This is a genomic window from Streptomyces sp. NPDC086549, from assembly GCF_044746205.1.
In the GTDB taxonomy this organism is placed as follows: domain Bacteria; phylum Actinomycetota; class Actinomycetes; order Streptomycetales; family Streptomycetaceae; genus Streptomyces.
The window spans coordinates 843,737-901,407 of sequence record NZ_JBIVBS010000001.1; the positions used below are offsets into that span (position 1 = coordinate 843,737).

The 57,671-nt window shown below is 70.6% G+C and carries 46 protein-coding genes, 2 tRNA genes and 1 pseudogene (1 of these 49 cut by a window edge); 10 read left to right on the plus strand and 39 right to left on the minus strand.

Translation table 11 applies throughout. From position 1 onward, the window contains the following. On the plus strand, positions 1-2,909 hold a 2,909-nt coding region (locus tag ACIPSA_RS03880), incomplete at its 5' end, for an ATP-binding protein (protein WP_402628422.1). Between the two features lie 12 nt (positions 2,910-2,921). After that, entirely contained in the window at positions 2,922-3,509 is a 588-nt protein-coding gene (locus tag ACIPSA_RS03885) for a two-component system response regulator (protein WP_402628423.1), read from the plus strand. A 25-nt stretch (positions 3,510-3,534) separates the two neighbouring features. On the opposite strand, the gene ACIPSA_RS03890 is transcribed toward ACIPSA_RS03885, so the two are convergent. Together ACIPSA_RS03890 and lepA are read right to left on the minus strand one after the other, a co-directional pair. After that, positions 3,535-5,409, minus strand: coding sequence for an AMP-dependent synthetase/ligase (locus tag ACIPSA_RS03890; protein ID WP_402628425.1), 1,875 nt, complete (start codon positions 5,407-5,409; stop codon positions 3,535-3,537). 271 nt (positions 5,410-5,680) lie between these two features. Further along, complete coding sequence (gene lepA / locus ACIPSA_RS03895) at positions 5,681-7,549, minus strand: translation elongation factor 4 (protein WP_402628426.1); 1,869 nt, start codon at positions 7,547-7,549, stop codon at positions 5,681-5,683. Positions 7,550-7,782: 233 nt separating this feature from the next. On the opposite strand from lepA, the gene rpsT reads away from it, so the two are divergent. Then, positions 7,783-8,049, plus strand: coding sequence for a 30S ribosomal protein S20 (gene rpsT, locus ACIPSA_RS03900; RefSeq protein ID WP_095748610.1), 267 nt, complete (start codon positions 7,783-7,785; stop codon positions 8,047-8,049). Positions 8,050-8,240: 191 nt separating this feature from the next. Here the strand turns inward: rpsT and holA are convergent, their stop codons facing one another. The 3 genes and pseudogenes from holA to ACIPSA_RS03915 form a co-directional block, all read right to left on the minus strand. Further along, on the minus strand, positions 8,241-9,227 hold the full coding sequence (gene holA, locus ACIPSA_RS03905) for a DNA polymerase III subunit delta (RefSeq protein ID WP_402628428.1): 987 nt from the start codon (positions 9,225-9,227) through the stop codon (positions 8,241-8,243). Between the two features lie 126 nt (positions 9,228-9,353). Further along, positions 9,354-9,599, minus strand: a complete 246-nt coding sequence (locus ACIPSA_RS03910; RefSeq protein WP_402628430.1) for a hypothetical protein — start codon at positions 9,597-9,599, stop codon at positions 9,354-9,356. 53 nt (positions 9,600-9,652) lie between these two features. Then, positions 9,653-10,406 (minus strand): annotated as a pseudogene (locus tag ACIPSA_RS03915) (arylamine N-acetyltransferase). Between ACIPSA_RS03915 and ACIPSA_RS03920 the strand changes: the two are divergent. Further along, positions 10,362-10,490 carry a hypothetical protein gene (locus tag ACIPSA_RS03920; RefSeq protein ID WP_402629553.1) on the plus strand — a complete coding sequence of 43 codons (129 nt, stop codon included), beginning with the start codon at positions 10,362-10,364 and terminating at the stop codon, positions 10,488-10,490. The pseudogene ACIPSA_RS03915 and the gene ACIPSA_RS03920 sit on opposite strands and share 45 nt — an antisense overlap. Positions 10,491-10,500: 10 nt before the next feature. Here ACIPSA_RS03920 and ACIPSA_RS03925 read toward each other — a convergent pair whose 3' ends face one another. From ACIPSA_RS03925 to leuS, 5 genes are all read right to left on the minus strand, one after another. After that, positions 10,501-13,164 (minus strand): ComEC/Rec2 family competence protein, encoded by a 2,664-nt coding sequence (locus ACIPSA_RS03925; protein WP_402629468.1) that lies wholly within the window; start codon positions 13,162-13,164, stop codon positions 10,501-10,503. Positions 13,165-13,169: 5 nt separating this feature from the next. Further along, a complete protein-coding gene (locus ACIPSA_RS03930; protein ID WP_402628431.1) occupies positions 13,170-14,321 on the minus strand; it encodes a helix-hairpin-helix domain-containing protein in 1,152 nt (383 codons plus the stop codon). Between the two features lie 136 nt (positions 14,322-14,457). Continuing rightward, positions 14,458-15,303 (minus strand): DegV family protein, encoded by an 846-nt coding sequence (locus ACIPSA_RS03935; RefSeq protein ID WP_402628433.1) that lies wholly within the window; start codon positions 15,301-15,303, stop codon positions 14,458-14,460. 72 nt (positions 15,304-15,375) lie between these two features. Next, on the minus strand, positions 15,376-16,113 hold the full coding sequence (locus ACIPSA_RS03940) for a hypothetical protein (protein ID WP_402628435.1): 738 nt from the start codon (positions 16,111-16,113) through the stop codon (positions 15,376-15,378). A gap of 142 nt (positions 16,114-16,255) precedes the next feature. Then, the gene (gene leuS / locus ACIPSA_RS03945) at positions 16,256-19,141 is read right to left on the minus strand and encodes a leucine--tRNA ligase (protein WP_402628437.1); all 2,886 of its coding nucleotides are present in this window, start codon (positions 19,139-19,141) and stop codon (positions 16,256-16,258) included. 414 nt (positions 19,142-19,555) lie between these two features. Here leuS and ACIPSA_RS03950 point away from each other — a divergent pair, with 414 nt between their 5' ends. After that, complete coding sequence (locus tag ACIPSA_RS03950; protein ID WP_402628439.1) at positions 19,556-20,848, plus strand: cytochrome b/b6 domain-containing protein; 1,293 nt, start codon at positions 19,556-19,558, stop codon at positions 20,846-20,848. After that, a complete protein-coding gene (locus tag ACIPSA_RS03955) occupies positions 20,845-22,455 on the plus strand; it encodes an NADH-ubiquinone oxidoreductase-F iron-sulfur binding region domain-containing protein (protein ID WP_402628441.1) in 1,611 nt (536 codons plus the stop codon). Before ACIPSA_RS03950 ends, ACIPSA_RS03955 begins: the two co-directional genes overlap by 4 nt. Positions 22,456-22,595: 140 nt before the next feature. Here the strand turns inward: ACIPSA_RS03955 and ACIPSA_RS03960 are convergent. Continuing rightward, positions 22,596-22,668 (minus strand) — tRNA-Ala (locus ACIPSA_RS03960). A gap of 138 nt (positions 22,669-22,806) precedes the next feature. On the opposite strand from ACIPSA_RS03960, the gene ACIPSA_RS03965 reads away from it, so the two are divergent. After that, positions 22,807-24,006, plus strand: a complete 1,200-nt coding sequence (locus ACIPSA_RS03965) for a glycosyltransferase 87 family protein (RefSeq protein ID WP_402628443.1) — start codon at positions 22,807-22,809, stop codon at positions 24,004-24,006. Here the strand turns inward: ACIPSA_RS03965 and ACIPSA_RS03970 are convergent. The 3 genes from ACIPSA_RS03970 to ACIPSA_RS03980 form a co-directional block, all read right to left on the minus strand. Continuing rightward, a complete protein-coding gene (locus tag ACIPSA_RS03970) occupies positions 23,996-24,229 on the minus strand; it encodes a hypothetical protein (RefSeq protein WP_006136074.1) in 234 nt (77 codons plus the stop codon). The genes ACIPSA_RS03965 and ACIPSA_RS03970 overlap by 11 nt on opposite strands. 3 nt (positions 24,230-24,232) lie before the next feature. Continuing rightward, positions 24,233-24,406, minus strand: a complete 174-nt coding sequence (locus tag ACIPSA_RS03975; RefSeq protein WP_402628445.1) for a hypothetical protein — start codon at positions 24,404-24,406, stop codon at positions 24,233-24,235. Positions 24,407-24,475: 69 nt separating this feature from the next. After that, complete coding sequence (locus ACIPSA_RS03980; RefSeq protein ID WP_402628446.1) at positions 24,476-25,945, minus strand: MFS transporter; 1,470 nt, start codon at positions 25,943-25,945, stop codon at positions 24,476-24,478. Between the two features lie 94 nt (positions 25,946-26,039). On the opposite strand from ACIPSA_RS03980, the gene ACIPSA_RS03985 reads away from it, so the two are divergent. Beyond that, positions 26,040-26,978 carry a helix-turn-helix transcriptional regulator gene (locus tag ACIPSA_RS03985; protein ID WP_402628447.1) on the plus strand — a complete coding sequence of 313 codons (939 nt, stop codon included), beginning with the start codon at positions 26,040-26,042 and terminating at the stop codon, positions 26,976-26,978. 54 nt (positions 26,979-27,032) lie between these two features. On the opposite strand, the gene ACIPSA_RS03990 is transcribed toward ACIPSA_RS03985, so the two are convergent. The 7 genes from ACIPSA_RS03990 to ACIPSA_RS04020 form a co-directional block, all read right to left on the minus strand. Next, positions 27,033-27,105 (minus strand) — tRNA-Ala (locus tag ACIPSA_RS03990). Between the two features lie 94 nt (positions 27,106-27,199). Then, entirely contained in the window at positions 27,200-27,868 is a 669-nt protein-coding gene (locus ACIPSA_RS03995; RefSeq protein WP_402628449.1) for a histidine phosphatase family protein, read from the minus strand. Further along, the gene (rsfS, locus tag ACIPSA_RS04000; RefSeq protein WP_402628450.1) at positions 27,868-28,311 is read right to left on the minus strand and encodes a ribosome silencing factor; all 444 of its coding nucleotides are present in this window, start codon (positions 28,309-28,311) and stop codon (positions 27,868-27,870) included. The genes ACIPSA_RS03995 and rsfS overlap by 1 nt, the downstream gene beginning before the upstream one ends. Positions 28,312-28,412: 101 nt before the next feature. Continuing rightward, complete coding sequence (locus ACIPSA_RS04005) at positions 28,413-30,104, minus strand: LCP family protein (RefSeq protein WP_402628452.1); 1,692 nt, start codon at positions 30,102-30,104, stop codon at positions 28,413-28,415. A 16-nt stretch (positions 30,105-30,120) separates the two neighbouring features. After that, positions 30,121-30,807, minus strand: a complete 687-nt coding sequence (nadD, locus tag ACIPSA_RS04010) for a nicotinate-nucleotide adenylyltransferase (RefSeq protein ID WP_402628454.1) — start codon at positions 30,805-30,807, stop codon at positions 30,121-30,123. Positions 30,808-30,887: 80 nt separating this feature from the next. Continuing rightward, the gene (locus ACIPSA_RS04015) at positions 30,888-31,046 is read right to left on the minus strand and encodes a hypothetical protein (protein WP_402628456.1); all 159 of its coding nucleotides are present in this window, start codon (positions 31,044-31,046) and stop codon (positions 30,888-30,890) included. A 120-nt stretch (positions 31,047-31,166) separates the two neighbouring features. Beyond that, entirely contained in the window at positions 31,167-31,328 is a 162-nt protein-coding gene (locus ACIPSA_RS04020; protein WP_402628457.1) for a hypothetical protein, read from the minus strand. Positions 31,329-31,426: 98 nt separating this feature from the next. On the opposite strand from ACIPSA_RS04020, the gene ACIPSA_RS04025 reads away from it, so the two are divergent. After that, on the plus strand, positions 31,427-32,566 hold the full coding sequence (locus tag ACIPSA_RS04025; RefSeq protein ID WP_402628459.1) for a M48 family metallopeptidase: 1,140 nt from the start codon (positions 31,427-31,429) through the stop codon (positions 32,564-32,566). 21 nt (positions 32,567-32,587) lie between these two features. Here the strand turns inward: ACIPSA_RS04025 and ACIPSA_RS04030 are convergent, their stop codons facing one another. The 5 genes from ACIPSA_RS04030 to proB all read right to left on the minus strand — a co-directional run bounded on the left by ACIPSA_RS04030 (position 32,588) and on the right by proB (position 37,443). Then, positions 32,588-33,658 carry a hypothetical protein gene (locus tag ACIPSA_RS04030; protein WP_402628461.1) on the minus strand — a complete coding sequence of 357 codons (1,071 nt, stop codon included), beginning with the start codon at positions 33,656-33,658 and terminating at the stop codon, positions 32,588-32,590. Positions 33,659-33,747: 89 nt separating this feature from the next. Beyond that, on the minus strand, positions 33,748-34,347 hold the full coding sequence (locus tag ACIPSA_RS04035; RefSeq protein ID WP_402628463.1) for a hypothetical protein: 600 nt from the start codon (positions 34,345-34,347) through the stop codon (positions 33,748-33,750). A gap of 69 nt (positions 34,348-34,416) precedes the next feature. Beyond that, the gene (locus tag ACIPSA_RS04040) at positions 34,417-35,703 is read right to left on the minus strand and encodes a glutamate-5-semialdehyde dehydrogenase (RefSeq protein ID WP_402628465.1); all 1,287 of its coding nucleotides are present in this window, start codon (positions 35,701-35,703) and stop codon (positions 34,417-34,419) included. Positions 35,704-35,764: 61 nt separating this feature from the next. Then, complete coding sequence (locus ACIPSA_RS04045; protein WP_402628467.1) at positions 35,765-36,193, minus strand: hypothetical protein; 429 nt, start codon at positions 36,191-36,193, stop codon at positions 35,765-35,767. Positions 36,194-36,315: 122 nt separating this feature from the next. Then, positions 36,316-37,443, minus strand: a complete 1,128-nt coding sequence (proB, locus tag ACIPSA_RS04050; protein ID WP_402628468.1) for a glutamate 5-kinase — start codon at positions 37,441-37,443, stop codon at positions 36,316-36,318. 214 nt (positions 37,444-37,657) lie between these two features. Between proB and ACIPSA_RS04055 the strand changes: the two genes are divergently transcribed. Then, positions 37,658-39,076, plus strand: coding sequence for a polysaccharide pyruvyl transferase family protein (locus ACIPSA_RS04055; protein ID WP_402628470.1), 1,419 nt, complete (start codon positions 37,658-37,660; stop codon positions 39,074-39,076). 122 nt (positions 39,077-39,198) lie between these two features. Here the strand turns inward: ACIPSA_RS04055 and ACIPSA_RS04060 are convergent, their stop codons facing one another. The 13 genes from ACIPSA_RS04060 to ACIPSA_RS04120 all read right to left on the minus strand — a co-directional run. Further along, entirely contained in the window at positions 39,199-40,359 is a 1,161-nt protein-coding gene (locus ACIPSA_RS04060) for a glycosyltransferase family 2 protein (protein WP_402629471.1), read from the minus strand. A gap of 330 nt (positions 40,360-40,689) precedes the next feature. After that, on the minus strand, positions 40,690-42,801 hold the full coding sequence (locus ACIPSA_RS04065; RefSeq protein ID WP_402628472.1) for a hypothetical protein: 2,112 nt from the start codon (positions 42,799-42,801) through the stop codon (positions 40,690-40,692). A gap of 157 nt (positions 42,802-42,958) precedes the next feature. Beyond that, positions 42,959-44,458 (minus strand): SDR family NAD(P)-dependent oxidoreductase, encoded by a 1,500-nt coding sequence (locus ACIPSA_RS04070; RefSeq protein ID WP_402628473.1) that lies wholly within the window; start codon positions 44,456-44,458, stop codon positions 42,959-42,961. A gap of 187 nt (positions 44,459-44,645) precedes the next feature. Next, positions 44,646-45,854, minus strand: a complete 1,209-nt coding sequence (locus ACIPSA_RS04075) for a hypothetical protein (RefSeq protein WP_402628474.1) — start codon at positions 45,852-45,854, stop codon at positions 44,646-44,648. A 115-nt stretch (positions 45,855-45,969) separates the two neighbouring features. Further along, entirely contained in the window at positions 45,970-47,529 is a 1,560-nt protein-coding gene (locus tag ACIPSA_RS04080) for an alkaline phosphatase D family protein (RefSeq protein ID WP_402628475.1), read from the minus strand. A gap of 183 nt (positions 47,530-47,712) precedes the next feature. Then, positions 47,713-48,426 (minus strand): FG-GAP repeat protein, encoded by a 714-nt coding sequence (locus tag ACIPSA_RS04085; RefSeq protein WP_402628477.1) that lies wholly within the window; start codon positions 48,424-48,426, stop codon positions 47,713-47,715. A 52-nt stretch (positions 48,427-48,478) separates the two neighbouring features. After that, on the minus strand, positions 48,479-49,978 hold the full coding sequence (locus ACIPSA_RS04090) for an FG-GAP-like repeat-containing protein (RefSeq protein WP_402628479.1): 1,500 nt from the start codon (positions 49,976-49,978) through the stop codon (positions 48,479-48,481). A 29-nt stretch (positions 49,979-50,007) separates the two neighbouring features. Then, positions 50,008-51,486 (minus strand): FG-GAP-like repeat-containing protein, encoded by a 1,479-nt coding sequence (locus tag ACIPSA_RS04095; RefSeq protein ID WP_402628481.1) that lies wholly within the window; start codon positions 51,484-51,486, stop codon positions 50,008-50,010. Between the two features lie 26 nt (positions 51,487-51,512). Beyond that, positions 51,513-52,961, minus strand: a complete 1,449-nt coding sequence (locus ACIPSA_RS04100; RefSeq protein ID WP_402628483.1) for an FG-GAP-like repeat-containing protein — start codon at positions 52,959-52,961, stop codon at positions 51,513-51,515. 200 nt (positions 52,962-53,161) lie between these two features. Continuing rightward, positions 53,162-54,610: a GTPase ObgE gene (obgE, locus tag ACIPSA_RS04105; RefSeq protein WP_402628485.1), complete on the minus strand. Its 1,449-nt coding sequence runs from the start codon at positions 54,608-54,610 to the stop codon at positions 53,162-53,164. A 131-nt stretch (positions 54,611-54,741) separates the two neighbouring features. Further along, on the minus strand, positions 54,742-54,996 hold the full coding sequence (gene rpmA / locus ACIPSA_RS04110; RefSeq protein ID WP_010041940.1) for a 50S ribosomal protein L27: 255 nt from the start codon (positions 54,994-54,996) through the stop codon (positions 54,742-54,744). A 14-nt stretch (positions 54,997-55,010) separates the two neighbouring features. Then, entirely contained in the window at positions 55,011-55,331 is a 321-nt protein-coding gene (gene rplU / locus ACIPSA_RS04115) for a 50S ribosomal protein L21 (RefSeq protein WP_004931419.1), read from the minus strand. Between the two features lie 195 nt (positions 55,332-55,526). After that, positions 55,527-57,671: the 3' portion of a ribonuclease E/G gene (locus ACIPSA_RS04120; protein ID WP_402628486.1), read on the minus strand. Its footprint extends 1,914 nt past the window's final position; only the last 2,145 of its 4,059 coding nucleotides appear in the window; its start codon lies beyond the right edge, outside the window; it ends in the stop codon at positions 55,527-55,529.

Here is a 57,671-nt window from a genome sequence, read left to right on the forward strand (position 1 = left end):
TCGGCGGTCAGGCGCAGGTGCGGGGCGTCAGCGGCGTCTGGAAGGACCTCACCGACAACGTCAACTTCATGGCGCTGAACCTGACGTCGCAGGTCCGCAACATCGCCCAGGTGACGACGGCCGTCGCCAACGGCGACCTGTCCAAGAAGATCACGGTCGACGCGCGCGGCGAGATCCTGGAGCTGAAGGACACCGTCAACACGATGGTGGAGCAGCTGCGCGCCTTCGCGGACGAGGTGACCCGGGTGGCCCGCGAGGTCGGCACCGACGGCCGGCTCGGCGGCCGGGCCCAGGTGCTGGGGGTCTCCGGTGTCTGGCGGGACCTGACCGACAATGTCAACTACATGGCCGACAACCTGACGTCGCAGGTCCGCAACATCGCCCAGGTGGCGACGGCCGTGGCGCAGGGCGACCTGTCGAAGAAGATCGACGTGGACGCGCGCGGCGAGATCCTGGAGCTGAAGTCCACCATCAACACGATGGTGGACACGCTGTCCTCCTTCGCCGACGAGGTGACGAGGGTGGCCCGCGAGGTCGGCACCGAGGGCCAACTGGGCGGCCAGGCCCGGGTGGAGGGCGTGTACGGCACCTGGAAGCGCCTGACGACCAATGTGAACGAACTCGCGCTCAACCTCACCACCCAGGTCCGCGCGATCGCCGAGGTCGCCTCCGCCGTGGCGCAGGGCGACATGTCCCGCTCGATCACCGTCGAGGCACGCGGCGAGGTCGCCGAGCTGAAGGACAACATCAACCTAATGGTGGCCAACCTGCGCGAGACGACCCGCGCGAAGGACTGGCTGGAGTCCAACCTGGCCCGTCTGGCCGCGCTGATGCAGGGCCACCGCGACCTGATGGAGGTCGCCGACCTGATCCTGCGCGAGCTGACACCGCTGGTGAACGCCCAGTACGGCGCGTTCTTCCTGGCCGACCCGGACGAGGACGGCCCCTCGCTCCGTACGGCCGAGCCCGCGAAGGGGCTGGCGTTCATCGCCGGATACGGCGCGGCCCAGGGCGCGACCGTCGAGACGGGCGGCCTCCCGGTGCACGGCCTGGTCCGGCAGGCGGCCCGGGAGAAGAAGCGGATCCTGGTGGAGGAGGCCCCGCCGGACTACATCAAGATCAACAGCGGGCTCGGGGAGGCCGCCCCCACGACGATCGTCATCATCCCGATCCTGTTCGAGGACAAGCTCCTCGGCGTGATCGAGCTGGCCTCCTTCTCCCGCTTCTCCGACGTCCACCTGGCGTTCTTCGACCAGTTCGTGAACACCATCGGCGTCGCCATCAACACGATCATCGCCAACTCCCGCACCGAGTCCCTGCTCGGCGAGTCCCAGCGCCTGGCGATGCAGCTCCAGGAGCGCTCGGACGAACTACAGAAGCAGCAGGCCGAGTTGCAGCGCTCGAACGCGGAGCTGGAGGAGAAGGCGGCGCTGCTCGCGACGTCGTCGCAGTACAAGTCGGAGTTCCTGGCGAACATGTCCCACGAGCTCCGTACGCCGCTGAACTCCCTGCTGATCCTGGCGAGGCTGCTCTCCGACAACCCGGACGGCCATCTCTCCGACCAGGAGGTGCAGTTCGCGACGACGATCCACCGCTCGGGCTCGGATCTGCTCCAGCTGATCAACGACATCCTGGACCTGTCGAAGATCGAGGCGGGCCGGATGGACGTACGCCCGAAGCGGCTGCCGCTCATCAAGCTGCTGGACTACGTCCACGCGACCTTCCGCCCGCTCACCCTGGACCGGGGGCTCGCCTTCGAGGTGTCGGTCGGCGAGGGCGTGCCGCGCGAGATGCACTCGGACGAGCAGCGCCTGCAGCAGATCCTGCGCAACCTGCTGTCCAACGCGATCAAGTTCACCGCGACGGGCCGGGTGGAGCTGAGGGTGAACCGGGTGAAGGACCCGGAGCACCACTACGTCCGCGACAGCGACGAGGTGATCGCGTTCGCGGTCTCGGACACGGGCATCGGGATCGCCGCCGAGAAACTCCCGGTGATCTTCGAGGCGTTCCAGCAGGCGGACGGCACGACCAATCGCAAGTACGGCGGCACCGGCCTGGGCCTGTCCATCAGCCGGGAGATCGCGCGCCTGCTGGGCGGCCGTATCGTCGCGGAGAGCGAGCCGGGCAAGGGCTCCACCTTCACGCTGTACGTCCCCGTCCTCAGCCCCGGCCACGCGGCGACCGGTCCGATCCCCGAGAACCGTACGCCCCTGACGATCCCCGCACAGCCGACCGCCGAGCCCTTCCCGTCGGCCCACGACACGGACGACTCCTGGCCCGCGCCCACCAAGCTGGAGGCGTGGAAGTCGGGCCGGGCGGGGCAGGTGCTGCCCGGCCGGCGGGTGCTGATCGTGGACGACGACATCCGCAACGTCTTCGCGCTCACCCACGTCCTGGGCCGCGTCGGCATGCCCGTGCTCTACGCGGAGAACGGCCGGGAGGGCGTCGAGACCCTCGAACGCAACCCGGACGTCGAGCTGGTCCTGATGGACATCATGATGCCGGAGATGGACGGCTACGAGACCATCTCCACCATCCGTCGCACCCCGCGCTGGTCCGGGCTGCCGATCGTCGCGCTGACGGCCAAGGCGATGCCCGGTGACCGGGAGAAGTCGATCGCCCGGGGCGCCAATGACTACGTGCCCAAGCCGGTGGACGTCGACCGGCTGCTGACCGTCGTGTGCGCGCTCCTGGACCCCGACAACACGGAGGGCGGGGAGCCGCCGGAGGGGCGCGCCGGTGTCGAGGGAGTGAGCGCGCTGAGGCCCGAAGGGCTGAGCACGGTCGCTCCCTCGACACCGGCCGAGGCGCCCCGGAGGCGGAGCGCCGGTGAACACGACGGGGAGCCGGAGGGGCGCGCCGGTGCCGGGGGACAGGCAGAGGAACAGGCAGAGGAACAGACCGAGTGAGGCACCGTCACCATGAGCGCTGAGGCAGCAACGAGCGGCGAGCGCGCCGGGATCCTCCTCGTGGATGACATGGAGGACAACCTGATCGCGCTGGAGGCCGTCCTGGGGTCTCTCAACCAACCGCTCGTGCGGGCGCGTTCGGGCGAGGAGGCGATGAAGGCGCTGCTGCGGCAGCGGTTCGCCGTCGTGCTCCTGGACATCCGGATGCCGGGCATGGACGGCTTCGAGACGGCCGCGAACATCAAGCGGCTCGACCAGACCAAGGACATCCCGATCATCTTCCTGACCGGCGCGGACGACGACGCGGGCTACGCCTTCCGCGGGTACGCCACGGGCGCCGCCGACTACCTGACCAAGCCCTTCGACCCGTGGGTCCTGCGCGCCAAGGTCTCCGTCTTCCTCGACCTGCACCGCAAGAACCGCCAGCTGGAACGCCTGCTCTCCCAGGAACAGGCCAACTGCGCCCAGGTGGCCACCCATCTGACCGCCCTGGAAAAACTCCTGGCCGACGACCCCCTGAACCTCCCGGAGGCCCGCGGCCAGGTCCAGGAACTCCAACAGCTGGTGGAGTCCATACGACGACAGGGGCGGGCCCGCTAGGACGCCGCCCCTGCCCAAGGACTGATCAGGCCTCGCGCGTCCCCCCGTACATCTCGTCGATGAGGTGCTTGTACTCGCGTTCCACCACCGGGCGCTTGAGCTTCAGGCTCGGGGTGATCTCGCCGTGTTCGACGTCCAGGTCGCGCGGGAGGAGGCGGAACTTCTTGATGGTCTGCCAGCGCTGCAGGCCCTCGTTGAGCTGCTTGACGTAGCCGTCGACCAGTTCGACCGTGGCGGGCGCGGCGACGACCTCGGCGTACGACTTGCCCGCCAGGCCGTTCTCCTTGGCCCAGTCGAGGATGGCGACCTCGTCGAGGGCGATGAGCGCGGTGCAGAAGTTCCGGTCGGCGCCGTGCACCAGGATGTTGGAGACGTACGGGCACACCGCCTTGAACTGACCCTCGACCTCGGCGGGCGCGATGTACTTGCCGCCGGACGTCTTGATCAGGTCCTTCTTGCGGTCGGTGATGCGCAGATAGCCGTCGGGGGACAGCTCGCCGATGTCACCGGTGTGGAACCAGCCGTCCGGCTCCAGGACCTCGGCGGTCTTCTCCGGCAGTCCGTGGTAGCCCTGCATGATGCCGGGGCCGCGCAGCAGGATCTCGCCGTCGTCCGCGATGCGCACCTCGCAGCCGGGCAGCGGCTTGCCGACCGTGCCGGTGCGGTAGGCCTCGCCGGGGTTCACGAAGGAGGCCGCGGAGGACTCGGTGAGGCCGTAGCCCTCCAGGATGTGGATGCCGGCGCCGGCGAAGAAGTAGCCGATCTCGGGGGCGAGGGCGGAGGCGCCGGAGACACAGGCGCGCAGCCGGCCGCCGAAGGCCTCGCGCAGCTTGGAGTAGACGAGGGCGTCGGCGACCTTGTGCTTGGCGCCGAGGGCGAAGGGCACGGCGTGCGCGCCCGTGCGCCGGAAGTTGTCCTGGCTGACCTTGGCGTACTCGCGGGCGACCCCGGCGGCCCACTGGAAGATCTTGTACTTGGCCGGTCCGCCGGCCCGGGCCTTGCCCACGACGCCGTTGTAGACCTTCTCGAAGATGCGCGGCACGGCCGCCATGTACGTCGGCTGGACCACCGGAAGGTTCTCGATGATCTTGTCGACACGGCCGTCGACCGCCGTGACGTGCCCGACCTCGATCTGCCCGGAGGTGAGCACCTTGCCGAAGACGTGTGCCAGCGGCAGCCACAGGTACTGCACGTCCTCACTGCCGACCAGCCCGGTCGCGGCGATCGCCTTCGCCATGTACGACCAGTTGTCCTGCGGGAGGCGGACGCCCTTGGGGCGGCCCGTGGTGCCGGAGGTGTAGATCAGGGTGGCGAGCTGGTCCTTCGTGATCGCCGCCACCCGCTCCTTGATCAGCTCGGGGTGCTTCTCCAGGTACGCGGCACCGCGCTGCTCCAGTTCGGCGAGGGTGAGCACCCAGTCGCTGGTCTCGACGCCGGCCGGGTCGATGACGACGACGTGGGTGAGCTCGGGCAGCTCGCGACGCTTCTCCACCGCCTTGGCGAGCTGGTCCGCGTCCTCCGCGATCAGCACCCGGCTCTCGGAGTCGGAGAGGATGAACGCCGACTCGTCGGCGTTGGTCTGCGGGTAGACGGTCGTCGTGGCCGCGCCGGCGCACAGGACGCCGAGGTCGGCGAGGATCCACTCGACGCGGGTCGAGGAGGCGAGCGCGACGCGCTGCTCGGACTGCACGCCCAGCTCGATGAGCCCGGCCGCGATCGCGTAGACCCGCTCGGCGGCCTGCCCCCAGCTCAGCGACTTCCAGTCGTCAGGGCCCTGGCCGGAGGCGGCCGGTACCGGGTAGCGGTAGGCCTCTGCGTCCGGTGTGGCCGCCACGCGGTCCAGGAAAAGTGTCGCCACGGACGGCGGACGGTTCTCGATCAGGGTCTGTGTGTCGCTCACGACATCCTCCGGGGCCCGCGACAGCGCGGCTGGCTCAGTGCGGCTGGGTTAACTCACGGTTGTGGTTCGCGCTTGTTGTTTAACTCGCGAGTAACTATCGAGCAGAGATCAGAGTAGAGCCCGACCGGCCGGTTCGTAAGGGGCGGCGGCCTGTCACTTCCTCCAGAGAGTGACCGCACGCACGCGGAGGGGCCCGTCGCACTTTCGTACGACGGGCCCCGTTGCACCCGGTTTGCCGGACCGACCCGCGTTTACTGCGGGTAACCGGCGGTTACTTCTTGCCCTTGGCCGACCCCGCACTGTCATCGCTGGAGAGAACCGCGATGAAGGCCTCCTGCGGAACCTCCACGGAACCCACCATCTTCATCCGCTTCTTGCCTTCCTTCTGCTTCTCCAGCAGCTTCCGCTTACGGGAGATGTCACCGCCGTAGCACTTGGCGAGGACGTCCTTGCGGATGGCGCGGATGGTCTCACGGGCGATGACCCGGGAGCCGATGGCGGCCTGGATGGGCACCTCGAAGGCCTGCCGCGGGATGAGCTCGCGCAGCTTGGCGACGAGCCGCACCCCGTACGCGTACGCGGCGTCCTTGTGGGTGATCGCCGAGAACGCGTCCACCTTGTCGCCGTGCAGCAGGATGTCGACCTTGACCAGGCTGGAGGTCTGCTCACCGGTGGGCTCGTAGTCCAGCGACGCGTAACCGCGCGTCTTGGACTTCAGCTGGTCGAAGAAGTCGAAGACGATCTCGGCGAGCGGGAGGGTGTAGCGGATCTCGACCCGGTCCTCGGAGAGGTAGTCCATGCCGAGGAGGGTGCCGCGCCGGGTCTGGCACAGCTCCATGATCGAGCCGATGAACTCGGTCGGCGCCAGGATGGTGGCGCGCACGACCGGCTCGTACACCTCACTGATCTTGCCCTCGGGGAACTCGCTCGGGTTGGTGACGACGTACTCGGTGCGGTCCTCCATGACCACCCGGTAGACCACGTTGGGCGCGGTGGCGATGAGGTCGAGGCCGAACTCGCGCTCCAGCCGCTCACGGATCACGTCGAGGTGCAGCAGGCCGAGGAAACCGACGCGGAATCCGAAGCCGAGGGCGGCGGAGGTCTCCGGCTCGTAGACCAGGGCGGCGTCGTTGAGCTGGAGCTTGTCCAGGGCCTCGCGCAGCTCCGGGTAGTCGGAGCCGTCCAGCGGATACAGGCCGGAGAAGACCATCGGCTTGGGGTCCTTGTACCCGCCGAGGGCCTCCGTCGCGCCCTTCACCTGGCTGGTGACGGTGTCACCGACCTTGGACTGGCGGACGTCCTTCACACCCGTGATCAGATAGCCCACCTCGCCGACGCCGAGGCCGTCGGCCGACAGCATCTCGGGCGAGTTGGTACCGATCTCCAGGAGCTCGTGCGTGGCGCCCGTCGACATCATCCTGATCCGCTCGCGCTTGTTGAGCTGACCGTCGATGACACGGACGTACGTCACCACACCGCGGTACGAGTCGTACACGGAGTCGAAGATCATCGCGCGGGCGGGCGCGTCCTTGACGCCGACCGGCGCCGGGATGTCCCGGACCACCTTGTCGAGCAGCGCGTCGACGCCGAGACCGGTCTTGGCGGAGACCCGGAGCACGTCGTCGGGTTCACAGCCGACGAGGTTCGCGAGTTCCTCGGCGAACTTCTCCGGCTGAGCGGCCGGCAGGTCGATCTTGTTGAGCACCGGGATGATTGTGAGGTCGTTCTCCATCGCCAGGTAGAGGTTGGCGAGGGTCTGGGCCTCGATGCCCTGGGCGGCGTCGACGAGGAGGACAGTCCCCTCACAGGCGGCGAGCGACCGCGAGACCTCGTACGTGAAGTCGACGTGCCCGGGGGTGTCGATCATGTTGAGGATGTGCGTGTTGCCCGGATCCTGGGTCGGGGCCCAGGGCAGACGCACGGCCTGGGACTTGATCGTGATGCCGCGCTCTCGCTCGATGTCCATCCGGTCGAGGTACTGAGCACGCATCTGCCGCTGCTCGACCACACCGGTCAGCTGGAGCATCCGGTCGGCGAGCGTGGACTTGCCGTGGTCGATGTGCGCGATGATGCAGAAATTGCGGATCAGAGCCGGGTCGGTACGGCTCGGCTCGGGCACATTGTTAGGGGTCGCGGGCACGCAGGGTCCTGATTCTTGAGGTATCCGTCCGCAGGGTAACGGTCTCGGGTCGGATCGATACGTAGTCTCCATGGTCCCATGGGCGCGGACCGGCGGCCGGTTTGGGCCGCTCGGGGAGCCGCTGGTACTCTGGGTGGCTGTGTCTCATGCCCTCTCAGCGCGAGGCACGTCTTCTAGAAATCATCGGTACGGGACCCGTGCGGCCCCGTGCCAGAACCTGAAAAGGCTCATTCGTGGCGAACATCAAGTCCCAGATCAAGCGGATCAAGACCAACGAGAAGGCTCGGCTGCGCAACAAGGCCGTCAAGTCCTCCCTGAAGACCGCGATCCGCAAGGCCCGCGAGGCCGCTGCCGCGGGTGACGTCGAGAAGGCCACCGAGTACCAGCGCGCTGCCGCGCGTCAGCTCGACAAGGCCGTCTCGAAGGGCGTCATCCACAAGAACCAGGCCGCCAACAAGAAGTCGGCGCTGGCTTCCAAGGTCGTTTCCCTCAAGGGCTGAGTCAACTCCGACTTGACCGCCGGAAGGACCAAGAGCGGGCCCTCTCTCATCCGCTCCCGGCCGGCAGCCCGAGCTCATACGCGGCCTGCGTTCGCCACGCGGGTATGAGCTCACCAGCTTGAACCGAAGGCCCCGCCGCCTCGCCCTTCCCCGGGGCGGGCGGCGGGGCCTTCGACATGTACGCGACCCCGTCAGCGTCCCCGGGAGCGGGCCGCCCGTGCGATCGTCACGACCGCCTTCTCCAGCGCGTACTCGGGATCGTCCCCGCCGCCCTTCACGCCCGCGTCGGCCTCGGCCACCGCGCGCAGCGCGACCGCGACCCCGTCCGGTGTCCACCCCCGCATCTGCTGCCGCACCCGGTCGATCTTCCACGGCGGCATCCCCAGCTCCCGCGCCAGATCGGCGGGCCGGCCGCCACGCGCGGACGACAGCTTCCCGATCGCCCGCACCCCCTGGGCCAGCGCGCTGGTGATCAGCACCGGCGCCACGCCGGTCGCCAGCGACCAGCGCAACGCCTCCAGCGCCTCCGCCGTACGCCCCTCGACCGCCCGGTCGGCGACCGTGAAACTGGAGGCCTCGGCCCGCCCGGTGTAGTACCGCCCGACGACGGCCTCGTCGATCGTCCCCTCGACGTCGGCGACGAGCTGCGTCACCGCGGACGCCAGCTCACGCAGGTCGCTCCCGATCGAGTCGACCAGTGCCTGGCACGCCTCGGGCGTGGCCGACCGGCCGAGCACGCGGAACTCGCTCCGCACGAACGCGAGGCGGTCCGCCGGCTTGGTCATCTTGGGGCAGGCCACCTCCCGCGCGCCCGCCTTGCGCGCCGCGTCGAGCAGCCCCTTGCCCTTGGCCCCGCCCGCGTGCAGCAGCACGAGGGTGATCTCCTCCGCGGGCGCCCCGAGATACGCCTTCACGTCCTTGATCGTGTCGGCCGACAGGTCCTGCGCATTGCGTACGACCACGACCTTGCGCTCCGCGAAGAGCGACGGACTTGTCAGCTCGGCGAGTGTGCCGGGCTGCAACTGGTCCGGGGTCAGGTCACGTACGTCCGTGTCGGCGTCGGCAGCCCTGGCGGCGGCCACCACCTCCTGAACGGCACGGTCGAGCAGGAGGTCCTCCTGGCCCACGGCGAGTGTCACCGGAGCGAGAGGGTCGTCATTCGCAGTCTTCCTGGCCATCGGGACAAGCATCCCACGCGCCACTGACAACGGACCGCGGCGCCGGTGAGCCGCTGCGCCACGGCCTCGCGGGGCCACCGGCGTACGAGCGCTGGGCCCGACGACGGCACGGGCGTCCCCGCGGGTCTACGGCTCTTCCCGCCAGCCGTCCCACTCCCCCGCGAACGCGTCCAGTGCCTCGGGGTCCAGTCGCTCCATCTCGTCGCGCAGGACCACGAGCCACTGCGCGTCCTCGGCGTCGTCCTCACCGGCCAGCGCGTCCCGCACCAGCTGCGGCTCCTCGTCGACCCCGAACCGCTCCCCGAGCGCCCCGGCCGCCTCTTCCGCGGCCTCGCGGTCGGGCAGCACCAGCACATGTCTCACATCACTCACGGGGTCATTCTCCGGCACCGCTACGGGAGTGCGGCCCACAGGCCGGCCCGGCTTCACCGTGAAGCCGTCCTCGGGTTCCGCACGACCGGCACGGAGTCGAGTCCGATCCCGAACCGATCCCGGTACACCGCGAGCACCTCCTCGTCCGCACCCAGCTCACGCACCTCCTTCGTCCCGTCGGCCCCCGTCACCGTCAGCACACGCCCGCCGAGCGTGATCCTCCCTCCGTCCTCCGTGACCCGCGAACAGACCAGCGACCGGGTGAAGTGCGACGCCGGCGAGGTGCTGTGCCACCACGCCCCGGCAGCGAAGTCGCCGAGCACCCGGGGCCTGGTCTCCAGGCGGTACTGGGGCTTTCCGTTCCGCATCACGTCCAGATCCACGGCACCGGCCGGCCCGCCCGCGCCGTCCACACCGGCCGCGTCCGGCCCGGCCTCGACGATCCGGAACGTCCCTCCGGGATCCGTCTGCTCCCCCCGCTCGGCGAAGGCCAGCGGATGGTGGCTGTGCGCCCCGAACCCGACATCGGCGAAGCCACTCGCCCCCGCCCGCCGTCCGCACCCGCAGCGCGAGATGGTCGTACGGAATCCCGAGCCGCCCCTCGTCCCCGTACACCCGTGCCGCGAGCAGGGCGACTTCGAAGTCCAGCGCTGCGAGCAACGTCCCGAAGGCGCCGTTCAGTTCGTAACAGAACCCGCCCCGTCGTGCCCCCACCACCTTGTCCAGCAGCCGTTTCTCCTCCAGAACGATCTCCTCACCGAGGTGGATCGACAGGTTCTCGAAGGGCACGGCCCGCAGATGGCGCACATGCAGCTCGCGCAGCACCTCGATGGTGGGCGATGCCGGGCGCTCGGCACCCAGGCGGCGAAGATACGCGTCGACCTGTGCTGAATTCATGCCCTCAGTCTCGCGCCACCCGCACCTCCCCGTCCGCCCCGCCCGTCCCGGCGACCGCGAGCGCCCCGTCCCGGTCCGTGCGCAGCACCACCGCTCCTCCGGCCCGCAGCGCGGCCACGGTGCCGGGCGCGGGGTGGCCGTACGGGTTGTCCGCGCCGGCCGAGATGAGCGCCACCCGTGGGGCCACCAGGCGTATCAGGTCCGGGTCCTGGTAGGCCGAGCCGTGGTGGGCGACCTTGAGCACGTCGACGCCGCCCAGTTCGGCCGCCGTCGGCGATCTCAACAGTGCCTGCTGGGCCGGGGGTTCCAGGTCCCCGAGCAGCAACAGCCGCAGCCCGGCCGAACGCACGAGCATCGCCACGCTCGCGTCGTTGGGACCGTCCGCATCGGGGGCCGCCGGGCTCGGTGGCGGCCACAGCACCCGCCAGGCCAGCGGACCGGCGCGCCGCTCCTCCCCGGCGACGGCGTGGGTGAGCGGGATGTGCCGTCCGGCCGCCTCCCTCCGTACGAACTCGGCCTGGTCCGCGGGCTCCTCGAAGCCGGTCGTCTCGATCTGGCCCACCGAGCGCCCCCGCAGCACGCCGGGCAGTCCCGTGACGTGATCGGCGTGGAAGTGGGTCAGCACGACGAGCGGGATCCGGGTGATGCCGAGCTCCCGCAGACAGTGGTCGACCAGCTCCGGATCGGGCCCGGCGTCCACCACCACACCGCTGCCCTCGCCCGCCGCGAGCACCGTCGCGTCCCCCTGTCCCACGTCGCACATCGCGAACCGCCAGCCCGGCGGCGGCCAGCCCGTGATCACCCGGGTCAGCGGCGCCGGCCGCACCACCGCGAGGAGGAGCAGCACCCCGCAGACTCCGCACCACCACGGGTGCCGCAACAGCCGCCGTCCGAGGAGCACGAGGACCACCGTGACCGCGGCGAGCAGCAGCGCGCCCGCCCAACTGCCCGGCCAGTCCACTCCCCCGCCCGGCAGCGCCGCCCCGGCCCGGGCGACCCCGGTGATCCATCCGGCGGGCCAACTCGCGCACCAGGCCAGCGCCTTGGCCGCCGGTATCGCCACCGGTGCCGAGGCGAGCGCACCGAAGCCCAGTACGGTGGCAGGCGCGACCGCCGCCTCGGCGAGCAGGTTGCAGGGCACCGCGACCAGGCTCACCCGGGCCGACAGCACGGCGATGACCGGCGCGCACACCGCCTGCGCCGCGGCGGCGGCCGCCAGCGCCTCGGCCACCCGCCCGGGCACCCGGCGCCGCCGCAGCCCCGCGCTCCATCCCGGCGCGAGCACCAGCAGCGCGCCGGTGGCCAGCACAGAGAGCAGGAACCCGTAACTACGGGCCAGCCACGGGTCGTACAGCACCAGCAGCAGAACGGCCGCCGCCAGCGCCGGGATCAGTGATCTGCGGCGCCCGGTCGCCAGGGCGAGCAGCGCCACGGCTCCGCAGGCCGCCGCCCGCAGCACGCTCGGGTCCGGTCGGCACACGACGACGAACCCGATCGTGAGCGCCACCGCGAGCAGCGCTGTGGTCCGCAGTGAGATGCCGAGGCGCGGCGCGAGTCCGCGGCGCTCGACGAGCTGGGCCAGTCCGGGCGGTCCGATGAGCAGGGCGAGGAGGACGGTGAGGTTGCTGCCGGAGACGGCGAGCGTGTGCGCCAGATCCGTCTCCTTGAAGGCTTGGTCCAGCTCGGGTGTGATCCGCGAGGTGTCTCCGACGACCAGCCCGGGAAGCAGTGCCCGCGCATCCGCCGGCAACCCGTCGGTCGCCTCGCGCAGCCCGGCCCGCAACCGCCCCGCCAGCCGCTGGGGCCCGCTCGGCTCCCCCACGATCTCCGGCACCTGCCGCGCCGTGACCCGCAGTACGGCCGCGGTCCGGTCCCCGCCGGCCGTGGCGGGCGCCAGCCGTGCTCTCACCCGCAGCCGGGTGGTGGGCAGCAGTCCGAGCCAGGCCGAGCGGCCCGACGGCCGGGCGGACGGGAGCCGGGGAACTCGGTCCCGCTCGTCCTCGGGTGGACGCACCGGTGCACCCACCGATCCGCCGCCGGCCGCCCGTACCGGTGCCGGGACGTCTCCGTCGACGATCATCAGCACCGGTGTCCGCGTCTCCACGGCCGTCCCGTCGGCCTCCTCGACGCGCCGCACCTCCGCGTGGATCAGGACGGCGACCGGCGCCACATGATCACCGCTGACCCTGGGCCTGCTGAGCCGGGGATCGGAGCCGAGTTCGACCTCGGCGGTCACGTCGGCGTACTGACGGGCCAGCACGGGCACGGGACCGCGCCGCAGGTCCGCTCCGTGCAGCCCGGCGGAAACGGCGGCCGCGGCAATGCACAGGAGCACGGCGGCCAACGAGATATTTCCGGCGTTCGTGCGGTGTCCGCCCGGTCCTCTCCGTCCTGTCTCCCTTCCCGTCTCCCTTCCCGCCGTCCTGCCCGCCGCGAGGAGGAGACCCGCCGTGATCAGGCACGCGGCCGCGGCGCCGGCGATCAGGCCTGGCGGTGCGTCAAGTGTCAGCGCCGCCGTGGCCCAGGCCGCGAGTGCGGGCGGGACCAGGCGCAGGTCGGTCGGTCCTTCCTGCCGGGGATGGGCGGCACCCAGTCGCCTTCCGGAGGCGGCGTGCACTTCCGCCGCCCTGCCGGTGGTGAGGTGGCCGGGTGGGTGGTCGGCGGACATGTGGCTCATGGCCGGACCAGATGTCGCAGGTCGGCGAAGCGGCGGTCGCCGATGCCGTTGACCTGGCGTAGTTCGTCGACGGAGCGGAAGCCACTGTGCCGGGTGCGGTAGTCGACGATGTGCTGGGCGAGCACGGGGCCGACTCCGGGCAGGGTGTCGAGCTGGTCCGCGGTGGCCGTGTTGAGGGAGACCGGGGCCGAGGGTCCCGCCATGCCCGCGCTGGTGCCGACCGGGCCGGAGCCGGTGCCGCTGCCCGCGCCGGGTCCCGCGGCCGGTGCGGGACCGCCGACGACGACCTGTTCGCCGTCCACGAGGAAGCGGGCGCGGTTAAGGCCCTCGGTGCTGGTGCCCGGACGCACTCCGCCCGCCGCCCGAAGCGCGTCGGCAACTCGTGAGCCGGCGGGCAGACGCTGGATCCCGGGGTCGCGGACCTTGCCGCCGATGTCCACCACGATCTCGGTGCCGGCGGTCCCCGGGGCGCCCCCGCCGGAGACTCCGGGCCCGATCCGCTCGGCCTGCCCGTCCCTCGCGTTCTCCCCCTCCTTCCGGTACGTCGCCTCCGCCCTCACCACCTGCGGTGCGCTGACCGGCTGTGTGCGACCGGCCCAGAAGTGCTGCACCGCGAACACCGCGGCGATGACGAGGAGCACCGCGAGCGCGACCGCGCCCCGCCGCTCCAGACCGCACCTGACCTGCAACCACACCGGCAGCCGCTCACGAAGGGCGAGCCCGGCCCGCTTCCTCCAGTCCGACGCCGACGGCTCGTGGCCGGTGTCGGGCTCGGCGATGCCGTTGCCGATGCCGTCATCGCCCGGGCCGGTCCGCGCCGCCACGATGCCCGGCGGCACGGCAGCCGATGCTGCCGGCACCGGCCCCATCCCAGGCGCCGTACCCGTCGTCCTCGTCGTCACCGTCGCCGTGTCCGCGCCCGGCTTCCGTCCCGGCGGCCCGCTCCCCGACTCCCGCCGGTGCACGGCGTGTTCGCCGAAGAGCAGTTCCGCGCGGCGGCGCAGTTCCTCGGCCGGTGCGGGGCGGTGCGGGGGGCGGTGCCGACTCGGTGGGCGACGGTGGCCGGCGCGGCCGTCGGAGGCGGGGCCTCGGCCCGGGCCGCTGGTCGCGGGCGAGGTGTGTGAGCGTGAGCGCGATCGAAGTGCCATGCGACGAGGATCGGATATCTCGCCGATTCGCGATGATCTTGCTCAATTCCCGGGGATTACCACCCAGTTGTGGAGAACTTCGACACCCGGACGAGTGATGCGTTCCTCAATCCGGCTCAATCCGGCTCATCGCGGCTCATCGCGGTGAGACGACGACCCCCAGCAGGCCGGGCCCCGTGTGCGCCCCGATCACCGCCCCGACCTCGCTCACATGGAGGTCGGCCAGTCCGGGCACCCGCGTCCGCAGCCGGTCGGCGAGAGCCGACGCCCGGTCGGGGGCGGCGAGATGGTGCACGGCGATGTCGATCTCGGCGCTGCCCGCCCGGTCGGCCACGATCTCCTCCAGCCGGGCGATGGCCTTCGACGCGGTACGCACCTTCTCAAGGAGTTCGATGCGGCCGCCGTCCAGCTGCAGCAGCGGTTTCACGGCGAGCGCGGAGCCCAGCAGCGCCTGGGCGGCGCCGATACGGCCGCCTCGGCGCAGATAGTCGAGCGTGTCGACGTAGAAGTACGCGGAGGTGCCCGCGGCCCGCTTCTCCGCCGCTGTGACGGCCTCGTCCACGGTGCCGCCCGCCTCCGCCGCCTCGGCCGCGGCGAGCGCGCAGAAGCCGAGCGCCATCGCGACCATCCCGGTGTCCACCACCCGCACCGGCACCGGTGCCTGACGCGCCGCGACGACGGCGGCGTCGTAGGTGCCCGACAGCTCGGAGGAGAGGTGCAGCGACACGATGCCGGTGGCCCCGGACTCGGCCACCCTGCGGTAGGTCTCCGCGAATACCTGCGGGCTCGGGCGGGAAGTGGTCACCGGACGCCGCTTCTGCAGCGCCTGGGCCAGGGAACGGGTCGAGATCTCGGTGCCCTCTTCGAGCGCCTGGCCGCCCAGGACCACGGTCAGGGGCACCGCTGTGATGCCGTGGCGCTCCATCGTCAGGGGCGGCAGGTAGGCCGTTGAATCGGTGACGATCGCGACATGGCGGGACATGAGCTGGAGGTTACCTGCCGTACTGCCCGGACGGCAGCCCGGCCCCTCTCACCTGGACCGGGACTGGCCGGATCAAGTCGTGCTCTCCGGGCGGGTCTTCTTCTGCCAGGGGTAGGAAGGACCTCGGCCGGGCGGGGTGATGGCGGGCCGGGCGGGCTCGTCGGCGGTACCGGAGCGAGGCGTCTCCGGCCAGGTCTGCTGCGCGGTGGGGGCATCGGCTTCGGCCGGAGCCTCGGGCCACGGCGGGGGCGTGGACGCGGTGTCCGAGCGGGTCCAGTGCCGCAGCGCGCCGGTCTCGACGTCGATCTGGGCGCTCAGCGAGTCCAGGTCGTCGTCCGCGAAGCGCCGGGCCCGGTCGCGGACGGCCCAGCGCAGCGAGTTCGCGGACTGGGTGATGCGCTCGGTGCGGTGGCGCAGCTCGGGCAGCCGAGCGGCGAGCGTCTCCCGGTCCGGTTCGGACTCCAGGCGCTTGAGTTCGTCGTCCAGTTCGTGTCCGTGCGCGCTGAGTCGCTGGAAGAGGCCGAGGGACTCCCTGAGCGACTCGTCCTCGGCCACACCCGCCTGAAGCGCGTCCTGGGTGGCGCGCATCGAGGTGCGCAGGGCGAGCCGGAGCTGGGCGACCTCGCCGGCCAGTCCGGGCTGGGCGAACGACTTGGCGCGCAGTGTGTGGTCCTCGACCGTGCGGCGCGCCTGCGCGATGGTGCGGTCGACGCCTCGCTTGGCGGCGCCGATCGCCTTGACCGTCGCGTAGGTACCGAGAACCACGAACAGCAGGAAGAGCACGGCGAAGACTGTGAGGACTACTTCCACGACGCTCCTCCTCAGGCCTGCCGCGGCACACACCGCGCCGCCGCTCTTCGTGTTCTTCCACGGTAAACGCAACAGGCAGGCTCGGGGTTCCGGAAGAACCCCGAACCTGCCCGTAGGGGACTACCCCGAAGCGGCCAGGCGCTTACGCCGGGACGATGTTCACCAGCTTCGGTGCGCGCACGATCACCTTGCGGATCCCCGCGCCGTCCAGCGCCCGGACGACGTTCTCGTCGGCCAGTGCCACCTTCTCCAGCTCCTCGTCGGAGATGGACGGCGGGACCTCCAGGCGGGCCTTGACCTTGCCCTTGATCTGCACGACGCAGGTCACGGTCTCGTCCACGACGTACCGCGGGTCGGCGACCGGGAAGTCCTGGTGGACGACCGAGTCGGTGTGGCCCAGACGGCGCCACAGCTCCTCGGCGATGTGCGGGGCCAGCGGCGCGACCATCAGCACCAGCGGCTCGGCGACCGGGCGCGGGACCGCGCGGCCCGCCTTGGTCAGGTGGTTGTTCAGCTCGGTGACCTTGGCGATGGCGGTGTTGAACCGCAGGCCCTCCAGGTCCTGGCGGACGCCGTCGATCGCCTTGTGCAGGGCGCGCAGCGTCTCCTCGTCGGGCTCGGCATCGGAGACGGTGACCTCACCGGTCGCCTCGTCGACGACATTGCGCCACAGCCGCTGCAGCAGCCGGAACTGGCCCACCACCGCGCGCGTGTCCCACGGCCGGGAGACGTCCAGCGGACCCATCGCCATCTCGTACAGGCGCAGCGTGTCGGCACCGTACTCGGCCGCGATCTCGTCCGGAGTCACCGCGTTCTTCAGGGACTTGCCCATCTTGCCCAGCAGGCGACTGACTTTCTGGCCCTGGTAGTAGTACTCGCCGCCCAGCTCCTCGACCTCGGCGGCGGGCACCGCGATGCCGCGGCTGTCGCGGTAGACGTAGGCCTGGATCATGCCCTGGTTGAACAGCTTGTGGAACGGCTCCGCGGAGGAGACGTGCCCCAGGTCGTACAGGACCTTGGACCAGAAGCGGGCGTACAGCAGGTGCAGCACTGCGTGCTCGGCGCCGCCGACGTACAGGTCGACACCGCCGTGCGGCCGGCCCTCGCGCGGGCCCATCCAGTACTGCTCGATCTCGGGGTCGACCAGCTTCTCGCTGTTGTGCGGGTCCAGGTAGCGCAGCTCGTACCAGCAGGAACCGGCCCAGTTGGGCATGGTGTTGGTCTCGCGGCGGTACTTCTTCGGTCCGTCGCCCAGGTCCAGGGTGACGTCGACCCACTCCTCGTTGCGGGACAGCGGGGTCTCGGGCTGGGTGTCGGCGTCGTCCGGGTCGAAGGTGCGCGGCGAGTAGTCCTCGACCTCCGGCAGCTCCAGCGGCAGCATCGACTCGGGCAGCGCGTGCGCGATGCCGTCCTCGTCGTAGACGATCGGGAAGGGCTCGCCCCAGTAGCGCTGACGGCTGAACAGCCAGTCGCGCAGGCGGAAGTTGACGGTGCCCTGGCCGATGCCCTTGCGCTCCAGCCACTCGGTGATGCGCGCCTTGGCGTCGACGACGCCCAGGCCGTCCAGCCTGATGTCGTCGTTGGAGGAGTTGATGATCTTCGCGTCGTACGACCCGAAGGCGTCCTCCCACGTCGACGTGTCGGTGCCACGGCCGTCGGTCGGCTCGACGATGCAGTGGATCGGCAGCTCGAAGGCGCGGGCGAACTCGAAGTCGCGCTGGTCGCCCGCCGGGACGGCCATGATCGCGCCGGTGCCGTAGCCCATCAGGACGTAGTCGGCGATGAAGACGGGGATCCGCTCGCCGTTGACCGGGTTGGTCGCGTACGCGCCCGTGAAGACGCCGGTCTTGTCCTTGGCCTCGGCCTGCCGCTCCACGTCGGACTTGGCGCCGGCCTGCGCGCGGTACGCGGCGACGGCCTCGGCCGGGGTCGCGTGCCCGCCGGTCCACACGTCGTGGGTGCCCTCGGGCCAGGCGTCCGGGGTGAACTTGTCGACCAGCGGGTGCTCGGGCGCCAGCACCATGTAGGTCGCGCCGAACAGGGTGTCGGGCCGCGTGGTGAAGACCGTGATGTGCTCGCCGTCGATCGGGAAGTCGACGCGGGCGCCCTCGGAGCGGCCGATCCAGTTGCGCTGCTGCAGCTTGATCGCCTCGGGCCAGTCCAGCGCCTCCAGGTCGTCCAGGAGGCGGTCGGCATAAGCGGTGATGCGCATGTTCCACTGGCGCAGCTTGGACTTGAAGACCGGGAAGTTGCCGCGCTCGGAGCGGCCCTCGGCGGTGACCTCCTCGTTGGCCAGCACGGTGCCCAGGCCGGGGCACCAGTTGACGGGCGCGTCGGAGGCGTAGGCCAGGCGGTACTCACCCAGGATGTCGGCGCGCTCGGCGGCGCTCAGCTCGTTCCACGCGCGCCCGTGGTCACCGGGTACGGCGCGCTCGCCGGACTCGAACTGGGCGATCAGCTCGGAGATCGGGCGGGCCTTATTCGCCTCGTCGTCGTACCAGGAGTTGAAGATCTGCAGGAAGATCCACTGGGTCCACTTGTAGTAGTCCGGGTCGATCGTGGCGAACGACCGACGCTTGTCGTGGCCCAGGCCCAGCCGGCGCAGCTGGACCTTCATGTTCTCGATGTTGGCCTCGGTGGACACACGCGGGTGCGTGCCGGTCTGCACGGCGTACTGCTCGGCGGGCAGGCCGAAGGCGTCGAAGCCCAGGGTGTGCAGCACGTTGTGGCCGGTCATCCGCTGGAAGCGGGCGAAGACGTCGGTGGCGATGTAGCCCAGGGGGTGGCCGACGTGCAGGCCCGCACCGGAGGGGTACGGGAACATGTCCATGATGAACTTCTTGGGCCTGGCGACCAGCTCGGGGTCGCCGGCCAGATCACCGCTGGGGTTCGGCGCGGCGTACGTGCCCTCGACGTCCCAGAAGTCCTGCCAGCGTGCCTCGATCTCGGCCGCCATGGCGGCCGTGTAGCGGTGCGGCGCTGCCTCCGCCGACGTGGCAGCGGCGGCAGCGGGGTTCGTCTCGCTCATGATCCTCAAAGCTCCATCGGTCGTCTCTGCCTGCGGCTGTTTCGGGAAACGAAAAATCCCCTCACGCAGGAGGGGATGCCGCGCCGATGCCGACCATCCGGTTCGCCCGGCGGTCGGGACTGATCAGCGCGGCCCGCTAAGCAGAAGGCGTACGGCACGCATGGCGTCAGGGTACCGCAGGCGTTGAGCAAGACGCGACGCGCTTACGTATGCCTGGTCGACATGCCTGATGGACACAGACAAGAACTGAACCAAGGTCAATGGTTACTTCGCGTAACGCCCACCAAGGGACATCGCAACAACCATCTTGCCCTTTGATAACAACGCAATAACTCAAACCTCGTACTGATCGGTATGGCGCCGCTTAGAGTTCGGCAGCGGGACCGCTTTCCCGAACTGCTCGGAGTTGCCCCCATGAACCCTCGTCGTAGTAACAGCTCGCTCCCCAAGCCCGGCCGGTCGGCCTATGGGGTGGCGACGGCTGTCATCCTGCTGCTCATACCCGTGGTGGTGTTGAACGGAGGCAGCTGGCTCCAGGACTTCCTCAACTTCGGTGCGGGCGTCCTCTCCCTCGTCACTCTCACCTGCTCGGTGATCTGGGGCCTGGTGGCCCAGGACCGGCTCATCCTCGACATCCGCCAGCGGATCATCGCCCAAGGCATCCACCGGATCACCGCCGTCGCCTCGATCGCGTTCCTCTTGGTGCACATCACCATCAAGCTCGCCCTCGAGCACACCGTCCTGATCGCCGCGCTGATCCCCTTCAGCCTCGGCGTCTCGGGCAGTGGGGGGCTCATCGGCCTCGGCTCCCTGGCGGGCCTGCTCATGATCTTCGTGGGCATCACAGGCGCGCTGCGCAACCAGTTCGCGTCCCCGGCTCCGGTGGCCGCGCGCTGGCGCGCGATGCACATGCTGGCCTACCCGGCCCTGTGCGCGGCTCTCATCCACGGCCTCTTCGCGGGACGCCCGGCGAAGACGTTCTTCATGGTGTCGTACGAACTGTGTCTGATCGGAGTCATGGCGGCCCTCGCACTGCGTGCCGCGCCGCGCTCCTTCAAGCGCAAGGTCGCCGACCGGATCGTCGCGATGATCGGCAACTCGGAACGTTCGGGCCTCGAGAACCTGGACGCGAGCCGGGCCCGGGTGGCGGAGGCCTCGTCCGGCCTGCCGGGTTACGAGAACCAGCGCCCCACCAAGTCCTCGTTCATGGACACGGCGGCATCGCCCGCCGCAGCCGCGTACGGCGCCGCCCCGGCCGCCGAGCCCGCCTCCGGTTTCGCGGCCGCCTACCGGGCCGTACAGACCCCCTCGCAGCCCATGCAGCCCTCCGCCGCCGGCCAGACCGCACGCATGGACCTGCCGATGGACATGCAGGCCACCTCGGCGATGCCGCGTATGGACGGTCCCTCCAGCACGTCGGGCAGCTGGCCGATCCCGTCCCCGCCGCCGGTCGGCGAGGCGCCGCCGTCGGCCTACGACCCGCTCCAGGACACCGGATACAACATCCCGGTCTATGGCAATTCGGGCGGCGGCGGGTACGGCGGAAGTGACGTGTACGACACCGGTGAGACGAACGCGCGCTACGGCACGTACAACCCGAACGACACGTACAACAGCGGTCCCGCCAATGAACCATCCCCCGGCGCGTCCTTCGACACGCCGGGTTCGGGCGAACCTTGGAACACGCCTTCCGGAGGCTATAGGTGAACGAGGCCCTGCCCGACGTCCCAGAAGTCCGCGTGGTCGGCCTTCCGCAGCTCACGTCGGGCTTCGACCTTGTCGAACGACTCGATCTGCCCATGCACCTGAAGGTGCACGGGCCGCTCGAACCCCTGGGCGGCGAGAAGCTCGCCCAGCTCTCCGAACGGATCAACCTGAAGGGCCGCGGCGGCGCGGGTTTCCCCTTCCACAAGAAGCTGCGCTCGGTCGCCGACGCCGCGATCAAGCGCGGCGTGCGGCCGGTCGTCGTCGTCAACGGAAGCGAGGACGAGCCGGCCTGCCGCAAGGACACGGTGCTGATCAACCGTGCCCCGCACCTCATCCTGGACGGAGCGCTGCTGTGCGCCGAGGCCCTGGGTGCCCGCACGCTCGTGGTGGGGGTCACCCGTGAGTCCACACAGCGCTCCATGGAGGCCGCCCTCGCCGAGCGCGGCCTCAGCAACGGCCGCAGGTCGGCACTGAAGGCGTTCGTGCAGCGCAACCCGGTCCGCATGGTCACCGGCGCCGCCGCGTCACTGATCCGCTCGATCGACGGCGGCCCGGCGATCCCGCCCGGCCGCAAGACCAGCGCCTCGCAGAACGGCGTCGGCGGCGTGCCCACGCTGCTGTCGAACGCCGAGACGTTCGCCCAGCTGGCCATCGCCGCCCGCATCGGCCCGGAGCGCTACGGCAACACCGGCCTGTACGACGAGCCCGGCACCGTCATGCTGACGGTCTCCGGCGCCGTCGCCCGCCCGATGGTGATCGAGGTCCCCACGGGCGTGCCGCTGCGCTACGTCCTCCAGCTGGCCGGCGCCCCGCCGGTGCCGCAGGGCGTCCTGACCGGCGGCTACCACGGCAAGTGGATCGACGCGGCGACGGTCAACGAGGCGATCGTCTCCCGCAACTCCCTGGACGCGGTGGGCGGCGCGCTCGGGGCCGGCGCCATCCTGCCGATCACTCAGGAGACCTGCCCGCTGGGCGAGTCGCTGCGGGTGGCCCAGTGGCTGGCCGAGGAGAGCGCGGGACAGTGCGGTCCCTGCTACCTCGGTCTGCCGGCCGCCGCGCGCGGCATGGAGGACATCCTCAACGGCGGCGGACCGGCCGCCCTGGAGGCCCTCAAGCAGGTCGCCAAGAACGTGAAGCGGCGCGGCGCGTGCTCGCACCCGGACGGATCCGCGATGTTCCTGGAGTCCACGATCAAGGCGTTCACCGACGACCTGGCCGCGCACGTCCTCGGAAACGGCTGCGGAAGGCCCGTGGAGGGCGTTCTGCCGCTCTTCGAAGGCGGCAGGATGCCTACGGGCATCCCGGGCGGCGGCGAGCCGGAGGACACCAGCGGAAGCCGTCAGAAGATCTACGTGGACTGGACGCTGTGCCGGGGCCACGGCCTGTGCGCCGACATCCTCCCGGAGGTCTTCCAGCTCGGCGCCGACGGCTTCCCGACCGTCGCCCAGGCGAAGGTGCCGCAGTACGCGGAGGCGAAGGCCCTGCGTGCGGTGCGCCGCTGCCCGGCCCTGGCGCTGCGCATCGAGGAGGACACGCGCTCGCAGGCGCCGTCCCGCAACCTTCCGGTCCTCTCCCAGGGCCGCGGCCGCCGCGCCCTCGGCCGCTGAGCACACGTACGGCGGGTCACCCGGTTCGGGTGACCCGCCGTCGGCATACCCGGACCGATCCGGCCGGCACGCGTGCACGAACAAGGTCCGCACACGACGAAGGCGGATCATCCGATGGGATGATCCGCCTTCGACTTCTGTGGAGCTAAGGAGAATTGAACTCCTGACCTCCTGCATGCCATGCAGGCGCTCTACCAACTGAGCTATAGCCCCTCGCGTCATGCGGCTGACCCGCATTTCCGCTGTGTCCTCCGGGTTTCCCCGGCGGCGACGCCAACATTACACGGTCGAAGGGGTGCAGCACCAAACCGTTTCCGTTCTGTACGGATTCGGGCGCTAGTGTCGGTCTTCGTGACCGTGATCGCGTTCTCCGGAGCCCGCCGTCGTGTGCCGGTCGCCCTCGGGGCGTGCCTCTTCTCCTTCACGGCGTTCTGGTTGGCGCAGCGCGCCGCGCACGTGTCGATGGTCGACCTGATGGTGTACCGGGCCGAGGGGGCGGCCGTCCGCGCGGGAAGGGACCTGTACGCGCTGCGGACGACCGCGGCGCACCTCCCCGCGACGTACCCGCCCTTCGCCGCCCTGCTGTTCACTCCGCTGACGCTCCTGGACACCCCGCACCTGCGCGCGTCGGCGACGGCCGTGAACCTCGCCCTGCTGGTGGCGTTCGTGCGGCTGTCGCTGAATCTCGTGGGGCACGCGCGCATGGAGAGCGTCTGGTGGGTCGCCGCGGCGGCCGTGTGGTGCGAACCGGTGTGGACGACACTGCGCTACGGACAGGTCAACCTGCTGCTCGCCGTCCTGGTGCTGTGGGATCTGTCACGCCGCCCGCACGACGGCCGGGTCCGATGGGCCGGGTCCGGGCTCGGGCTCGCCGCGGCGGTCAAGCTGACGCCCGCGCTGTTCACCGTGTTCCTGCTCGCCACCGGAGCCGTGGCATGCCTCAAGGGCGGCGACGGACGGCCCTGGCTGCGGCACGCGCGCGGGGCGGCCGCCGCCTTCGCCGGCGCGACGCTGCTCGCGGCGGCCGTCCTGCCGTACGAATCGTGGCGCTTCTGGACCCGCCTGGTGTTCCGCACGAGCCGGGTGGGACACACCGAGGAGACCGCCAACCAGGCCCTGCGCGGCGTTCTGGCGCGTCTGCTGCACTCACCCGACCCGGGAGCCCTCTGGGTCGCTGTCGCGGCCCTGGTGGCCGCTGCAGGGCTGTCGGTGGCGGTCGTGGCGGAGCTACGGGGCGACCGGGCGTGGGCGGTGGCCGCCTGTGCGGTCACGGCGCTGCTGATCAGCCCGGTGTCCTGGTCGCACCACTGGGTGTGGTGTGTGCCACTCGTGCTGCTGCTGTGGGCGCATGGGTACCGGGCGGCCGCCCTGGGCACGCTGCCGGTCTTCTGCTCGTACGCCCTGTGGTGGGTGCCGCACGGGCCGGGGCGGCCCGAACTGCACCAGGGCGGCGTCGAGTTGACGTTGTCCGCCCTCTACGGAGGGGCCGGTCTGGTCTTCCTGGCGCTCGCCGGACATCGTTGCCGAGGCCCGGCCGGGGTCAGGCCGTGACGAACGAGTAGAACCGCTTGAGCGTGCAGTGCTCCTCGAGGAGCCGGCCGTAGATCGGCTCGCCCTCCAGCTCACGGTACGTCTCGATCGGGTCGCCTTTTATGATCAGCGCCCGCGCGCATTCCTCGCACCAGTACTGGTAGTCGGGGTTGATCGGCTCCATGTCACGGACGATGGGTGTACCGCTCCCGCACCAGTCGCACTTTCGCCTGTGTGCACCCATCGATCAGCTCCAGCTGTGGCCGCAGGCCGTGCACACGTAGGAGATCCCGCCGTTGTCGCCGAGGACCTGGGCCACATGGGCGGAACCGCAGGAAGGGCAGCTGAGACGGGTGGCCGTGTCCCGTATCAACGCCGCATCGAGGAGGTGGCCGACCTCCTCGAGGATGCTCGCAGGCATCGCTACTCCCTCCCGTCGGGCCACGCCCCCTTCCGGCCGTTTGATTCTGCCACGGCCGGACCGATACGGTCAGCGACGCCTCAGTACCAGTCCGGACACGGCCCCCACTGCGGCCGTCCCGGCCAGCGCCCACATGCACGCCGAAAGCGCCTCCGCAGAGGTATACGCCGCCGGGGCCCCAACTGACTCAAGGCGGTTCAAGAACAGTGTGCCGAACGCCGCTACGCCGATCAGCTGACCGAGCTGGGTGACCGTCGCCAGCAGACCGCCGGCGTCCGCCGCGTCCTGTGGCCGCACCGTGGCCAGCGCCCCGGTGAGGGTCGGGCTGAAGGCGAGCGCGAGCCCGACACCCACGCCGGCGAACGCGACGAACAGCCCCGCTCCGCCGTCGCCGCCGCCCCTGAACGCGAGACCGACACCGGCCACCGACACGGCGGTGAGCGCGAAGCCGCCCGGGGTCAGCGCCCGTCGCCAGGAGGCGGGCCAGTTCCGCCAGGTCAGCCCGACCACGCCGAAGACGACCGCGGTCGGGGCGAAGGAGAGACCGGCGCGCAGCGCGCTGTAGCCGAGGCCTCCCTGGACGTGCAGCGTGAGCGCGAACAGGAATCCGGCGTTGACCGCCATGACGGCCAGGATCCGGAACACGGCGAGGCCCATCCCGGGGTGCCGCAGCACCCGGGGCACGATCAGCGGGGCGCCGCCGCGCCGGGCAAGCCGGGACTCGTAGCCGCAGAACAGCACGAAGAGGACCACGGAGGCCGCCAGCGACAGCCAGGCCCACAGCGGCCAGTCCTCCTCCTGCCCCAGTACCAGCGGCACCGTGAGCAGGGACACGGAGGCGCCGAGCAGTACCAACCCGGGCAGGTCCAGTGCCCGCGCCGCCTCGGGCCCGGCTCCCCGGCCCATCGGCAGGACGCGCCTGCCGAGCACCAGCAGTACGGCGCCCACCGGCACGTTCACGAGGAACACCGGCCGCCAGCCGGTGCCGAGGAGGTCGGCGCTGACCAGGAGACCGCCGACCGTCTGCCCGGCCGCCGCGCCGACGGCGAGGACCGCCGAGTATGCGCCGAGCGCCCGGGCGCGGGCCTCGCCGGTGAAGGTGCGCTGGATCAGGCCGAGCACCTGCGGGATCATCACCGCCGATCCGGCGCCCTGCACCAGCCGGAACACGATCAGCTCGGTGGAGCCCCCGGCCAGGCCGCAGGCGAGCGAGGCGGCGGTGAAGAGGGCGAGGCCGGCGAGGTGGACGCGGCCGTGGCCGAGCCGGTCGCCGAGCCGTGCGCCGGTGATCAGCAGGACGGAGTAGGTGATGGCGTATCCGGCCACCACCAGCTGCAAGTCGGCGCCCGACGCGTGAAGTTCGGAACCGATGGCGGGCGCCGCCACGTTCACGATGAAGACGTCGAGGACGGCCATGAACTGGGCTGCGAGCACGACCGCGAGCAGCAGCCGGGACCGACTGTCAGTGCTGGGTGTTTCACTGATGGCAGGGCTCGGAGCGGGCGCGGGACCTGGTCCCGCACTGGATGTCGTCGTCATGCGAACGAGCCTGGCGACGCGCCGATACGGGTGCCGAGAGCCCGTCGATGCTGGTACTTACAGCACCTGGCAGCGGGCGGGCCGGGTGCCGACGATGAGAGACGTGACGACGGGGGACGTGACGATGAGGACGACGCAGCGCCGTCGGCCGGAGCTGGCCGCCTTCCTGCGCAGCAGGCGTGCCCGGGTGACACCGGCCGACGTCGGCATGCCACCAGGGCTGCGCAGGCGCACGCCCGGACTGCGCCGGGAGGAGGTCGCCCAGCTCTCGGGCGTGGGTGTGACCTGGTACACATGGCTGGAGCAGGGCCGGCCGATCAACGCGTCCGCGCAGGTCCTGGACGCGGTCGCACGCACCCTGCGGCTGGATCCGCCGGAGCGGGAGCATCTGTACCGGCTGGCGGAAGTGCCGTTCACCACGGCCCCCGAGGGTCTGCCACGGACGGTCGGACCGGAGGTGCAGGGCATCATCGACGCCCTCGACCCGCTCCTGGCGGTGGTTTACAACTCGCGGTACGACATCCTCGCCGCCAACCCGGCCTACCGGGATCTGTTCGCGGTGCCGGCGACCCTCAGGATCCGTGTGCCGAACGTGCTGTGGTCGCTGTTCACGGTGCCGGAGGAGGCCAGCCCGGTGGTGCACCTCGAACGCGAACTGCCCGTGATGGTGGCCACACTGCGATCCTCCTACGGCAGACATGTCGGCGAGCCTGCCTGGGAGGACTACATACGCTGGCTGTCGGCGGCCAGTCCGTACTTCGCCGAGCTGTGGGCGAGGGGTGCGGTGACGCCGCCGGGGCCGCGGGTGAAGACGTTCCGTCATGAGGCGGTGGGCGAGCTGCGGATGACCTCGCAGTCGCTGTCGGTGGACGGGATGCCGGAGTGCCGGATCGTGGTCTACACGCCGGAGGACGAAGAGGCGCGCGTGAAGCTCGCGTTACTGAGGGAGCGCAGACAGCGGCTGTGGCCGCCGTTGGAGGAACAATCAGTCGAGCTCATCCGCCGGTGGAATGCAGAAAATCCCGCCCCCTGAAAGGGACGGGATCCTCATCACCGATCTTTGACAACTCAAAAGAGTGCCGATCTGTGGAGCTAAGGAGAATTGAACTCCTGACCTCCTGCATGCCATGCAGGCGCTCTACCAACTGAGCTATAGCCCCTCGTGTTCTTTCCGCTTGGCGGGCCGAACAAGAAGAACTTTAGCCTGCGACCTGCCGGAAAGTGAAATCCGGGGTCCCGGGGCCCTGGAGACGCTCAGTCGTCGTCGCCGAGGACGGGCTCCGGGAGGGTGCCCGCGTTGTGCTCCAGGAGGCGCCAGCCGCGCACGCCCTCGCCGAGGACGGACCAGCAGCAGTTGGAGAGGCCGCCGAGGCTCTCCCAGTGGCGGGCCTCCAGCCCGAGGAGACGCCCGATGGTGGTGCGGATGGTCCCGCCGTGGCTGACCACCACGAGGGTGCCGTCCTCGGGCAGCTTCTCGGCGTGCCGGAGCACGATGGGGGCGGCGCGGTCGGCGACCTCGGTCTCCAGCTCGCCGCCACCGCGGCGGACCGGCTCGCCGCGTTTCCACGCGGCGTACTCCTCGCCGTACCGGACGATGATCTCCTCGTGCGTCAGCCCCTGCCAGACGCCCGCGTAGGTCTCGCGCAGGGCTTCGTCGCGGGTGACGTCGAGGCCGGTGAGGCCGGCGAGCTCGGCGGCCGTGCTCGCGGCCCGCTGGAGGTCCGAGGAGACGATCACGTCGGGCTTCAGGGAGGCGAGCAGCCGCGCCGCGCGCCGGGCCTGGCCGACGCCGGTCTCGGTGAGCTCTACGTCCGTGGAACCCTGGAAGCGGCGCTCCACGTTCCAGGCGGTCTGGCCGTGCCGCCACAGGATGATGCGGCGGCCCCGGCCCTTCCGGTCGGACACCTCACCTGTGGCGCTCATCACCACTCCCCGTCCAGGGCGGCCGCGTCCTCGGCGGCCCGCAGCTTGGCGTGCTCCTCGGCCTTGCCGCGGGTGGCCTTGGCGTCGGCGGGCAGCTCGATCTCGGGGCAGTCCTTCCAGAGCCGCTCGAGGGCGTAGAAGACACGCTCCTCGCTGTGCTGGACGTGCACGACGATGTCGACGTAGTCGAGCAGGACCCAGCGGGCCTCGCGGTCGCCCTCGCGGCGCACCGGCTTGGCGCCGAGCTCCTTCAGGAGCCGCTCCTCGATCTCGTCGACGATCGACTTGACCTGGCGGTCGTTGGGCGCGGACGCCAGCAGGAAGGCGTCCGTGATCGAGAGCACGTCGCTGACGTCGTAGGCGATGACGTCGTGGGCGAGCTTGTCGGCGGCCGCCTGGGCGGCGGTGTTGATGAGCTCGAGGGAACGGTCGGTGGCGGTCACTACATGGCTTTCCGTCGGCGGGCACTTGACACCAAGGGTCTCACGGACCGCCGAGGGCACCCCACGTGGTTATCGGATCACATGGGGTGCCCCGGCCGTGCTCAGGAGGAGGACGGCTTGTAGTTCTGGCCCAGGACCACCGATACGTCGGCGTTGGAGGACACCGTGCCCTTCGTCACGGAGGCGGCGGGCAGGCCCAGGGTCTTGGCGACCTCGGTGGCGTTCTCCTTGTCGGCGGCGTCGGAGTAGATCACCTTGGACGTCGCCAGGGCGCTGGAGGCCGTGCCGCCCTCCAGGAAGGTGAAGCCGCCGTTGAGAAGCACCACGCGGGCCTTCTCGGTGTTGTCCTTGACGCCGGTGGCGTTCTGGACGGAGACGCGGACGGCGGAGCCCGCCTCGGGGCTCTTGGCGGTGCCGCCGAGTACGTCCTTGACCACGCTGGAGCTGGTCTGGGCGCTCAGTGTGCCGTCGGTCTGGACGGGCAGCAGCGCCGTCTTGTAGTCGCCGCCCTTGGCGAGGTCCGCGAGCTTGGCGAGGAAGGTGCCCAGGTCCTTGTCGGTCAGGGAGGGGTCGAGGATCTGCGCCAGGGTCTGCACGGTGATGGTGGCGGCCGAGGCGTCGGAGGACATCTTGCGCAGCACACCCTGCATGACCTGGCCGAACCGCTCCAGCTGGGCGTTCTGGGACTCGCCGGAGGCGCGGTAGGTGGCGTAGGCGACGGCCATCTTGCCGCTGAGGGTCTGGTCCTTGCCCTTGTGGACGAGGAGTGTGGCGCCCTTCTTCTTCGCGGTCGGGTCGGGGACGTCGGCGTCGGTGTCGATGTCGATGTTGCCGACCAGCTCGACGAGGTTCTGCAGGTAGGGGGTGTCCAGGCGCCAGGTGCCCTCGATGTTGGTGCCGAGGACGGTGTCGAGCTGGTCGCGGGTCCCGGAGGAGCCGTCGTCGTCGACCGACTTGGCGAGGGTCGTGGTGGTGCCGTTGTCGTCGGTCAGGGCGAGGGAGTTGGGCAGCAGGACGGTGGTGCCCTGCTTGGTGGTGGTGTTGTCGACGAGCAGCGCCGTGGAGGTGCCGCCCTTCGAGGTGTTGTGCAGATGGACGACGATCACGTCGCGGTTCTGGGCGGCGGCGGACGTCGTGGTGCCGGACTTGGCGCCGGAGGAGGACAGGCCGGGCAGCTTTCCGGCGTACCAGAGGTAGCCGACGCCGCCGACCGCGACCAGCGCGAGGACGACCACGAGGGCGGTGAGCCGGCTGCGGGCACGGCGGCGGGCCTCCTCGCGGCGCTCGGTGCGGTTCTCGGTGAAGTTCAGCCAGTCGATGACGTCCTCGGAGTCCCCGTCGGGGGCCTCGACGAAGGCGAACTGCTCGGTGTGGTAGTCCCGTTCACGGGTGGACGGGGCGTCCGGTTCCTGCTCCTCGGCGGGGCCGGGCTGCTGCGGGATGTAGGGGGTCTGTTCGGCGACCCGGGGCTGCTGGCCGCTCGCCGCCGCCTGCCCGTAGGGGTCGTACGGCGGGGTCTGACCACCGCCGGTGCCGTACGGGCCGTAGGAGGCCGTCGGCTGCTGCCCGGTGTCGTAGCTGTCGTACGACGGCGCGGCCTGCTGCTGCCCGGTGGCGTACGGGTCGTACCCGTAGCCCGGCTGCTGATACTGGCCGTACGTCTGCTGCTGTGCCTGCTGTGCCTGCTGTGCCTGCTGTGCCTGGATCTGGCGGTACACGGGCTGGCCGTACTCGTCGTAGCCCACGAGCTCGTACTGGTCGCCGCCGTACCCCGCGTCGTATCGGTCGTTCACCGGTGCCCCTCTCGGCTCACTCGCCGCGGTACAGCTCGCGCTTGTCGATGTAGCGCACGACTCCGTCCGGCACCATGTACCAGATCGGGTCGCCCTTGGCGACTCTCGCACGGCAGTCTGTGGAGGAGATGGCCAGCGCGGGAACCTCGACGAGCGAGACGCCGCCCTCCGGAAGTCCGGGGTCCGTCAGGTGGTGGCCGGGACGGGTGACCCCGATGAAGTGCGCGAGGGAGAACAGCTCCTCGCTGTCGCGCCAGGTCAGGAGCTGGGCGAGTGCGTCGGCACCGGTGATGAAGAACAGGTCGGTGTCGGGGTTGAGCGCACGCAGGTCGCGCAGGGTGTCCACGGTGTAGGTGGGGCCGCCCCGGTCGATGTCGATGCGGCTCACCGAGAACTGCGGGTTCTCGGCGGTCGCGATGACCGTCATCAGATAGCGGTCCTCCGCCGGTGAGACCTTGCGGTGGGTCTTCTGCCAGGGCTGGCCGGTGGGGACGAACACCACCTCGTCCAGGTGGAACTGCGCGGCGACCTCGCTGGCCGCCACGAGGTGCCCGTGGTGGATCGGGTCGAACGTTCCGCCCATGACGCCGAGACGGCGCTTGCTCGTGTCCACCGGGCGGCTGCCCGGCCCGCGCTCGGAGGCCTTCACCGTGTCGTTCACCGTGCCGTTCGCCGGACCGGTAGGCATGTCCTGCTCTCCCATGCGTGCAGACCCTACCGGCCCGGCCCACGAGACCCGCCCGTCAGACCCTGGAGAAAGGACCTGGGAAGGGGCGCCCGGGCTCAGCGGTCGCGGTTGAAGCGGGTGGTGATCCACAGCAGGAGCAGCAGGACGATGAACGCGCCGCCGCCGGTGACAAGGGGGTTGAGGCTGTCGTGGTTGCCGCCTCCCTCGCCCTCGGCGAGGGTGACCAACTGGGCTGCGGTGCTGTGGAAGCTCATCTTCGGCAGGACCTATCCGGTGTGGGCGGGATAAAGATGTCGGCTCATCGTAAGCGGGCGGCCCTGCGCCCATCGCGCCGACTCCGCCGTTGGGGACGAGCGGGGAACGATCCCGGCGGCTCAGTCGTCCTTCTGTTTGTACCCGCGCAACAGGAACCAGCCGGTCAGGGCACAGCCGACGAACATCACGATCAGTACGACCCGGAGCAGATTCCCCGCCCCTTGCTGCTGGGCGGCGCTCGCGGCCTCGGTCAGCCAGGCGGCTGCGGGGTGGTGCTCCATGACGTGGACTCCTTCGGCTGTACTGCCCGTCCACGTTAGCTCCGCCTAGGCTGGGTCCTGCCTCGGGGCACATTGGACACACACGCATGGGGGAAGACATGTCCGACGTCGGGCACGAGAACGGCAACAACAACGTGCCGAGCAGGCAGCGCAGGCGCTTCCCGGGGATCTCCTCCCGTGCGTACGAGCACCCGGCCGACCGCTCCGCGCTGGTGGCACTGCGGAAGCTGAGCGGCTTCGACACCGTCTTCAAGGCGCTCAGCGGGCTGCTGCCGGAGCGAAGCCTGCGGCTGCTGTTCCTGTCGGACTCGGTGCGCGTCTCGGACCAGCAGTTCTCACACCTGAACGACATGCTGCGGGACGCCTGTTACATCCTGGACCTGGAGAAGGTCCCGCCGATGTATGTCACGCAGGACCCGCAGCCGAACGCGATGTGCATCGGCCTGGACGAGCCGATCATCGTCGTCACCACGGGGCTCGTCGAGCTGCTCGACGAGGAGGAGATGCGGGCGGTGGTCGGCCACGAGGTGGGGCACGCGCTGTCCGGACACGCGGTGTACCGCACGATCCTGCTGTTCCTGACGAACCTCGCGCTCAGGATCGCCTGGATACCGCTGGGCAACCTCGCGATCATGGCGATCGTGACGGCGTTGCGGGAGTGGTTCCGCAAGTCGGAGTTGTCCGCCGACCGGGCGGGCCTCCTCGTCGGCCAGGACCTGCAGGCCTCGATGCGCGGCCTGATGAAGATCGCGGGCGGGAACCACCTGCACGAGATGAACGTGGACGCGTTCCTGCAGCAGGCCGAGGAGTACGAGTCGGGGGGCGACCTGCGCGACTCAGTGCTGAAGATCCTGAACGTGCTGCCCCGCTCCCACCCCTTCACCGCGGTGCGCGCGGCCGAGCTGAAGAAGTGGTCCGAGACCCGGGACTACCAGCGGATCATGGACGGGCACTACGCGCGGCGCAGCGAGGACAAGGACACCTCGGTCAGCGACTCGTTCCGGGAGTCGGCGGCGAGCTACGCCAGTGACGTGAAGAGCTCCAAGGACCCGCTGATGAAGCTGGTCACCGACCTCGCGGGCGGGGCCGGGGGCCTGGGTGGCCGGGTGCGGCGGGGCTTCGAGGGCTTCACGAGCGCACCATCGGCGAATGACCAGGAACCGAGGGACCAGAGCCCGAAGGACCAGAACCCGAAGGACCAGGGCCCGACGGACACGGCCCCGGACAGCGACGACTGACGTCCCACTCCGCCGATGTCGTCACGGCGTCGGCTCAGCCCCGGCGGCCAGCGTTCCGCACAGGGCGGTGGCGCTGCCCGTGGCGTAGGGGTCGGTGCCCGCGGGGCCGCCCGCCTTGGCTGTCTGGCCGGCCAGGAGCGGGTGGAGGTGGTTGGTGGAGTCCTCGGCGCAGGACAGGGGACCCGCCTGCACATAGGAGGCGACCAGCTGGGTCTGGTGCGTGCGCAGGTCGTCGCGGTCGAAGCGGAACGTCAGCTCGCGGCGGACGGTGAACAGGGACACGAGCGCCTTGTCGCCGGCGCCGGTCGGCCGGAGCGCGTACACGAAGGTGTGGTCCGCGGTGACCTCAAGGGTGGCGGAGTCGGTCTCGGCGGCCAGCAGCGAGCCCTGGACACGGATCTTGTCGTCGGCCAGCTGCGCGCGCGTGGGGTCGAAGCGGACCAGCCATCCGGTGGGCGCGTGCCGGCCGTCCGCGGCGGGGTGTTCGAAACTCTGGTCGAACTGGTCGATCTGGTCGGGGTCGACCAGGACCCGGGCGGGGCGGACCTGGCTGCCGTTGAGCACCTCGGGGTAGAGCGAGGAGTGGACGATGTAGTCCTTCGCCGTGCTCAGAGCGGCCACGACGTCGCTGTCCGAGAAGTGGGCGGTGCGCCGGGAGGCGGGCAGCGGTACCCCCTCGGCGCCGACGGCGAACTGTGCGGCGGGGCTGTGTGCGTACAGGAACTCGGCGTCGGCCGAGCCGGGTACCTTGCCCTGTGGGGAGAGCGGGATGACGGTCATCCGCAGGGGTTGGACGGGCTGGCGGGCCTGCGGTGAGCTGTACGGGTGACGTACGCCCATGTAGACCGCGGTGCCGAAGGCGACGGCGATCAGCATGACGAGGATCAGTGCCTGCCGGGTCAGCCCCCGGTGCAGGGCAGGGCGGCGGCGTACGGCGGGTGCGTGATCGGCCATGCGCTCCTGCGCGGAGTACTCCTGGAGGCGCGCAGCACGAACGAACGACTCGTCGAAGACGACGGATCGGTACTCGTCCTCTCCACCCACGGGACCGCCCTCGGGTGTCCCCTCAGGTGGGTCTCCAGGCCCGCCCATACTTTCAGAGTAGGTCTCGGGAGGCTCAGGTAAACGCCCTGGTACACGACAAGTTCTGACAGGTTCTCACCAGAAGCGCGACAGGCCGCTCAGGGAGAACGCGGGATCGCCGAGACGGCCGGCGCGGCGGAGTCGGCGGAAACGGAGGGAGCCGCCGCACTGCCCTGTTCCAGGCCGGTCGAGGCGGGCGGCGGGACCTGGTCCCGGCTGCCCGAGGAGCCGCCCCTGTAGACGGCCGCGAAGGCCAGCGCGACCATGCCGACGCCCATCACGAGGGCGAGCAGCCAGGCGACCGGGCGGTGCCAGCGGAGCTGTCTGCCGTACGCCCCTGGGCCGCCGTGGCGGTCGTCGAGGTCTTCGGTGTCGTCCAGGTCGTCGAGGTCCCGGTCACGGCCGAACCCGTGCCCGTCGGGGCCGTACCCGTCGTCGAAGCGTTCGCCTCTGCCGTGGGCCCGGCGCGCCTCGGCCTCGGAGGCCTCGGCTCTGGCCTGCGCCGCGGCCAGGAGGCGTTCGACGGCGGTCGGCTCGTGCACCACGGCCGCCCGTACGAAGGCCTCGTCGAAAACCACGGAGGCGAACTCTTCGTCCGACACCCCGTGGTCGTGGTCGTCGTCGGGCTCCCAGCCGTCCGGGAACGGCGTGCCCCCCACGTCCTCCGGCACGGATCCAGAGTAGTCCTGGGGGGTCAATTTGGGCAGACGGTATGGAAATTCATCCGTCTGGTGAGACGCCTCTCACGCGCCCGGAGGGCGCGGCCGTCAGCGCCGGATGTGGCCGTCGCCGGTCACGATGTACTTCGTGCTGGTCAGCTCCGGCAGGCCCATCGGGCCGCGGGCGTGCAGCTTCTGGGTGGAGATGCCGATCTCCGCGCCGAAGCCGAACTGGCCGCCGTCGGTGAAGCGGGTGGACGCGTTCACCGCCACCGTCGTGGAGTCGACCAGCTGGGTGAAGCGGCGGGCGGCCTGCTGCGAGGTGGTGACGATCGCCTCGGTGTGGCCGGAGGTCCACAGCCGGATGTGCTCGACGGCCTTGTCGAGGGAGTCGACGACGGCGGCGGCGATGTCGTAGGAGAGGTACTCGGTGTCCCAGTCCTCCGGCGTGGCCTCGACGACGGTCGCCTTGGAGTCCTTGGCGTACGCCAGCACGCGCGGGTCGGCGTGCACGGTCACCCCGGCCTCGGCGAGGGCGTCCAGGGCGCGCGGCAGGAACTCGGCGGCGATGTCCTGGTGGACCAGGAGGGTCTCGGCGGCGTTGCAGACGCTGACCCGCTGGGCCTTGGAGTTGATCAGGATCTCGACGGCCATGTCGATGTCGGCCTGGGCGTCGACGTAGACGTGGCAGTTGCCGGTGCCGGTCTCGATGACCGGGACGGTGGACTCGGAGACGACGGTCTGGATCAGCGAGGCGCCGCCGCGCGGGATCAGCACGTCGACCAGGCCGCGGGCGCGCATCAGCTCGCGGACACTCTCGCGGCTCTCGCCGGGCACCAGCTGCACGGCGTCGGCGGGCAGCCCGGCGCCGCCCACGGCGTCGCGGATCACCCGGACGAGGGCGGCGTTCGACTCGTAGGCGGAGGCCGAGCCGCGCAGCAGGACGGCGTTGCCGGACTTCAGGCACAGGGCGGCGGCGTCGACGGTGACGTTGGGGCGGGCCTCGTAGATGATGCCGACGACGCCGAGCGGGACACGGACCTGGCGCAGGTCGATGCCGTTGGGGAGGGTCGAGCCGCGGACGACCTCGCCGACGGGGTCGGGCAGCCCCGCGACGTCCCGCACGTCGGAGGCGATGGCGCGGACCCGCTCGGGCGTGAGGGTGAGCCGGTCGACGATGGCCTCGCTGGTGCCGGCCTCACGGGCCTTGGCGATGTCCTTGGCGTTGGCCTCGACGATCTCGCTCGTACGGACCTCCAGGGCGTCCGCGATGGCGAGCAGCGCGTCGTCCTTCACGGCGCGCGGCAGCGGCGCGAGGTCGGCGGCGGCGGCCTTGGCGCGGTAGGCGGCCTGGGTGACCGGGGACATGGCGTCGTACGGCGAGAGCGTGGTCATGAGGGAAGGGTAGTGCGCCGACCAGGGGCGTCCAGCGCTCATCCCATACCGCGAGACGGGGTCAAAAGGGGTGAACCCCCACCGGGGTCGCGGGCGGCGGACCGTAGCCCTCGGCGACGCGCTGGTGGTAGGTCTCGCGGTCGATGACCTCCAGGCCGACGATCTCCCAGGCGGGGAGCCCCGCGGTCTGGCGGTGCTCGCCCCACAGGCGGAGCGCGACGGCGGCGGCGTCGTGGAGGTCGCGGGCCTCCTCCCAGTAGCGGATCTCCGCGTGGTCGTTGGCGTACCGGCTGGTCAGCAGGAAGGGGTGGTCGTGGGCGAGTTGTTCCAGGGCGCGCCGCAGGTCCTTGAGGGGGACTTCCTTACCGGAGACGCTGAGGGTGACATGCCACAGGCGCGGCAGGTCCTTGGGCTCCTCGTAGGTGTCCCCGGCCGCGACGCTCGTCAGAGCACCACGGGACGCCGCCGCCCCAGGGCGCACTCGTCTCACGACGGCCTCCTTCACGCAGCGACTCGGGAACGTGTTCCTGAGAGAAAGTTGAGCAGGCCGCACGGCTCCGCGGGGCGGTTTTACGCAACGTCCCCCACCGGGGGCGGTCGTTACGCCCCGGTTTACGGGTGCACGATCACCAGGTCGTCCCTGTGTACGACCTCGCGTTCGTACGCCGGGCCCAGCTCTCGCGCCAGCTCCCGCGTCGAACGGCCGATCAGCTGGGGGATCTCCTTGGCGTCGAAGTTGACGAGCCCGCGGGCCACCGCGCGCCCCTCCGCGTCACGCAGCTCGACCGGGTCGCCGGCGCTGAACTCGCCCTCGACGGTGGCGATCCCGGCCGGCAGCAGCGACTTGCGGCCCTTCACGACCGCGCGCACCGCGCCGTCGTCCAGGGTCAGCGCCCCCTGCGGGGTGGAGGCGTGCTGCAGCCACAGCAGCCTGCCGCCGGAGCGCTTGCCGGTGGGGTGGAAGTAGGTGCCGGTGTCGCCGCCGGAGAGCGCGTCGGCCGCGTGGACCGCGCTGGTGAGCACCACGGGGATGCCCGCGGCGGCGGCGATGCGGGCGGCCTCGACCTTGGTGACCATGCCGCCGGTGCCGACGCCGGCCTTGCCGGCGCTGCCGATCTCGACGTGCGCGAGGTCCTCGGGACCCCGTACGTCCGCTATCCGCGAGGTGCCCGGCCTGCTGGGGTCGCCGTCGTAGACACCGTCCACATCGGACAGGAGCACCAGCAGGTCGGCGTGGACGAGGTGGGCGACGAGGGCGGCGAGGCGGTCGTTGTCGCCGAAGCGGATCTCGTCCGTGGCAACGGTGTCGTTCTCGTTGACGATCGGGAAGGCGCCCATCGCGAGCAGCTTGTCGAGGGTGCGGGAGGCGTTGCGGTGGTGGGCGCGGCGGCTCATGTCGTCCGAGGTGAGCAGGACTTGGCCGACGCGGACGCCGTAGCGCGCGAAGGAGGCGGTGTAGCGGGCCACGAGCAGGCCCTGGCCGACGCTGGCGGCCGCCTGCTGGCGGGCCAGGTCCTTGGGGCGGCGGCGCAGGCCCAGCGGGGCGAGGCCGGCGGCGATGGCACCGGAGGAGACCAGGACGATCTCCTTCTCTCCCCCGCTGCGGCTCTTGGCGAGGACGTCGACGAGCGCGTCGACACGGTCGGCGTCGAGGCCACCCGACGCGGTGGTCAGCGAGGAGGAGCCGACCTTGACGACAATCCTGCGGGCCTCGCCCACGGCCTGCCTTGCCCTTGCCACTTACGGTCCGTCCCCTCGCGTCACGATACGGCTGCCCGCCTGGCAATCTACGCGAACAGGACCGCGTCCCGCGCATCGGTCCACGCTCCGGACAGACGTCAGCGTGATCAGTTGCTCACGCTTCGCGTACGGCAAAAAGGTTGCGCTGGTTGCTTATAGAAATTAAAGACTGTCCAAACTTAATTTGAAGTTTGTGTCATCTAACGTTCGGCGCGTGAAGCGCATACTCCTCAGGTCGGGGAAGAGTCCCTACGATGCCGTCTCCATCGAGGAGGCCCTGCATCGGGACGTCATCGCCACCAACTCCGGCAACCTGATCTTCAGCGACGCCGCGCACAAGATCCTTGAGACTCCGGGCACCGAGGTGGTCTCCAACGGGATCGCCACGGATGTGGCGGCGGCGGCCCGGATCAACGAGGAGTACGACGCCTTCGTCGTGCCGCTCGCCAACGCGTTCCGGCCCTCCTTCGAGAGCGGGCTGAAGCGGCTGACCCGGCTCATCGACAGGCTGAGGATCCCGGTGGTGGTGCTGGGGGTCGGCGCCCAGACCGGGGTGAGCTACAACCCGGAACGGCTGAAGCGGATCGAGCCCACCGTGCGGGAGTTCGTCTCGGCGGTGCTGGACCGCAGCGCGTCCATCGGGGTGCGGGGCGAGTTCACCGAGAAGTACCTGAAGGACATGGGGTTCCGGGACGTCGAGGTCATCGGCTGCCCGTCCCTGTTCATGTACGGCCGTCGCCTCGACGTGCACAAGCGGGCGGTGGCGCTGACCGCGGAGTCCCGGATCGCGATCAACGGCTCGCACAGCGCGGTGAGGTCGCAGGGCCTGGACCGGATCATCGCCCGCGCCCACGAGCGCTATCCGCACCTGCGCTTCGTCGGCCAGAACCTCAGCGACGCGCGGCAGCTGCACTGGCGGGACCTGTCGGACCCGAACGCCCAGGTGACCGCGATGCCGACGCATCCCGACCACCCGATGTACCGGGAGGACAAGGTCCGCGTCTACGTCGATCCGGTCACCTGGATCGACGACCTGCGCCCCTTCGACTTCTCCTTCGGCTCCCGCATCCACGGCAACATCGCGGCGCTGCTCGCCGGCACGCCGGCGACGGTGCTGTGCGGGGACTCGCGGACGCTGGAGCTGTGCCGGTACTTCGACATCCCGCACCGGCGGCTCGACACGGCGGCCAAGGACCCGGCGGCGGCGGATCCGGCGCGGCTGTACGAGGAGGCCGACTTCACCGGGCTGATGGGCGGCCACGTGGAGCGCTTCGAGCGGTTCACCGCGTTCCTGGACAAGAACGGGCTGGAGAACACCTTCACCCACGGGGACGGCGGCTCGGCGTTCGAGGAGCGGATGCGGGCGCTGACCTTCCCGGCGGGGGTCCGCCCCTGGAACGACGCGGACCTCGCCTCGCTCACCTCGCGCTTCGGCTGGCTGCACAGCCGTGTCGACGAACTCACCCTCGACAACGACAAGTTGAGGCGCGAGCTGGCGCGGTCGTCCCGGGCCGGCTCCAAGGCCGCCAAGGTCGCCAAGGTGACCGCCGCGGCACCTGCGACCTCGGTCTACCGCCGGGCCCGACGGGCGGTGGGCAGGCCGATCCGGCGGGCGTTGCAGTCGGGACGGTAGCCGCACCCCGGCTCACGCCCCGGCCGACATCTCGGCTCACACCTCGGCCTGCACCCGGCCTGCACCCCGGACACAGCGCGAGCCCGGTTCCCGGCGGAGCCGGGCTCGGCGCCTGTCGGCCGTCAGGCCGCCGCCGCTCCGATGCCGCCCGTCGGCAGGGACCGCCGTATCTTCCGCAGCGCGCGGCGGAAGAAGGAGTTGGCGGCCGCTTCGCGGTAGCCCTCGAAGGCGCGGGCCTCGCGGGGTTCCGCGAGGTAGAGGGAGTCGGGGAGGCCGGCCTCGCGGGAGCGGAAGTGGGGGTAGACGAGGTAGAGCCGGGTGCCGCGCTTCTCCAGGACGGCGGCGGCCTGCTTCTTCGTCTTGACGAACTCCACGACGTCCTTGAGGAGTTCGGGGCGCCCCATGGCCACCAGGTGGAGGCGCAGGCGCTCGTGCACGCGGAGCCGGCGGGCGACCTCCGGGGTCCAGTAGGCGTCCATCAGCGGCCTGGCCAGCTCAAACTTGTGCCGCCGGACCTCCTCGCTGTCCTTGAGGTACTTCGGGCCGAACTGCGGCAGCAGGGTGATCAGGAAGGGCCGGACCATGAGCGTGTCGCGCTGGGGACCCGCGGGCACCATCTCGGCGATCAGGTTCATCAGGGCCCGCGCGGAGTCGAAGCGGAGCGTGTAGCTGCCGCTCTTCGTGACGTGCTTGCCGTCCTCGCGGCCCACCAGGTAGTAGCAGGTGTAGTCGGCGAGTACGGAGACCCCGTCGGCCCGCAGATACGCCTCCATCGTGAACAGCGCGTCCTCGCCGGTCCACAGGGACTCGTCGAAGCGCATGCCGTTGCGTTCGAGGAGCTCACGGCGGAAGAGCTTCTGGGCGCTCAGCGTGAACTTGATGTTGGAGGAGTAGACGTCGGTACGGCCCAGCGTCTTGCCCCACATCGACTTGGGCGGTGTGCGGTTGATCCCCTCGACGCGGCCCAGGACCACGTCGGTGCCGTTCTTGTCGGCCATGGCGACCATGCGCTCCAGCGCCTCGGGGCCGAGCCGGTCGTCGGCGTCGAGGAAGAACACGTACCGCCCGGCCGCCTTGCCGAGGCCGACGTTGCGCGGGCCGCTGGGGCCGCCGGAGTTCTCCTGCCGGATCACGGTGACCGGCATGGAAACGCGGGCCGCGAACTCCTCCAGGCACTCCCCCGTGCCGTCGGTCGAGCCGTCATCGACCGCGATGACCTCTACTCGGGCCGGGTCCAGGGTCTGGGCCTCCACGGACGCCAGGCACTCGACCAGGTACGGCATCGCTTCGTACGCCCCGATGATCACAGTCACATCAGGCTGCGTCACGACGGTCACGTTTCCCCCTTGTCAATGGAACATTTCCCCCGTTTCAGCTCAATCGCAAACAGTTAGACGGACACCGGTGGGAAGCGGTTGCCTCGTCAGGGGCATTGAGTGACGCAGGTCACAGGAAGAGGTGACCTACACGGGGCACAGCGGGCCGCACCGGACAGTACGGAGTCGCGGTAAGAGTTGCTCAGGGGCAGTACTCAGGGGCAGTAAGAACCGGGCAAGCGGACGGCCCCCGAGGAGTGCTCCTCGGGGGCCGTTCCCTGTGTCCTGGCGGGGCGGTCAGCCGGTGGTCACGCTGTCCGTGTCACCCGCGGACGACCGCCGCTGTCCCGGCAGCACGTTCGCCAGTTCGGCGCCGCCCTCGCCGTCTGCAGCGGCACGGGCCGCCTGGCCCACGTTGCGGGTCTCGGCCTTGAGGGCGAGGTCCGCCACCGCGGTGTTGAACTGGTCGATGGACTTCGGCTCGTCCGGGCCCAGCAGATACTGCTTGAGTTCCCTGCGGTCCTCGGCCAGCGGGTCGGCCGAGGGGTCGCGGACCGCGTCCAGCAGACCGCCCAGCTCGCTCGCGCTGTTCGACAGGATCACCGCGGCGCGCACGGCCGTGTTCTGCCGCTTGAACTCCTCCACGCCGAGGTCGGCGGAGTCCGTGACGGCGTACGGCTTGCCGCTCGCGATGAAGTCGGAGACCACGGACGAGATGTCGGAGACCATCGCGTCGGAGACGTTGAAGCAGTCGTACAGACGCGGCTCGGCACCGGTGATGACGCGGTGCTCGTGGCTGGGGAACGAGCGCCAGTAGGCGGCGTTCCACTCGCCGCGCAGCCGGGCGATCTCCTCGTGCTTCTTGACGTCGACCAGGCCGTCACGGGTGGCCTCGGCCTCGTCGCCCTTGTCGCCGCCGGAGCCGGACAGCTCGGCGATGCGGGCCTCGATGCGGGTCAGCTCGGCCTTGGCCTGCGTCTGGGCGGCCGTGTCGACGGTGAAGCGGGAGTCGGCGGCGCGCTCGGCGGCGGCCTTCTCGACCAGGGCGGCGATGCGCTTGTGCGCGGCCCCGGCCTCGGCGCTGACGGTGCCGGTGAAGGGATGGGGCTTGTACAGGACACGGACCGGCGGGTCGGCCTTGATCAGCTTCTTCACGATGTTCTCACCGGCGAGCACGACCGAGGTGTTGCCGGGGTTGCCGTCCCAGCCCTCCCAGGTCGGCGCGTACAGCACGGTGGGTATGCGCCCCTCCGGCACGCCCTGCCAGGTCTGGATCGGGGCCAGCTGCGGGCGGCCGACCTCGGCGATGTCGTCGTCCCGGACGCCGACGTCGGCGATGGCGTAGCGGTCGCGGCCCGCCCGGCCCGCGGTCCACACCTCGTCGTACACCTTGCTGAACGGGTTGACGCTGGCCAGCTTGTCGCTGTCGCCGTGGCCGATGAAGACGTGCTTCATGGTCGGGACGCGCAGCAAGTGGATGTTCTTGCCGACGTTCGCGGCGTAGAGGGCGACCCGCACGTTGGACAGGTCCAGGTTCATCAGGTGCACGCCTCCGGGCACGCAGATGACGGGGACCGTGGTCGGGGCCAGGTTGTTCAGGATGACGCGTTCGCGAAGGATGATCAGCGGCCGGGTCTCCAGCTGCTCCATCGTCTCCAGCCACATGTTGACCTGGTACGCGGAGTCCCTGGAGCCGGAGAAGTAGAGCACCGTCTCCGGCTTGTAGGCGGCCAGCCAGTCGTCGACGGCGACCAGCACCTTCTCGGCCTTCGGCGGGGTCTTCCTGCCGCGGACGTACGGCATGAGCGCGAGGACGTAGAGGCAGCCCAGGGCGATGGTGATGCCGATCCCGACGAAGCCGGCGACGGCCGAGTCCGCGACCGCCGAGACCAGCAGGCCGGCGACGGCCGCGAGGTCGAGGTGGAGCATCTTCTCCGCGGAGCGGTGCAGCAGACGGCGCGGCGGGGCGTCCGGGATCCGGATGCGGGACTTCAGGTCGACGTTGCGGGTGGCGACCGGCATCCGGCGGCGGTTGCGGATCAGGGTGACCAGCGCGCCGTGCGGGGCCTGGAGGCCGTAGAACGCGATGAAACAGGCGATGGCGCCGTAGAAGATCAGATTGTCCGAGAGGGACAGCCGGGCCAGCAGCAGGATCAGCAGCAGCTGCCGGATCAGGAAGCGGATCGACAGACCGGCCCGCACCTTGCTGAGGCGGTTGATCAGGTAGCTGCCCTTGCGGTGCAGATAGTGGTCCGCCAGGTACGTCACGGCGGCCGCTGCCGCGAAGGCGTAGACGCTCGGAACGAGCGCGGCCAGCATGAGGGCGGGGAAGCCCAGCATCACGAGGGCCGCAGCGGCCAGCTCGGCCGCGCTGCCCACCCGGGCGACGCGAATAGCGGTGGATATCAAAGGATAACCTTGCTGACAAAAAGGCCGGAATGTGACCTTGCGGACAATTTGCTGAAGATGCGGACGATCTGTGAGCTTTACAGATTCAGGCCTCTGTGAATGCTCCGCGAACGCGCAGCCACAGAGGCCTGAATTACAGATGCCTATTTGATGTTGATTATGCCACGCCGTCCTGACGGTCCAGGACGCTGGCCAGCGCCTGCTCGAAGCCGGAGGCCTGGCCGGCCGACGCCGTCGGGTCCTGCTGGCGGACGTCGATGACATGACCGGTCAGCTCGGACAGCAGCACGTCGAGCGAGGTGCGGGCGACGGCCTCGGAGGAGAGCAGGGTGCCCGAGGGCTCCTGGCCGAACGCCTTGGTGCGCATCGGGGTGGCGGTGCGCTCCGGGTTGATGCAGTTGACGCGGATGCCGTCGCCTGCCCACTCGTCGGACAGGGCCTGAGTGAGGTTCACCATGGCGGCCTTGGTGGAGGAGTAGAGGCTGTACTCGGCGCGGCCGCGGGTGTAGCTGCTGGAGGTGTAGAGGAGCAGCTGGCCCTTGGTCTCGGCCAGGTACTTGTACGAGGAGCGGGCGATCTGCACCGGGGCCAGGTAGTTGACCTTCAGCGCCTCCTCGATGGTGGCGTTGTCGGTCTCGGCGAGCTTGCCGATGCGCAGCACGCCCGCGGTGTTGACGACGTAGTCGATCCGGCCGGTCTCCGCGTACGCCTTGGACAGCGCGTCGTCGACCTCCTCCGGGTTCTCCACGTGGGTGCCGGTGGTGGAGCGGCCCAGCGCGTACACGGAGGCACCGTAGGACTCGGCGAGTTCGGCGATGTCCTTGCCGATGCCGTACGAGCCGCCGAAGATCACGACGGTCTTGCCGGTGAGGAGCTCGCGGTAGGCCTCCTCGCCGTTCTGCTCCGGGGCCGCCGTGGAGGCGAGCTGGAAGAGCTTGTCGGCGATGAAGACGTCGACCGGTTGGGTCACCTTCATGTTGTACTCGTCGCCCGCGACGACGTGGATCGGCACGTCCGGCAGGTACTTGAGCACGACGGAGCAGTCGTCCGTGGCCTGGAAGTTGGGGTCACCGGCCGCCACCTCGTAGGCCCGCTTGATCGTGGAAAGCTTGAAGGCCTGCGGCGTCTGGCCGCGGCGCAGCCGGGAGCGGTCCGGGATCTCGGTGATGAACTCGCCGTCCTCGCCGTGCGTGCGCGTCACGATGATGGTGTCGGCGGACGGGATGGCGACGTCGACCGCCTGGAAGCGCTGCAGCGCGACGACACAGTCGTCGATGACGCGCCGCGACAGCAGGGGGCGTACGGCGTCGTGGAAGAGGACGTTGATGTCCTCGCCCTCGGCCAGGCCCTCACCGAGGGCCGCGATGGCGCGCTCGGTGGTCTCGTTCCGGGTCGAGCCACCCTCGATGATCTTCTTGACCTTGGTGAACCCGGCCTTGGCGACGATCTTCTCGATGTCCGGCACGTAGCCCGGCGCCATCAGCACGATGACGTCGTCGATCGACTCGGCGTTCTCGAAGGTGGTCAGGGTGTGCTCGATGACTGCCTTGCCGGCGATCTTCAGCAACTGCTTGGGGATCGACAGACCCACGCGCTGACCGGTTCCACCGGCCAGGATCACTGCGGTGGTACGGGGCTTGGCTATGTGCTGGGACACAGATGACCTACCTTGGGGCGTCAGGGAACTTCGAAATGGTCCCACTTCGGGTTACCGCAGTGCAAGGTGAGCGCCCTTCGCTGCATATGTGCCCGCAACCTCTCATTCACCTTGCACTCCTGGTGATGGCCCCCGTCCTCACGGGGCTCCGGAACTCCCCGTGAATTTGCTGTGAGTAAGTCCACTCTCAGCGGCGCCGGAGGCGCTTGAGACAACGGTGGCCGAGCACCCGGACGAGTTCCTTCGACGACGTCTGGTGCACCGTACGGGCCGGAACCGGGCCGGCGGGCACGGAGGCGGCCGCGGCGAGCACCCCGTACAGCGCCTGTGCCGCCGCCTCGGGGGAGATCCGGGCCGCGGCGGAATCCGGCTCCGGCCGCTCCGGCTGCTCCCCGCGCTCCGACCGCTCCGGCCGCTCCGGCCGCTCCGGTACTGCGGACAGCAGCGAGGGATCACCGAGGACGCGTACGCCCATCGCCGCGATACGCTCCGCCGTCTCGGCGCCGATCGCGGCGGCGGCCTCGACGGCCCACCGGGGCGTGGCGATCTTCACGTCCCGCGGGGTGGGGCTGCACGCGTTCTTCATATGCATGACCGCGCCGTTGCGGACGAGCTTGGAATAGAGCTCCTCGGGCAGTCCATTGCCCCGGAATTCCACATTAAGATTCCGCAGCATTTCGGTCTCGGCGAGGGTAAGGGAGCGATTCGCGGTGTCCGGAACCGGCTGCAGGAGATTCCCGGGCAGTCCGAGCAGCGCCTCGAAGGTGCGCATCAGAGCGTCCCGGTCGCGGTCGTCGACCACGACGACGGTGACCCGCTCCGGGCCGACCGCCCGGGCCCAGCGCTCGACCAGCCGGTCGTGTCGGTGCCGGTGCCAGAAGCTGGGGTTGGGCTTCTCGTACGGGGCCTTGCGGAGCATGTGCTCCAGCCAGTCCTCATAACCCATGCGCAGCCCGTTCTGCACGTACTGCTGCCACTGCGAGGGCATGATCCTCGCCAGCGGGCGCAGCGTGACCAGCACGTGCACGCGTTCACCCCCGAGCTGCTCGACGATCCGCGCGGCGGTCGCGTCGTCCGGGGCGTCGGCGAAGAACTCGCTGCTGATCACCGAGGTGCACCTGCCGGTGTCCTGGACCTGGCGCAGCAGCCGCGTCCAGTGTTTGTCGGTGGGCGCGGTGTCGCCCATCATCGCGGGCCGGGCGCAGGCGGCCAGCGCGGCCTCCATCGGGTGCCTGCTGTGCGCCGGGAACTCGACGCCGTACTCGGGCATCGTCTCCTTCGCGGCGAACAGCGCGCCCTGGATGGCGGTGGTCCCGGTCTTGTGCGGGCCGATGTGCAGCAGCCGGGTACCGGGCGGCAGTGCGGCGGGGGCGTTTCTCGTACAGTCGTTCTCCATGGTCAACGGACGGTAAGAGACTTACCTGAGACTTACCTGAGATCGCCCTGGGACTGCTGTGAGTCTGTTGAGTCCCAGGGCGCTCCCGGAGACCGTCGGACCGGGTTCACGCCGGTCAGACCAGGTTCACGCCCGGTTCGTCCGACTCCACCCGCAGCCGCGCCAGCGTGCTCGCGGTCGCCTGCGGCCCGACCACCGTGTCCACGACACGGACCTGCGCGTCGATGCCGTCACGGCGGATGTCGAAGAGGTGGTAGCCACGGTGGGCGTCGATCACCTTCCAGTGCGGGTTGTCCGCCTTCAGCGGGTCCCACTGGGCGTGGAAGGCGGCCTGGTCCTGGTCACCGTTGCTGGAGATGGAGGTGCCGACGAACTCGGCGCCGACGACGTCGGAGTCCGGGTCGGCGAAGTCCCGCTTCAGGTCACTGATCATCGTCAGGTGCCGGTCGCCGCTGAGCACGACCGGGTTGCGGATGGTCCGGAACTCCTCCAGGAGCGCGTTGCGTTCGCTCTGGTAGCCGTCCCAGGCGTCGTAGTACCAGAGCTTGCCCTCGCCGGGCAGCAGGTCGGTCTCGGCCATCATGATCTGCGAGGCGATCAGGTTCCAGCGGGTCGGGGAGTCGTGCAACCCGTCGAGGAGCCACTCCTTCTGGCCGGCGCCGAGCATCGTCATGGACGGGTCCTGGGCGCCGGCCTGGCTGGTGGCCTGGTCGCTGCGGAACTGCCGGGTGTCCAGCACGTTCAGCCGGGCCAGGCGGCCGAAGTCGAAGCGGCGGTACATCTGGATGTGCGGGCCGTCCGGGATCGCGGTGGCACGGACCGGCATGTGCTCGTAGTACGCCTGGAAGGCCGCCGTCAGCCGGGCCACGAACGCGTCGTGCGACTGCTTGTCGGGGTCCTGCGGGATCTCGCCGGCCCAGTCGTTGTCGACCTCGTGGTCGTCGAAGGTGACCACCCAGGGAGCGTTCGCGTGCATCGCGGCGAGGTCGGGGTCGGTGCGGTACTGGGCGTAGCGGTTGCGGTACTGGACGAGGGTGTACGGCTCGTCGCTGCCCTCGTGCCTGCGTACTCCCGTCGAGGCAGGCTTGGACTCGTAGATGTAGTCGCCGACGAAGAGCACGAAGTCGGGGTCCTGGGCGAGCATGTCGGCGTACGGGGTGAAGTAGCCGTGCTGCCAGTTCTGGCAGGAGGCGAGCGCGACGCGCAGGGATCCGCCCCTGCTGTGCGGGTGGGGCGCGGTGCGGGTGCGGCCGGTGGGCGAGATCTGGCCGGCGGTGCGGAAGCGGTACCAGTAGGTGCGGGCCGGGTGCAGGCCCCGTACGTCCACGTGAACGCTGTGCCCGTACTCGGGTCTGGCCTCGGCGACGCCCCGGCGCACGGTCTTTCTGCAGCGCTCGTCCTCGGCGATCTCCCACTCCACCGGCACCACGGCGTCGGGCATGCCTCCGCCGTTGAGGGGGTCGGGGGCGAGCCGGGTCCAGAGCACGATGCCGTCCGGCAGCGGGTCGCCGGAGGCCACACCAAGGCTGAACACCCCGTCAGGCAACGGGGTTTCGGCCGCGTGTGCGGTGGTCGGCAACCAGAGCTGGGCGGAGGCCGCGACGCCTAAGACGGCGGCACCGGCGGTCAGAAAGCGGCGTCGGTCGGGCGACCCCGGCCCGGTCGCTCGTGTCATCGGTGAACTCCTTTGCCTCGCTGGCCTCATGGACATTCGGAAGCTCCCCCGGCGGGACGGTCCACCCGTTGAACGCGAGCCTTCGCATACATGACAAGTTGGAAGACAACAGGAGACCCGTTGCGCACCGGAAAACCCCGGTGCCACAACGGGTCTGACGGTATATCGGATCGCGGCGCGGACTCAGTAGGCGAATCCGGAGCCGAGCCGCGCGTCCGTCCCGTCGGTGCCGAGCACGGCGGAGCCGAAGGCGGTCGTGCCGTTGGGGGACACCACGGTGGCCGTACTGGAGCGGAAGGACCACACGAAGCCGGAGCCGGAGTTCTCCCCCGGCGCGCCGACGGCGATGTCGGCGATTCCGTCGGTGTCGGCGGCCGTGAGGTGCCCCTGGGCGCCGAGCCCGTCACCGGCGCTGCGGCCGGTGGCCAGGGAGGAGGCGCCCGACAGTCCACGGGGGCCGCCCCAGACGACCTCCAGACAGCCGGAGTCGGTGCCCCCGGAGGCCGTGTCCTCGCCACCGACGCCGACGATCAGGTCGGTGTACCCGTCCCGGTCGAGGTCGGCGGTGGTGAGCGCGCTGCCGAACCGGTCGCCCTTCTCGGCGGTGCCGGGCACGCCCGCGGTGTTCTGGCTGAACACCTTCCTGCCCGTGGTGCTCAGACCGTGCGCCGTGCCGTACAGCACCGCCACGTATCCGGCCTCGGTCCTGCCGCCGACGGTGCCCGAGGGCGCGCCGACCGCCAGGTCCGCGTAACCGTCACCGTTGAAGTCCGCCCGGAGCTTCGCCGTGGCCGGCCCGGCGTCCGCCGCCGCGTGCGCCGCGGGCAGCGCTGCCACGCCGGTCACGGCGAGCACGACGACGAGACCGGTGCGCCATGCCCCTCTGCGCCTGCTCATCTCATTCCCTCCCCTGATGGTGGTACGCCGTCCCTGGTGGTGGTACGTCGTGTCAGTCACCCAGCGAGGCACCGAACCGGGCCTTGGCCGCGGGCAGGCCCACCTTGGCCGCGCCGAACGAGGTGGAGCCGCTCGCGGTGATCCCGCCGGACGTGGCGGAGAAGACCCACACGGAGCCGTTGTCCGCGTTCTCGGCCGGGTCGCCGACGACCAGGCCGTCCTTCTTGTCGCCGTTGGCGTCGAGCAGCGCGGTCTGCGTGCCGAACTGGTCGGCCTTCTCGGCGGCCCCGGGCACCCCGGCGGTGTCCTGGCTGAACGACTTGGCACCGGTGCCGGTCAACCCGTTGGCGCTGCCTCGCAGCACCAGAACACTGCCCGCGTCGGTGATCCCGTCGAAGTCCTCGCCCGGCAGCCCGGTCACCACGTCGAGGTAGCCGTCGCCGTTGGTGTCGCCGATCGACAGCGCCGAGCCCATGCCGTCGTGGTACTCGCCCACGCCCGGCACCCCCGGGGTGTCCTGGTTGATCCACACCGGCTTGCGGGTGGTGGACAGGCCGGCCGGGCCGCCGTAGACGACGCCCAGCGCGCCGCCCTTGGTGGGCAGTTCGACGTCGCTGTCCATCCCGTCGAAGGCGTGCCCGACGACGATGTCGCCGTAGCCGTCCTTGTTGAGGTCGCCGATCGCGATGTCCTCGCCGCCGATGCTGCGGTTCGTGGTGTCCCTCAGCCAGCCCGCCCGGGTGAGGCCGTTCGCGCCGCCCAGCAGCAGGGCGGTCGCGCGGGAGTCGGACTCCTCGGTGCTGTGGGCGCCGATGGCGATGTCGTCGATGCCGTCGCCGTTCACGTCACCGGCCGCGATCATGTTGGCGGCTTCCAGGCCCTCCGGGGCGTAGACGAACCGGTCGGACCCGGCCGCGGAACCGGCGCGGGTGAAGGGGCCGTGCAGCACCGTGCCGCCGTTCCCGTCCTGGGCGCCGTACGCCTCGCCCAGCGTCACCACGTCCGGGTGCTTGTCGCCGTCGACGTCCCCGACGGTGAAGCCGCTCGTCCAGGCCGCCTCCGGCAGCTTCAGCAGCTGCGTCCGCGTGCTCGACAGGCCCTTGGGGCCGCCCCAGTTGACGGTGACGGTGGGGGTCGGGCTGCCGCCGGCGGGTGTCCAGCGGACGTACGACAGCAGGTCCGCGTAGCCGTCGCCGTCGAGGTCGGCGCTCTGCAGACCGCTGCCGTACCCCGACACGGGGGACGCGCTGGTCTCCTTCGAGGCGTCCAGGACCTGCTTGCGTGTGAGGGACAGGCCGCTGGAGGAGCCGTAGAGCACGCTGACGGCACCGGTGCTGGTTCCGGTGGACTTCGTGGCCGGGGCGCCGACGGCCAGGTCGGGGTAGCCGTCGCCGTTGAAGTCGTCGTGCAGGTGCTTGCTGCTGGGGGTGGTCGCCGTGGTGGCGCTGACGACCGGGACCACCAGGGCGCCGGCGACGAGCGCGATACCGGTGGCGATCGCGAGTCTGCCGCCACGGGTGAGGCGGGAACGGCGGTGCGGGTGAGTGGACATGACAGTTCTTTCCTGACGCAAAAGTGTGATCAACGGGCGAAGTCGTCGCCGAGGTTGGCTTCGGTCGCGACCGTGCCGAGCGTGCGCGCCCCGAAGGTCACGGAACCGGCGGCCGTCGGCCCTGTGCCGGTGGACCTGAAGGCCCACACGGCGCCGTCGCCCCTGTTCTCGCCCGCGCCGCCGACGTACAGCTCGGCCCGGCCGTCATGGTTGGTGTCGACCAACGCGGGCGTGCCGAAGAAGTCGTTCTGCTCCGCGGTGCCGGGGACGTTCGGCGTGTTCTGGTTGAAGGACACGGCACCGGTGCCGGTCAGCCCGGACGCGCTGCCCCGGAGCACGGTCACCGCGCCCGCGTCGGCGACGTCACCGACGTTCTCGCCCCCGGCCCCGGTGGCGACGTCCGCGTACCCGTCGCGGTTGGTGTCGGCGACCGAGATACCCCCGCCGAAGCCGTCGCCCCACTCGGTGACGCCCGGTACTCCCGGAGTGTTCTGGGTGACGAGCGCCGTACGGGAGGTGTCGGGACCCGTGGCCGAGCCGTACACGACACCGATCTGACCGCCCTCCAGCAGCGGGTCGTCGATCGTTTCCGGGCCGTCGCCGTCGAGGGTCCGGCCGATGACGAGGTCGTTGTGCCCGTCCTTGTCCACATCGCCGATGCCGAGGCTCTCGCCGCCGCGCAGGATCTTTCCGTCGGCGTTCTTCAGCGTCACGGGCGTGCCGAGGCCCCGCGCCCCGCCCTCCAGGTACTGCACGCGGCGGTGGTACATGTCCGGGTTGGTGAAGTCGTAGTCGGTGTCGTCCTTGACCAGCGCGACCAGGTCGTCGTCACCGTCACCGTCGATGTCCCCCGCGGCGAGGCCGGCCGTCAGGTAGGCGGTGCCGTCCAGACGCAGGCCGGTGGTGCTCGCGGCGCCCGTCGTCCTGTCGAAGGGGCCGTGCAACACGCGGTCGGGGGTCGCGATGTCGAGGTGGCCGTCGGCGTCGAAGTCGCCGATCGCGGTGCCGGTGTCGAGGCGGTCGGCGGCCGTGCCGGTCGCGATGCCGGTGCCGCCGGACAGGCCCCGCGGTCCGCCCCAGACCACGGCGAGGGTGCCGGCGTCGGTGACGTCGCCGACGTCCTCACCGGACGAGCCGACCACCAGGTCCGTGTAGCCGTCGCCGTTCAGATCGCCGGCGGCGACGCTCGCGCCGTAGCGGTCGTTGTACTCGGCGGCGCCGGGGATGCCCGCGGTGTCCTGGCTGATGACCTGCTTGTGCCTGGTGTCGAGCCCGTTCGCGGAGCCGTAGACGACGGCCACGTACCCGGCGCGGGCGTGGCCGCTCACCTTGGCGATGGGAGCGGTGACGGCGACGTCCGCGTAGCCGTCGCCGTTGAAGTCGGCCTGTGGCTTCGCCACGGCGGGAGGGGAGTCGGCGGCGTGCACGGCCTGCGGGGCGGTGACGGCCGCGACGGCGGCGATGGCCGCCGCGAGCCCCAAAGCGCGGCCGGACCTGCGCTTGCTCATGGTGCTCCTGTCGTAGGTGGGGGGAATCAACGCGGGAACTCCCTGCCGAGCCCGGCGCCGCTCGCGGTGGTGCCGAGGGCACGGGGGCCGAAGGAGAACGAACCGGTGGCCGTGACCCCGGTGCGGGTGGCACCGAAGACCCAGACGGCTCCGTCGTAGGCGTCCTCGCCGAGCGCCGCCACGACCGGCTCCTTGCGGCCGTCGCCGTTGCCGTCCACGAGGTGGGTGTTGGCGCCGAACAGGTCGTTGTTCTCGGCGGTGCCGGACACACCGGCGCTGTCCTGGCTGAACACCTTGGTGCCGGCGCCGGTCGACCCGTCCGGCCCGCCGGGTACGACGGCGAAGGTGCCGGCGTTCCTCAGCCCGCCGAAGTCCTCGTACGGAACGCCCGCCAGGATGTCGTCGTAGCCGTCGCCGTTGACGTCCCCGACCGACACCGAGGTGCCGAAGCCGTCTCCCGGCTCGTCGGCGCCCGGCACTCCGGGAGTGTCCTGGGTGATCACCCGGGGAGCGGCGACGGCCGGCCCGTTCCGGGTGCCACGGATGATGTCGAGCTGGTTCGGGCCGCCGACGACGATGTCCGCGTGGTGGTCACCGTCGAGGTCGCCGAGCGCCACCGACGTCCCGGGCACGATCCGGTTGCCCTGCCCGTCCTTGAGGACGACGGGCCGCTGCAGGCCGTCCTTGCCGCCGGGCGCGTAGTCGAGCTCGTAGTAGTAGTTGCCGTCGTCGTCCGAGTCGTAGGAGCGGGCCACCGTGACGATGTCGGTGATGCCGTCGCCGTCCACGTCCCCGGTCGCCACGTCGATCGCGTCCAGGTCGCCGTCGGAGAAGTCGGCGCCGGTCTGGCCGGCGGCGGGGACCCCGTCGCGCCCGAACGGCCCGAAGGACACGAGGCCGTTGCGGGCCAGGTCCTGGTGTCCGTCGCCGTTGAAGTCGCCGGTGACGGTGGTGAAGTCCTGGGACAGGCCGATGCCCTCGGCGGGCAGCACCTTGCCCGAGGCGAACCCGCCGGGCCCGCCCCACAGCACGGTCCGGTTGCCCACCATGTCGTGACCGTTCTGCTGCCACGTCTCGCCCGCGGCCCCGACGACCAGGTCGGTGTACCCGTCCCCGTCCAGGTCGGCCACGGCCAGCCCGGCACCGAAGAGGTCACCCGCCTCGACCGTGCCGGGAACACCGGTGGACGCCTGCGTGTACACCTTCCTGGTCCCGGACTTGAGCCCGGCGGCGGACCCGTACAGCACGGCTACGTAGCCGGCCTTCGCCTTGCCGGCCACCGTCGCGGACGGGGCGGCCACGGCGAGGTCCTCGTAGCCGTCGCCGTTGAAGTCCTGCCGCAGGCTCGTCGTGGCGGGGGCGGCGGTGGCGGGCTGCGCGTGAACCGCGGACAGCACGGTGACGGCGCTCGCTGAGAGCAGGGCGATCGCGACCACAACGGCGCGGCGCGTTCTCGGCGGAATGGTCTTGGGCACGTCGACTCCGGGAATCTGGAGGGAGCTTGACCGCGAAGAGCGCAAGATCCTCATCCGCGATGCCCTGTACGACTCGCCAGAGAGCGAGGGGGTTGCCCTGGAGTGCGTCGCGATTTTTCCCGGCGTTCACCAATTAGTTCAGGCCGAAGCGGGGGCCTGGGGGCGGCAGCCCCCAGGCGGTCAGCCCAGCTCCGTGCGCCTCATTCGAACGGATCGAAGTCGTTGAACTCCCGGAAGGCCTCGTCCCGCTCGGCCTCCCGGTCCCGGCGGCGCTGCGCCGCGGGCCGCTGCTCCTCGAGCCGGTGGTCCTCGCCGCGCCGGCCGAGCATCTCCGCGCCGGCCATGACCGACGGCTCCCAGTCGAAGACGACCGCGTTCTCCTCGGGGCCGATGGCGACGCCGTCGCCGGAGCGGGCGCCCGCCTTCATCAACTTCTCCTCGACACCGAGGCGGTTGAGGCGGTCGGCGAGGTAGCCGACGGCCTCGTCGTTGTTGAAGTCGGTCTGGCGGACCCAGCGCTCCGGCTTCTCGCCGCGCACCCGGAACAGCAGCTCGCCGTCGACCTCCTCGCGCGTGACCGTGAAGCCCGCGTCGTCCACGGCCTTGGGCCGGATGACGATCCGCGTCGCCTCCTCCTTCGGCCTCGCGGCCCGCGCCTTGCCGACCAGTTCGCCGAGCCCGTACGTCAGCTCCCGCAGACCGATGTGGGCCACCGCCGACACCTCGAACACGCGGTAGCCGCGCGCCTCCAGGTCGGGCCGCACCATCTCGGCCAGGTCCTTGCCGTCCGGCACGTCGACCTTGTTCAGGACGACGATCCGGGGACGGTTGTCGAGGCCGCCGTACTGCTTCAGCTCCTCCTCGATGATGTCGAGGTCGGAGACCGGGTCGCGGTCGGACTCCAGGGTCGCCGTGTCCAGCACGTGCACCAGTACGCTGCACCGCTCCACGTGCCGCAGGAACTCCAGGCCCAGGCCCTTGCCCTGGCTGGCGCCCGGGATCAGTCCCGGCACGTCGGCGATGGTGTACACGGTCGCGCCCGCGGTCACGACGCCCAGGTTCGGCACGAGGGTCGTGAACGGGTAGTCCGCGATCTTCGGCTTGGCCGCGCTCAGCACCGAGATCAGCGAGGACTTGCCCGCGCTCGGGTAGCCGACCAGCGCCACGTCGGCGACCGTCTTCAGCTCCAGGACGATGTCCTGCAGGTCACCGGGCACGCCCAGCAGTGCGAAGCCGGGGGCCTTGCGGCGGGCGCTCGCCAGCGCCGCGTTGCCGAGGCCGCCCCGGCCGCCCTGCGCGGCGACGTACGACGTGCCGTGCCCCACAAGGTCGGCGAGCACGTTGCCCGCCTTGTCGAGGACGACCGTGCCGTCCGGCACCGGAAGCACCAGGTCCTGGCCGTCCTTGCCGGAGCGGTTGCCGCCCTCGCCGGGCTTGCCGTTGGTGGCCTTGCGGTGCGGGGAGTGGTGGTAGTCGAGCAGCGTGGTGACCGACTGGTCGACGGTCAGGATCACGTCGCCGCCGCGCCCGCCGTTGCCGCCGTCGGGTCCGCCGAGCGGCTTGAACTTCTCACGGTGGACGGAGGCACAGCCGTGACCTCCGTTACCCGCGGCGACATGCAGTTCGACGCGGTCCACGAAGGTGGTCATGGTGGGGTGCCTCCAGAGACAGATGTACGGGTACTACTTGGTTAACACGCGAAAGGCGGACCCGCCTTCCCGAAAGGGAAGTGAGGTCCGCCTCGCGAAACGTTCGGTCAAGCCGTGAATCAGGAACTGACTCAGGCAACCGGAACGATGTTCACGACCTTGCGGCCACGGTGGGTGCCGAACTGCACCGAACCGGCCTGCAGGGCGAACAGCGTGTCGTCGCCGCCACGGCCGACACCGGCGCCCGGGTGGAAGTGGGTGCCACGCTGGCGGACCAGGATCTCACCCGCGTTGACGACCTGACCGCCGAAGCGCTTCACGCCGAGCCGCTGGGCATTGGAGTCGCGACCGTTCCGGGTGGACGATGCGCCCTTCTTGTGTGCCATGTCTCCTCAGTCCCTTACTTCGCAGCCGCGGGGATCTCAGTGACCTTGATCGCCGTGTACTGCTGGCGGTGGCCCTGACGACGGCGGTAGCCGGTCTTGTTCTTGTAGCGCAGAATGTCGATCTTCTGGCCCTTGTGGTGGTCCACGACCTCGGCCTGGACCTTGATGCCGGCCAGCACCCACGGGTCGCTGGTCACAGCGTCGCCGTCGACAACGAGCAGGGTCGAGAGCTCGACCGTGTCGCCAACCTTGGCAGTGGAAATCTTGTCAACCTCAACGATGTCGCCGACAGCAACCTTGTGCTGGCGACCACCGCTGCGCACGATGGCGTACACGCGGATCTCACTCTCTCGCTCGGGAACGGCACCCCCGCAGTCCAGCCACCCGGCACGCGGGCGGCCTCTCCGGAACACCCAGTGCTCTGGAGGAAGAGGTTTACGGGGATGTGGCGTGTGCAGTGGACACGCCGACGGTCAAGGTTACGGGGCCCGGCCGAAGGGGTCAAACCGGGCCGGGCCCCTTACCTCGTATCAGCTCTCGTCGTCGGCGGCGGCGGAGACCGTGGTCTTCTTCGCCGTCGACTTGGCTGCGGCGGCCGTCTTGGCGGTCTTCGCCGCCTTCTTGGCCGTCGTCTTCTTGGCGGCGACCGTCTTCTTGGCCGCAGCGGTCTTCTTGGTGGCGGCCTTCTTCGCCGTGGCCTTCTTGGCGGTCGCACGGGCCGCCTTCTTGGCCGGAGCCGTCGCCTCGGCCGACTCCTCAGCCGTCGCCTCGGCCGGCCCTTCGGCAACAGGGGCCTCGTCCGCCGCGGCCGCCGGGACGACCACGACGGCCGCCTCCTCGGACGCGGTGGGCGCGGTGGCCTTGCGCACCGCACGGCGGCGCGGGCGGGCCGGAGCGGCGCTCTCGACGGGCGCCTCCTCGGCCGGGGCCGGAGCCTCGGCCTGCTCCACCGGAGCCACCGGAGCCTCGGCCACGGGCGCGGTCTCGGCGACCGTCACCACGGCCGCCTCGGCACTCGCGGGGGAACCGGCCGGCGCGGACACCTTCCGGGTCGCACGACGGCGCGTACGGCCCTTGGGCGCGGCCTCCTCGGCCGGTGCCGCGGCGACCACCGCGTCCTCGACGGCGGCGGGCTCGGCGAGCGCCTCGGCGGCCGGCTCCGGCTGCACCGGAAGCGCGGCCTCCGCCGCGGCCGGGACGGCCTGGGCGGTGGGCACCTCCGCGACCTCCGCCCCGGCGTCCGCCGTGACGGCCTCGCCGCTCACGGCCTCCGCCTTCGGCTGCCTCCTGGGCGCGCCGGCCGGAGCCGAGGCCCGGCGGCTCGCCCGGCGGCGGCTACGGCCGCGGGTGGCCGCGGCCTCCGCCTCGGCGATGCTGCTGTACAGCTCCTCGTCCGGCGCGAAGTCGGGCGCGGGCAGCGCGACAGGCGTCGCGACCTCGGCCACGACCTCCGCCTCGTTCTCGGCCTCCTGCTCGGCGGTCTCGACGGCCTCCGTGACGACGGTCTCGTGCTCGTGCACGTGCCCGTCGCCGCCACGGCCGCGCTTCTTGCGCTTGCCGCCGCCCCCGACAGAGGCCGGCTGCTCCATGTGGACGATCACGCCACGGCCGTTGCAGTGGACGCAGGTCTCGGAGAAGGACTCCAGCAGCCCCTGCCCGACCCGCTTGCGGGTCATCTGGACCAGGCCCAGCGAGGTCACCTCGGCGACCTGGTGCTTCGTACGGTCCCGGCCCAGGCACTCCAACAGGCGCCGCAGCACCAGGTCCCGGTTGGACTCCAGCACCATGTCGATGAAGTCGATGACGATGATGCCGCCGAGGTCACGCAGCCGCAGCTGACGCACGATCTCCTCGGCCGCCTCCAGGTTGTTCCTGGTGACCGTCTCCTCCAGGTTGCCGCCCTGGCCGGTGAACTTGCCGGTGTTGACGTCGACGACGACCATCGCCTCGGTCCGGTCGATCACCAGCGAACCGCCGCTGGGCAGCCAGACCTTGCGGTCCAGCGCCTTGGCGAGCTGCTCGTCGATCCGGTACGTCGCGAAGGCGTCGACCTCGGAGGTCCACTTGGACAGCCGGTCGGCCAGGTCGGGCGCGACGTGGGAGACGTACCCGTGGACGGTCTCCCAGGCCTCGTCACCGCTGACGACGACCTTGGAGAAGTCCTCGTTGAAGATGTCGCGGACGACCCGGACGGTCATGTCCGGCTCGCCGTACAGCAGCGACGGCGCACTTGAGCTGCCGCCGTTCTTCGACTTCTTCTGGATGTCCTCCCACTGCGACTGCAGCCGCTCGACGTCCCGGCGCAGCTCGTCCTCGCTCGCGCCCTCGGCGGCGGTGCGCACGATGACGCCCGCGTCCTCGGGGACGATCTTCTTGAGGATGGTCTTCAGCCGGGCGCGCTCGGTGTCGGGCAGCTTGCGGCTGATGCCGGTCATGGAGCCCTCGGGGACGTACACGAGGTAGCGGCCCGGGAGGGAGACCTGGCTGGTCAGGCGGGCGCCCTTGTGGCCGATCGGGTCCTTCGTCACCTGGACGAGCACGGACTGACCGGACTTCAGGGCGGACTCGATGCGACGCGGGCCGTTCGCCATGCCCAGCGCCTCGAAGTTGACCTCACCGGCGTAGAGGACCGCGTTGCGGCCCTTGCCGATGTCGATGAAGGCGGCCTCCATCGA

Excerpts from the sequence above, each read along its gene's own strand:
- ACIPSA_RS04060 (WP_402629471.1), bottom strand. The coding sequence starts at position 40,359 with ATGCCGTACCTGGTCGAGTGCCTGGCGTCCGTGGAGGCCCAGACCCTG.
- leuS (WP_402628437.1), bottom strand. The coding sequence starts at position 19,141 with ATGAGCGAGACGAACCCCGCTGCCGCCGCTGCCACGTCGGCGGAGGCA.
- ACIPSA_RS04040 (WP_402628465.1), bottom strand. The coding sequence starts at position 35,703 with ATGACCACGCTCTCGCCGTACGACGCCATGTCCCCGGTCACCCAGGCC.
- ACIPSA_RS04090 (WP_402628479.1), bottom strand. The coding sequence starts at position 49,978 with ATGTCCACTCACCCGCACCGCCGTTCCCGCCTCACCCGTGGCGGCAGA.
- ACIPSA_RS03985 (WP_402628447.1), top strand. The coding sequence starts at position 26,040 with ATGAGAGACGTGACGACGGGGGACGTGACGATGAGGACGACGCAGCGC.
- ACIPSA_RS03925 (WP_402629468.1), bottom strand. The coding sequence starts at position 13,164 with ATGTCCGCCGACCACCCACCCGGCCACCTCACCACCGGCAGGGCGGCG.
- ACIPSA_RS03950 (WP_402628439.1), top strand. The coding sequence starts at position 19,556 with ATGAACCCTCGTCGTAGTAACAGCTCGCTCCCCAAGCCCGGCCGGTCG.
- ACIPSA_RS03970 (WP_006136074.1), bottom strand. The coding sequence starts at position 24,229 with ATGGGTGCACACAGGCGAAAGTGCGACTGGTGCGGGAGCGGTACACCC.
- ACIPSA_RS03975 (WP_402628445.1), bottom strand. The coding sequence starts at position 24,406 with ATGCCTGCGAGCATCCTCGAGGAGGTCGGCCACCTCCTCGATGCGGCG.
- ACIPSA_RS04025 (WP_402628459.1), top strand. The coding sequence starts at position 31,427 with ATGTCCGACGTCGGGCACGAGAACGGCAACAACAACGTGCCGAGCAGG.
- ACIPSA_RS04030 (WP_402628461.1), bottom strand. The coding sequence starts at position 33,658 with ATGGGCGGGCCTGGAGACCCACCTGAGGGGACACCCGAGGGCGGTCCC.
- rpmA (WP_010041940.1), bottom strand. The coding sequence starts at position 54,996 with ATGGCACACAAGAAGGGCGCATCGTCCACCCGGAACGGTCGCGACTCC.
- ACIPSA_RS04015 (WP_402628456.1), bottom strand. The coding sequence starts at position 31,046 with ATGAGCTTCCACAGCACCGCAGCCCAGTTGGTCACCCTCGCCGAGGGC.
- ACIPSA_RS03995 (WP_402628449.1), bottom strand. The coding sequence starts at position 27,868 with ATGAGCGCCACAGGTGAGGTGTCCGACCGGAAGGGCCGGGGCCGCCGC.
- ACIPSA_RS03885 (WP_402628423.1), top strand. The coding sequence starts at position 2,922 with ATGAGCGCTGAGGCAGCAACGAGCGGCGAGCGCGCCGGGATCCTCCTC.
- ACIPSA_RS04095 (WP_402628481.1), bottom strand. The coding sequence starts at position 51,486 with ATGAGCAAGCGCAGGTCCGGCCGCGCTTTGGGGCTCGCGGCGGCCATC.
- ACIPSA_RS04075 (WP_402628474.1), bottom strand. The coding sequence starts at position 45,854 with ATGGAGAACGACTGTACGAGAAACGCCCCCGCCGCACTGCCGCCCGGT.
- ACIPSA_RS03980 (WP_402628446.1), bottom strand. The coding sequence starts at position 25,945 with ATGACGACGACATCCAGTGCGGGACCAGGTCCCGCGCCCGCTCCGAGC.
- ACIPSA_RS04085 (WP_402628477.1), bottom strand. The coding sequence starts at position 48,426 with ATGAGCAGGCGCAGAGGGGCATGGCGCACCGGTCTCGTCGTCGTGCTC.
- ACIPSA_RS04080 (WP_402628475.1), bottom strand. The coding sequence starts at position 47,529 with ATGACACGAGCGACCGGGCCGGGGTCGCCCGACCGACGCCGCTTTCTG.
- nadD (WP_402628454.1), bottom strand. The coding sequence starts at position 30,807 with ATGGGAGAGCAGGACATGCCTACCGGTCCGGCGAACGGCACGGTGAAC.
- obgE (WP_402628485.1), bottom strand. The coding sequence starts at position 54,610 with ATGACCACCTTCGTGGACCGCGTCGAACTGCATGTCGCCGCGGGTAAC.
- holA (WP_402628428.1), bottom strand. The coding sequence starts at position 9,227 with ATGGCCAGGAAGACTGCGAATGACGACCCTCTCGCTCCGGTGACACTC.
- ACIPSA_RS03930 (WP_402628431.1), bottom strand. The coding sequence starts at position 14,321 with ATGGCACTTCGATCGCGCTCACGCTCACACACCTCGCCCGCGACCAGC.
- ACIPSA_RS03935 (WP_402628433.1), bottom strand. The coding sequence starts at position 15,303 with ATGTCCCGCCATGTCGCGATCGTCACCGATTCAACGGCCTACCTGCCG.
- ACIPSA_RS04020 (WP_402628457.1), bottom strand. The coding sequence starts at position 31,328 with ATGGAGCACCACCCCGCAGCCGCCTGGCTGACCGAGGCCGCGAGCGCC.